Genomic DNA, 57,671 nt, shown 5'->3' on the forward strand with positions numbered 1-57,671 from the left:
ATGGTCAACAGGAGAAACAATGTATGAATCCCTACCTAATTCTAACGAATTTTTATTCGAACTTTTTATTACGATGTCGAATCCGTGTGTATCTTTCACATAATCCTTAATTAATTTATCGTTAGAAAGAGAATTACATGCACCTAAAATCATTACTAAAAATAAAGAAAATACCATTAATACTTTTTTCAATTTTTGTCCCCCAGAATTACAGTGTAAAATTACCGAGTAATAATAATTATATATCTTTTTAGAAATGTTTGCGAACATAGCATAGTACATTAAGTATTGATGGAGATTATTTAATTAGGACAGTCGCATCTGGTTCTAACGGAGCAGATTGGAGAAAGATGAATTTGTAAACTTTTACATACAATAAACTAAATAGTTAGGGTGAATATGGTGAAGGATAAAAAGGAACGTTTAAAAGAGTTGCTAGCCAAGCAAAAACAAAAAGAATTAAAAGAAGAGGAAAAAAGGGAATACGAAACGATTTTAAAGGAAGTTTATGCGTTGTTTCCAAATATTGTTTCTAAAGAGGAAGTGGAAATATTATCAAAAGAAGATTCGAAAAAAATTACAGAAGAATTATTTGATGAATTTCCATTTGGTGCTAACGGAATTGAATGGACATTTATGTTTTACAAAACTATATTTTCTAACTTTGTTGATTATGAAGGTGCATTAGCAGAACTAGTCATTAAAAATCATAAAGTGAATAATGAAATTTGCTATATTATTGACCTTAACTCTCAACATGTCATTCAAACAAAACTGATTAGAATTATACATAGAGTTGAAGAAGTTAGAAATTGGGACAGATATATTTACTCACCTCAAATTAAATTGGTGATTGAATTCTCCTCCAATGATATTGCTGTAGGATGGAAGAAATAAGTTTTCACTTCAAATAACGGGGGCGATTTTTGTGCTAAAGGGTTAGAATAGTCATTTTGTCGTAACTAAATATTGAGACAGTTTCTATAGCAACGCCTTGAAGCATGTTTATTCCAGACAATCATATAGTGTATATTGAGAATTATGAGTATTGGAATGAAAGGGGATTACGTGGATAAATCTAAGTCGAATCAGGGCAAAAATTTAGACGAGAATGCGAAAGATCAGCAGCTAGAGCAGTTTCGTGTCGATAATGAAGGAAAAAAGATGACGACAAATCAGGGGCTAAAAGTTTCGAATGATGAGGATTCGTTGAAGGCCGGTGTTCGTGGCCCAACCATTATGGAGGATTTTCACTTTCGAGAAAAAATGACACATTTTGATCATGAACGTATTCCAGAGCGTGTAGTGCATGCGAGGGGTTTTGCGGCGCATGGAGAGTTTGAGCTGTATGAATCGATGAAAGAATATACTAAAGCAGGCTTTCTACAGGACCCTAATAAGAAAACACCTGTATTTGTCAGATTTTCAACTGTAGTTGGAAGCTTAGGGTCGATGGATACTGCACGTGATGTTCGTGGTTTTGCGACGAAGTTTTACACCGATGAAGGCAATTATGATTTAGTTGGAAATAATATACCTGTCTTTTTTATTCAGGATGCGATTAAGTTTCCTGACTTAATTCATGCGGTAAAGCCTGAGCCTCACAATGAAATGCCACAAGCAGCCTCAGCACACGATACATTTTGGGATTTTGTGGCGAACAATCAGGAAATTGCGCATATGATTATGTGGCATATGTCTGATCGTGCAATACCTAGAAGCTTTCGAATGATGGAAGGGTTCGGTGTTCATGCTTTTCGTTTCGTCAATGACAAAGGAAAGTCGAGGTTTGTGAAATTTCATTGGAAGCCTGTGTTAGGTGTACATTCACTCGTTTGGGATGAAGCGCAAATTATTGCAGGAAAGGATCCGGATTTTCAACGACGTGATTTATGGGAATCAATTGAAATCGGTGATTATCCAGAATATGAGCTTGGTGTACAAATGCTTGAGCCAGAGGACGAGTTTAAATTTGATTTTGATATTTTGGACGCAACTAAGCTTTGGCCCGAAGAGATCGTGCCAGTTAAAAAGATTGGGAAAATGACCTTGAATCGTAATGTAGATAATGTTTTCGCAGAAACAGAGCAAGTCGCCTTCCATCCAGGAAATGTTGTGCCGGGCATAGACTTTACAAACGATCCACTTTTACAGGGCCGGCTATTTTCTTATTTAGATACACAGCTAATTCGTCTGGGAGGACCAAACTTTGCAGAAATACCGATTAATCGACCTGTTTGCCCAATTCATAACAATCAGCGCAATGGCTTTAGTCGACAAACGATTAATGTAGGAAAAGTGAGCTATCATAAAAATTCTTTGGCCAACAATTCACCTTCAACATCAACGGCAAGGGAAGGTGGCTTCGTTCATTATGAAGAAAAGGTTGAAGGACGTATTACACGAGCACGTAGTAAATCGTTTGATGACCATTTCTCTCAAGCAAGGCTGTTTTGGAATAGTATGTCGCCCCCTGAAAAACAACATATCATTGACGCCTTTAGTTTTGAGGTAGGGAAGGTGAAAAGTAAGTCTGTTCGACAGCAGGTTGTCGATATGTTTGTCCGTGTAGATAAAGCAATGGCAACGACTGTGGCCGATAATATTGGTGTTAATCGTCCAAAAGGAGAGCAAGTAAATGTCACGTTATCATCACCTGCACTTAGCCAGGCAAATACAATAAAAATGCCACAAACACTTAAAGTAGGCGTGCTTATAGGTGATGGATTTGATGCAAATGAAGTTGGAGAAATGCTGAAATCTTTAACAAGACAAGGTGTTCGATACAGCATTATTTCTGACAAATTAGGGGTTGTTACTAGTAATGATGGCGTACAGTTAACAGCAACTGACACCTTTATAACTACAGATGCGGTACTATTTGACTCGTTATATGTTGTCGGCGTAAAAGCAAAAAATCAGGCAAAGTTCAATTCTTATATCGTTAATTATATCAATGAAGCGTATAGACATTACAAACCAATTGGTATTGCTACAACCGGAACGACATTTTTTAATATGTCCAATGCCAATGTCGGGCCAGGCATTGTGTTAGCCACTGGCGACAAAGACTTCGCTAAAAAATTTGTCAACGCCATAGCTCAACAACGCTTTTGGGAACGTAATATTTATTAACTAATATTATTTTGCCTGTGGGTATGGGGGATACCCGGGGGAGCAGGGTGAATACTCGCGGGCGGAGTGAATACCCGCGGAAGCAGGGTGAATACTCGCGGAAGGAGAGTGAATACCCGCGGAAGCAAGGTGAATACTCGCGGGCGGAGTGAATACCCCGGAAGGAGAGGAAATACCCGCGGAAGCAGGGTGAATACTCGCGGAAGCAGGGTGAATACTCGCGGAAGGAGAGTGAATACCCGCGGAAGCAAGGTGAATACCCGCGGAAGCAGAGGAAATACTCGCGAAAGCAAAGCGAATACAATGATCACAACGTATAATGAAAATCTCTCCTTGTTCTATTAAGAATAAGGAGAGATTTTTATCTTACTGCACGTTAAATTCAATTGTAGCTGATGGTTTGTACTCTGTTTTTTGTTCATTTGGGTCTTCTGTGTAAAAGTCAGTACTTCCTTTTACGATATAATGTCCTTTTGGAAAATGACCTTTCATTGTTTGTTTCATAAATTCAACGAGTTTAGGTTCTGAAAATTCGTTATAACCGCCGCCGCTCGTGTAGAACTCTTCGTAGGGCACATTTCGTTCAAGAATACGTGTAATTAGTGGAGTATCCATTGCACTAGGTATTTCAAAATTTCGGGTCGTTTCCTGCAAATTAAATAAAAATGGGGAGCCTCCATGGTAAATTGTTACGTTTTGTGCCTGCCCTACATATGTGAGTTTAGCCGTTATCTTTATAGGTTCTCCCTCTGTGAAGGTAGGTTTTGCAATCGAAAGTTCATAAAGAAAGTCTTCCTGTTGTGTAGTAGCCGTTTGTGAATAGTTCTTACTTGGTGGGGGCTTTAATGCGTCTTTGTCCTGACAGGCGGCAACTAGTAGTAGCATAGAAAATAGCAATAATAATGATTTATGCATACCAATCCTCCTTTTACATTAGCTGACGATGGGGCAGCCGAAATGTTACTAAAATCCCTGTAACATTTATGGCATTGCATTCAAATTTTGTAAATGCTATGGTGGTAAATGAGGTGATTTTTCGTGGAAAAATTTGATATTGCAATTATTGGTGCGGGGCCTGGGGGCTATGTAGCAGCTATTCATGCAGCAAAAAGTGGCAAGAAAGTTGCTTTAGTAGAGCGCGATAAAGTTGGAGGGGCTTGCTATAATGTCGGCTGTATTCCTTCGAAAATTATGTTAGAGCACAGTAAGCTTATTCAAGAAATAAACAGTGGTAATGACTGGGGCATTGAAACTCCTACAGTAAACGTGAATTTTCCAAGATTGATGCAACGTAAGGACGCTATTATTGACGAGCTTTTAACAAATATTGAAGGCTTTATTTTGAGCAATCAAATTACTTTTTATCGAGGAGAAGCAGTAGTATCTAGTGACTTGACTGTAACAGTTGATAATGATGCATTTACAGCTACGGATGTTATTTTAGCAACTGGAAGTAAACCATTTGTACCACCATTTGAAGGGTTAGAAACGTCTTACTACTATACTACGGATACATTTTTTAGTCTTGAAGAACTGCCGAAGCAATTAACAATTATCGGTGGTGGTGTTATTGCAGTCGAGATGGCATTTAGTTTAGCGCCACTTGGAACAAAGGTGACGATGTTAAATCATAGTGAAGATATTTTACAGACGGAAGAGCCAGATGCGCGACCACTTATTCGTGAACAGATGAAAAAGCTTGGTATTGAGCTTGTAACGGATTTCCACTTTAAACATTTTAATGGCAATGAGATTCATACCTCTAAAGAAATTTATACATATGAAAATCTTTTGTTTGCAACAGGTCGACGTCCAAATACAGAGATAGCTCAGCAGCTTGGTCTAGCATTTGATGGTCGATTGATTGCTGTCAATGAGCATCTTGAAACGAGTCAGCCACATATTTATGCGATAGGTGACTTAGTAGGTGGTTACCAGCTAGCTCATTCAGCGAGTGCAGAAGGAATGCATGTTGTGGATCATATTTTAGGAAGTAAGCCAGCACTGATTGATCAAACTTCGATTCCTCGCTGTGTTTATACACATCCTGAAATTGCGACATTTGGTTTGCTGGAAGAGCAGGTGAAAGAACCTTGTATGGTTTCTCAGATGCCTTTACATACAAACCCTAAGGCATTAATGGAAGGTAATACAGTGGGCTTTATAAAGCTTATTGCGACGAAAGAGGAAGGACGTATTTTAGGGGCTTGTGTTGTTGCTGATGGGGCAACAGAAATGTTAAATGCTATTTTAGCTACTAAAAATGCTGGCGGCACTGCCCACACTCTATCAAATATGATTTTCCCACATCCTACAGTATCAGAGCATATAGGGGATGCTGCCAAAGCTATTTTTGGTAAAGCCATTCATCAATAAAGATTTTGAAAACTACATTCATCAGCGGAAGGTTATCCTTCTCGTTGGGGGAATGTAGTTTTTCTTTTCATTAAAGTATCCATAACAATATTGTAAAGCTTAAAATAATTAGTCCAAATAAAATGGAGAGCGTTTTAAAAATAACAATATGATGCTTTTGGGGAGCGAATTTATCAGAAATTAATAATACAACAGCTAATACCAAATCAATTAAAAAGAATGTTTCAGCCCCTCCCGAAAAATCATCATCTTCTTCGTACTTTTTAAAAGCAATATAAAAAGCGTTCCCAGCAAAAAATAATAAAACTAATGAGCATGCAAACAGCATTAATTTACTCATACAATTACATCTCTCCTAATGATTCAGCTGCACAATAAAGTCCTCAACACCTTCTTTGAAGCGAGTTTCTCGCATGTCATTGCTCCAATATAAGGTCGCCTGCCCAAATGTTTGTTCCTATGCTGATTATAATAAGTATTTTTACAGGTTTCAAATAGCGAAATTTACCTTTGATTGAACAATCTAAAAATTCTGTTGACTTTGTGTTTTATTATGTTATGTTAATTCTATAAGAATACTTGGTTTTAAATTCGAGTTGACTAGAAGGCTTCTTTTTACGTAACGGATATTCTACGAACTAAAACATAGGAGCTTTTTTTATCTTTATGCTGTGAAAATTCATAAGGACTTAAGGAGGATGGGAAATGAGATTAGGATTTTGGTTACCGATTTTCGGAGGATGGTTACGTAATGTAGAAAATGAGAATATGCCTGCGACCTTTGATTATGCAAAACAGGTTATTCAAACAGGAGAAAGACTTGGCTTTGATGCGACGCTTATTGCCGAGCTATATTTAAATGATATTAAGGGCGTGAATGCTGATGTGCTTGAGGCGTGGTCAACCGCCGCAGCTTTAGCAGCAGTTACTGAAAAAATTGAAATATTGGCTGCAGTTCGGCCTGGCTATCATAATCCTGCGGTAATGGCAAAAGTTGCCGCAAATATTGATCAAATTGCTAATGGTCGTTTTACTTTAAATGTAGTTTCAGCTTGGTGGGAAGAAGAAGCAAAGCAATATGGTGGTTATTTTACAGAGCATGGAGAACGTTATGACCGCACAGAGGAATTTATTGAGGTTTTAAAAGGTTTATGGACAGAAGAAACGTTCAGTTATGACGGTAAATATTACAAAATAGAAAATGCACATTTATCTCCTAAGCCAGTTCGAAAACCATACCCAAGACTTTACGCAGGTGGGGAAAGTGATCGCGGTAAAGAGGCAATTACAAAGTCATGTGACGCCTATGTGATGCATGGCGGAACAGTAGAGGAAGTTGGGGCTAAAATTAAGGAAATGCTTGACCGTCGAAAAGCAATTGGAAAAGGACCGTTCGAAACTTTCGGAATGGCTGCATATGTCATTGTACGTGATTCAGAAGAAGAAGCACTTGCTGAACTAGCCCGAATTACCAATGTAGAGGATGCGGCAGGGTATGCAGGATTTAATGACTTCACTAGTAAATCAAAGTTAGAGCAACAAATTACACTACAAGATTATTCAGTTTCAAACAGAGGGCTAAGACCAAATTTAGTAGGCACACCTCAGCAAGTGGCTGATCGCATTTTAGCTTATGAAGAAGTTGGTGTAAATCTCTTGCTCCTTCAATTCTCTCCACATCTAGAAGAAATGGAACGTTTTGCAAGAGATGTTATGCCTTTAGTGAAAATAAAATCAGCCATCATACAGTAAGGAGCGATACTATGACTGCGAAAATTTATATTATTCATGAAAATGATGAGTGGACAAATCATTTAACAAATCGTTTAGAGGAACTAAACCTACCCTATGAGGTTTGGCATTTGGCGAAAGGATTGATTGACCTATCAAAAGAGCCACCACAAGGAATTTTTTATAGTCGTATGAGTGCTTCATCACATACGAGGGGGCATGAATTTGCACCTGAACTAACGGAGGCAGTGCTCGCCTGGCTAGAGTATCATGGCCGTCCAGTTATAAATGGAAGCCGTGCCTTAAGATTAGAAGTAAGTAAGGTCAATCAATATTGTGCACTTGAAGCTATTGGCATTCAAACACCTAAAACGATAGCGACAGTTGGTAAATCACAGCTAATAGAAGCGGCAAGAACAATTGGTACAACACCATTTATTACGAAGCATAATCGAGCAGGAAAAGGACTTGGAGTACAACTATTTCATTCAGTTGAAGCGCTAGAAGCATATGTAAATAGTGATACTTTTGAGTCACCTATAGATGGTATTACGCTTATTCAACAATATATAAAATCACCTGATTCTTATATAACACGATGTGAATTTGTTGGTGGTAAATTTTTATATGCAGTTCGTGTAGATACATCAGAAGGATTTGAACTTTGTCCTGCTGATAGCTGTCAAATAGTGGATCAGTTTTGCCCAGTAGGTGAAACAGCAACTAAGAAATCAAAATTTCAAATTATAGACAGTTTTTCAGAGGAGCTTATAGGGCGATATGAAGAATTTTTAGAGAAAAATAAAGTAAGTGTCGCAGGGATTGAGTCGATTATCGATGAAGAAGGGAATATTTTTACATATGACGTAAATACCAATACAAACTATAATGCAGAAGCCGAAAGAGCCGTAGGAAAATATGGCATGTTAGCTGTGGCCAAATATTTAGGTGCTACATTACGTCAATATGAAAAGACATTGCAATTTTCGTAAAGTATTTTTGTAGTCACTATGTAAAGGGGAGTGGTTAAATTGATAAAAGCAGTTATTATTAATGGCAGTAATTCGAGAAATTCACGCGTGACAGCTATTCATGATAAGGTGGAAAACTCTTTAAAGGTACAAGGAATAGCAGTGCACACAAATTACGTACATGAATTGCCAGCTGAGGACTTAATTACGGCTAATTTTGCAAGTGAGGCCATCATTACAGAAAATAAACAAGTTGAAGAAGCAGATATTATCGTAATTTTGACGCCTATTTATAAAGCCTCATATTCAGGAATACTTAAAACTTACTTGGATTTACTGCCGCAAAAAGCGTTGCAAGGAAAAATTATCTTACCAATTGCTGTAGGTGGCTCTATTGGACATTTACTCGCATTAGAATTTGCATTAAAACCAATATTAGCTGTATTAGGGGCTACAAATATTGCACATTCTGTTTATATTGTTGATAAACAAATTATTCGCCTTGAAGATGGAAGCTTTGCCATCGAGGAAGAAGCAATTAACCGACTTGATGTAGAATTAAAACAATTACAGAAAAATGTATTAGTAAACTGAAGTTATTCCGATAAAAGCTACAATTATTCCGATAAAATGAGAAAATATTCCGATAAAAGTTAAAGTTGTTCCGATAAAATGAGATTGTATTCCGATAAATCTTCAAAGTATTCATCTGAAAAAAATAGCGCATTATAGGAAATAACCACCTCCTATAACGCGCTGTTTTTTAATTAACTTCAGGTTCTTCTTTTTTCTCAATCGGTGCTGTAGTGAGATATAAGAAAGCCTCATCTTGCAATAGCGATATTTTTTCTTCACTAATACCGTGCGCTAATGGTCCAGAAAAAATGGACTCCCACCAAGTTCCTGTTGTTATTGTCATTCATCTACGCCCCCATTTCAAATTTTCAATATGTAGTTGTAAGTTTCTCGAAGTCACAAAACCGTCTACAGTTCTAACATATTCTTTACACATCCCTCGTTTAGAAAGAGGAATTTTGCTTGTCAATGTTGTATCGTATAGACAAAGATAGTTTGTTTCGAAATGAAAAAACTATGTATGCCATTTTAAAAAAAGGGGTGCTTTTATTATGAATTTTACGACACAAGATGTAGAAAATATGATTACAGAGCAACGTCAATTTTATTTTTCTCGAGCGACGAAGAGTACAAAATTTCGAAAAGAGCAATTACTAAAACTGAAGAAAACAATTTTAAAATATGAAAAAGAAATTTTGAATGCTCTATATTTAGATTTACGTAAGAGTGAGTTTGAGGCATATGCAACAGAAATTGGCATTGTTTTAGATAGTATTTCTTATATGGTAAAGCATGTTGAAGAGTGGATGAAACCGGAAGCTGTAAAAACACCGATTCAATACCAGGTGGGAAAAAGCTTTATTGTAAGAGAGCCTTTTGGCGTAACATTAATCATTGGTCCTTTCAATTATCCATTTCAACTTGTCATGGAGCCATTAATCGGTGCAATTGTTGGTGGTAATACGGCTATTGTAAAACCATCAGAAACATCTGTGCATACAGCAGCGATTGTTAAAAAAATAATTGTAGAAACGTTTAATCCTTCATACGTGCGTGTTGTGGAAGGAGAGAAAGATGAAGTGACGGCACTTATTCATGCGTCCTTTGACTATATATTTTTTACAGGAAGTGTGGCAGTCGGAAAAGTTGTTGCAAAGGCAGCGGCGGAACGATTAACACCAATTGCCCTGGAACTTGGCGGGAAAAGTCCTGCAATTGTCGATCAAACAGCCAATTTAGAAGTAGCGGCGAAAAGAATTGCATGGGGAAAATTCACAAATACTGGACAAACTTGTGTAGCACCAGACTATGTCCTTGTCCATAAAGAAGTTTATGACCGATTTATGAAAATATTGAAAGCAACTATTCGTTCTTTCTATGGTAAAAACGCAATAAAAAGCCCTGACTACGGCCGTATTGTCAATCTAAGACAATTTGATCGCTTACAACAAATTATTGTAGAAGAACGTGATGCCATTACATTTGGAGGTAGAACAGATCGTGATGATTTGTATATGGAGCCTACCATTATTGAATATGTGAAATGGTCAAATCCTTCGATGCAGGATGAACTATTTGGTCCAATTTTACCTGTGATGATGTATGATGATTTACCGCTAGCCATTCACCAAATTCGTCAGTTACCAAAGCCTTTAGCGGCGTATTTTTTCTCCGAGCATGAGAAAGCTATCCAGTACTTTTTAGAGGAATTACCATTTGGTGGAGGATGTATAAATGATACGATTACACATGTTGGAAATTTACATTTGCCATTTGGTGGTGTCGGATCATCAGGGGTAAAAGCCTACCATGGGAAGGCAAGTTTTGAAAACTTTACACATCCCAAATCAATATTAAAAAAATCTTCTAAGTTAGAGACGAATGTTCTCTTTCCACCTTATAAACAAAAGGTTAAGCTTGTGAGAACTATAATGAAATAGTAAAAGGAGGTGTCGAATCACTAAAGATTCTTGACACCTCACTTTTTTTAGGGAAAATGTAGTTGTCGATAAATGTCGTTTTTTTTATAAAGTAAGTACATTTCGAGCTTTTAAGCCATATATAAGCTGTTTGGAGGGGAAGCATGGGTTGAAAACTTTTTGCATGCGCAGAAAAGGAACGAAGGCTAAAAGCAACTGTAAGCGCTCTTTTGACTAGCTAGATGGTGCAACTGCGCGTTGCATCAAAGAGCTCATCGGATGTTCCGAGTAGACGCTCAGCCGGATGGAAATCAACCCCACGTGGTGATGATAAGCAAAATTTTATTGAAATATTAAAGATATATTAAAATGATAGCGTTTTCATCAGAAAAACGTCCTAACAAGCATTTTCTTTATGGGCGAATAAGTAGTAAAATAAATTCAATAGATTGTGGGGGACTCATCTTGTCATTTATTGTCGAATAAACAACAAATGATGAAATGAATGTAGAGATTGAATGGAGGACTATGAAATGTATGCAGAGGAATTGTTGAATGCATTACCTTTGAAAAAAATAATTGGAGTGCTACCTGATCAAGTGACTGATATTGTAATTGATTCACGTAGTGTGCAACCAAATAGTATGTTTGTTTGTATTAAAGGTTATACGGTAGATGGCCATGAATATGCACAGAAAGCTGTTGAAGGTGGCGCAACAATTGTTGTGACAGAACGACAATTACCATTAGAAGAAACGATTGCGCAAGTTATCGTGAAAGATACGGATCGAGCAGTTGGCTTGTTAGCTGCAAAGTTTTTTGACTATCCATCAAAAGATATGGCGATGATTGGTGTAACAGGAACAAATGGAAAAACATCAGTAACAGGAATTATTCAAAACATCATGCATGGTATGGGCGAGAAATCAGCGTTATCAGGGACAATCGGCTTTAATTTAAATGGTATTTTATATGAATCAGCCAATACTACAAGCGATGCATTATCGACTCAACAAATGATATTCCGTGCAAAAATGGAAGGCTGCCGATTAATGACTATGGAGGTATCTTCACACGGTTTAGCACTTGGACGTCTAGCTGGTGTAGAATATGATGTAGCTATTTTTACAAATCTTACACATGATCATCTTGATTTCCATGGAACGATGGAGGAATATGGCCATGCGAAAGGCTTATTATTCTCTCAACTCGGACAAGACTTAGAAAAGAATAAATTTGTCGTGTTAAATGCCGATGATGCTTGGTCAGAACGCTATGCTGCGATGACACCATTTCCAGTATGGACATATGGTTTGAACAATGAAACAGCTGATTTCCGAGCTATTAACTGTGAGTATCATGATTTCATGACTTCTTTTGACGTTGAAACGCCAGAGGGAATATACCGCGTGAAAATGCATTTACTTGGGGAATTTAATATATACAATGTACTTGCCGCTATGGTTGCTTTTTATGGACGTGGTTATTCAATTGAAACAATTATTGAGCAAATTGAGCAAATACCACCAGTAAAGGGACGTATGGAGAAAGTTTGCTCAGATTTACCGGTGCAGATGTTTATTGATTATGCACATACGCCTGATGCAATTGAAAAGGCGATTTCTTCAGCTCAACCATATAAAAAAGGTAAGCTTATTTTCTTAGTTGGCACAGGCGGCAATCGTGATAAATCGAAACGTCCAACAATGGCAGAAAAAGCATCAGCCGCTGATTACGTTATATTAACGACAGATGACCCGCGCTATGAAGAGTACGATAGTATTACAGGTGATCTTGCCAAAGGGATGTTACATGAAAATTATGCATGTATAGGAGACCGTGCTGAAGCTGTGCGCCATGCAATTGAGGTTGCTGAACCAGGAGATATCATTATTTTTGCTGGTAAAGGACATGAAGATTATCAAATTATTGAGAATACTAAATATCCACATAGTGATGCGGATATTGCAATAGAAGCTGGCCAATTAAAATTTGTATAATATATGATCTCCAATTAGGATGTTAGAGTGTACGATAGTGTGAATGAATGCATGTAGTCATGCGATAAGTTCACCATACTTTAAAACCCCTTTTAGTCAAGGGGTTTTCTTTTTGGGTTAACATGAAGGTGAATGTATTGAAAGAAAATGATTATCATCGGAGTGTTTGAGGGACTATCTACATTGGAACTAGCTAAGTATTCTTTGGGGAATTCATGTAAAAAGGTTGTAAGAAAGGCAAGTCTTCTTTTATTATTAGTAAGTATGAAAAAAGGAGAATGACGAGATGAATTCAAATTTAGAAAAAGATATATTATCACGTCGAACTTTTGCCATTATCAGTCACCCTGATGCTGGGAAAACGACGATTACAGAAAAGCTTTTACTATTTGGTGGTGCAATTCGTGATGCCGGTACGGTAAAAGGGAAGAAAACAGGTAAGTTTGCAACATCTGACTGGATGGAGATTGAAAAGCAACGTGGGATTTCTGTAACTTCTTCAGTTATGCAATTTGATTATAATGGATCACGTGTCAATATTTTGGATACTCCAGGTCACCAAGATTTCTCGGAGGATACGTATCGTACACTAATGGCGGTGGATAGTGCTGTCATGGTCGTAGATGCTGCCAAAGGTATTGAAGCACAAACTTTAAAGCTGTTCAAAGTTTGTAAAATGCGTGGTATTCCAATTTTTACGTTTATTAATAAACTTGACCGTCAAGGGAAGGAGCCACTTGAGCTGATTGAAGAGCTTGAGGAGGTATTGGGCATTAACGCTTACCCGATGAACTGGCCGATCGGTATGGGTAAAGAGTTTTTAGGTATTTATGATCGTTATAATAAACGTATCGAGCAATTCCGTTCTGATGAAGTAGAGCGTTTCTTGCCAATTGATGAAAATGGGGAACTTGCAGTTGAGCATCCGATGAAGGTGACTTCTTATTATTCACAAGCAATGGACGACATTATGTTGCTTGATGAAGCGGGTAATGAGTACTCAGAAGAAAAAATTCGTCGTGGTGAATTAACACCTGTTTTCTTTGGGTCTGCTTTAACAAATTTCGGTGTACAAACATTCCTTGAAACATATTTACAATTTGCACCGACACCACAGCCTCGTATTACTGAGAATGAACTATTTATTGATCCAGTTGAGCATGAGGAGTTTTCAGGCTTCATTTTCAAAATTCAAGCGAATATGAACCCTGCACACCGTGACCGTATTGCCTTTGTGCGTATCGTATCGGGTAAATTTGAACGTGGCATGAACATGACTTTATCTCGTACAGGTAAATCATTCAAAGTGACACAATCAACACAATTCCTTGCGGATGACCGTGAAACAGTAGATGAAGCAGTAGCTGGTGATATTATCGGTTTATATGACACAGGTACTTATCAGATTGGCGACACAGTCGTAGGTGGTAAAAAGACATTCCAATTTGAAAAACTACCACAGTTCACTCCAGAGCTATTTGTTCGTGTAACTGCGAAAAATGTAATGAAGTCTAAGCAATTCCATAAAGGGATTTTACAATTAGTGCAAGAAGGCGCCATTCAATATTATAAAACATTGCATACAGAAGAAGTTATTCTTGGAGCAGTTGGTCAATTACAATTTGAGGTTTTTGAGCATCGTATGAAAAATGAATATAATGTTGAAGTGAGAATGGAGCCAATTGGTTCGAAAATTGCAAGATGGATTGAAAACGAAGAGGATGTTAAAGAATCAATGTCTTCAGGTCGTTCAATGCTTGTAAAAGACCGTTTTGATAATCTTGTTTTCTTATTTGAAAATGAATTTGCTATGCGTTGGTTTGCAGATAAAAACGAAAACATTAAACTGTATAGCCTTTTATAATAAAAAGAATTGTCAGGTTGATTTCCGTTTCAGTCTACTCGCTTTCCCACGGGAGTCGAGTAGCCTTCAACTCCAATCAACAATAGCGTAGAGCTTTTATCATTTTTAGGCATTTCAAAAGTGAACAAACTAACACGAATCGACATGTTGCGATTCGTGTTTTTTTACAAGGAAAATTAAAGCTTTATGTATAATATATACAGTATTAGGAAATTTAAACCTGATGAACAGCTTCCGGAAAGAATTTATAAATAGGCACATTACTAAAAGTTGGGGTAGCGTTTGTTTTAAGCGGTTGCTATGTTGATCTTCGTTACGACTGGGCGACTCCTTGGGGATTAGCGATATAGAGGAACGAAGGCTAAAAGCATCACGTCCTGTGATAACGCCTTCGTGACCAACATCGTGCTGTTGCTGTCGCTGCGCTTTCGCACAAACAAAACCAAAACCCTCTGCTGCCGCTACGTTGTACTCACGCTTTCGCGCAAAAGACATCTGTTGGCCCGAGACCCTGGAGCGCAGCGAAGCGGCTCATCGGACGTCCCAGGAAGCTTTGCTCTGTGCGAAAGCGTAGCGACAGCAACAACAAATGTTTTCTGTAGCGAAAGCGAAGCGGCAGCTACAAAGCGCCCAGTCGGAACGGAAATCAACCACACGTTATGGTGGTGCCCAATTTATAAAATATTCACCTTTTCGGGTATTATAGAAGGGAAGAGATGGAAAAGGAGCTTATAAAGTGAATATTAGTAATTTTTCTATTAAAAGGCCTGTTTTTACAATAGTTACAATGATATTAGTCATTATTTTGGGTGGCGTTTCATTATTAAAAATACCTATTACGCTTATTCCTGAGTTACGTCCACCAATTGGCATCGTTGTTACCTCTTATCCTGGTGCAAGTCCGACCGAGGTTAATGAAAAAATAACGAAGCCATTGGAGACAACGCTTGCCACCTTACCAGGGATTAAAAAACTACAGTCTACCTCTCAAGAAGGATCCAATTTAATTGTTCTCGAATTTGATTGGTCAACCAATATTGAAGATGCTCAGCTCGATATTTTACAACGCATCGACATGACCCCTTTACCGAATGATGCTGAGAAACCTAGCTTTTTAAAATTTGATCCATCTCAGTTTCCTATCATCCAACTTTCACTACGGGCGGAAAATGACCATGTAGATGTGCGTTTACTGGCAGAAGCCTTGGAAAAGGAACTTCGTCGAACTGCTGGTGTCGCGAGTGTAAATATTTCTGGTAAGCTAGTCGAAGAAGTTCAAATAACTTTAGATGAATCGAAGTTAGTTGAAAAAGGATTAACGCAAGCAGATGTTATTCAAATTATTCAATCGAACAATGTTTCCCTTCCTGGTGAACCCGTATTAACAGCAGATGGAAAGATGTTAACAACTCGTATTTTAAGCACATTAAATTCACCTGAAAGCATTGCAGATTTAATCATTTCGGTAAATCCACTAGATGGTAAACCATTAACAGTTGGAGAAGTAGCAACTGTTGAACGCACGGAGCAAAAATCTATAACTACGACACGTGCAAATGAGCATCCTGCAGTATTAATGTCTGTATTACAGGAATCAGGCGCTAATACGGCAGAAGTATCCAAAGCTTTTAAAAAGGCTTTAAATGAATTATTAACGAAGAAGCAATATGAAGGAATCGTTGCAGATGTGCTAGTGGACCAAGGGAATTACGTAGATTTAGCGATAAGCAATATCGGAACTTCTTTACTTCTAGGTGGATTATTCGCAATGTTCGTGCTATTTGTCTTTCTACGAAGTGTGAAAAGCCCTATTATTATTGGAATTGCGATTCCGTACTCGGTTATTGTTACATTTGTTTTAATGTTTTTCGCCAATTTCTCACTCAATATTATGACATTAGGGGCGTTAGCACTTGGCATTGGTATGCTTGTTGATAATGCTATCGTTGTTATAGAAAACATTGAACGACATTTAGGACTTGGCAAGGACCCTATCGAAGCAGCTAAGGATGGGACAAAGGAAGTGGCGCTTGCGATTACTGCGTCCACACTCACAACAATTGCTGTATTCATTCCTGTAATGTTTATTAAAGGATTAATAGGGCAAATTTTCACAGAATTTGCTTTAACTATTTCTTTTAGCTTAATCGCTTCTTTAGTCGTTGCGTTAACGGTTGTCCCAATGCTTGCAAGTCGTCTTTTAAGAATGAAATCAATCAATGTTTATGAAAAACGAAATGAATCATCCTTTTACAAGAGCTACAAAACATCAATTATTTGGGTATTGCGTCACCGTATGCTTGTACTAATCTCAACAGTTGTCTGTTTTGGACTTGCCTTGTTTGGACTTATGAAAATTGGCACAGAGTTTTTACCGCCAACCGATGAAGGATTTGCATCCATAAGTGTAAATCTTGAAAAAGGGATAGCCGTATCAGAAACAGAAAAAGTGGTTGCGAAAATTGAAGATCGTTTGAAACAGGAGAAAGATGTTGACGTATATGTTAGCTTAATCGGTGGTACACAGCAAGCGCAAGCTCGGGGACAAACAAGTGCCAACCAAGCTGAGCTATATGTAAAGCTTGTCCCTTTAGCAGATAGGGATCGTTCGATTTTTGAATTTGTAGAAGAGGTTGAAAAAGATTTGCATGCAAAGCTAGGGGAGCAAGTTGAAATCAACTTCAATGTCTCAACGACAACAGGTTCGTCACCAAATACATTAACGTTTAGGTTAACAGATTCTGATGAGCGAAGACTTCATAGCTCTGTTGATAAAGTGCAGCAGGAGCTATCAAAGGTGAATGCTATCACAAAGGTATCTACGGATTTAGATATCACTGTAAAAGAAATTCAAGTCGAAGTAGACCGTGAAAAGGCGAAGGACTACGGATTTGTGCCTGCACAAATTGCTCAGACGGTCAATCAAATGACAAAGGGTCAGCTAACTACGCAATTAATGGCAGAGGATGGTGCTGTATTGCCTGTTTATACAGGCTTTGGACAAGTGTTTAATGATAGTATCGAGTCATTAAAATCGATGCAGCTACGTTCACCTGCAGGTTTATTTGTAAAACTAGAGGACATTGCAACTGTTTCTGTACAAGAAGGGCCAGTATCGATAAGACGTTCTGATCAGGCTGCTGCTGTTGCATTTTTTGTTGAATATAAAACGAAGGAATCGCTAGGTGGCATCTCGGCTAAAGTGGACAAAGCATTGGAAAAAGCGGATTTGCCTACTGAAACTCAAATTGTCTTTAGTGGAGATCGTGAGCTTTATGATAGTGCGATTAATGATATGCTTTTAGCAGTTGCGTTAGCGGTCGTACTTGTATATATCGTGATGGCCGCACAGTTTGAATCTTTTAAATATCCATTCGTTATCATGTTCACAGTACCTTTAATGATTATTGGTGTTGCTATTGCTATGTTTGCTACGAACACGCTAATTGGTGTGACATCTGTTATAGGCATCTTAATATTAGTTGGAATTGTCGTGAATAACGGGATTGTTCTTGTAGATTACATTAATCAACAAAAAGCTAGAGGACTGGCAACGTATGATGCGATTGTACTTGCTACACAAGATCGACTTCGACCAATTTTAATGACTGCACTAACAACGATTTTAGGATTGCTACCACTTGCTCTTGGCATCGGTGAAGGAACAGAGATGAATAAACCGATGGGAATTGTCGTAATCGGAGGGCTAGTGACATCCACTTTATTGACATTATATATTGTACCAATCGTGTACAGTTTAATGGATAAGACAACAAGGAAGATGCGGTAAGTTCAGGGGGGATGAGAGATGGGGGTTCATTTTTTTACAGGCTTTCCGGGTTTTATTTCAAGTCAATTAATACGAGAGTTATTTCTAAAAAATCAATCACAAGAAGTCATCGCTATTGTTTTAGCTGGGGAGTTAATAAAAGCAAATTTAGAAAGAGAACATATTTTAGCGGAGTTTCCTAACTGTTCTATTCGTATTGTAGAGGGAGATATTACATTACCGAATCTCGGTCTAGAAAACCAAGCTGTACAGGAAATTGTACCTCAAATAAAGGTGCTCTGGCATCTAGCTGCCATTTATGATTTAGCCGTGCCTCGCGATATTGCATGGAAGGTAAATGTACATGGTACGACTATGGTCAATGACTTTGTTCGCACACTTCCGAACTTAAGACGCTATATGTATTTCAGTACAGCGTATGTCGCAGGAATACGTGAAGGTGTTTTGCGAGAAACTGAATTAATTCGCCCGCCTGCATTTAAAAACTATTATGAGGAAACAAAGTATGAAGCTGAGCATCGAGTAGAAGATTTGAAATCAGAAATACCACTGACAATTATTCGACCTGGTATCGTACGTGGACATTCAGAAACAGGAGAAACGATTAAATTCGATGGACCTTATTTCTTTTTAAATATGGTGGATAAATTAAAATGCCTACCTTTTATTCCGTACATTGGTCAATCGAAATCAACAATAAATGTAGTGCCAGTGGATTACATTATAAAAGCTTCGACTTATCTAGTTGATGAAAGATGTGCTGAAGGTAAAACTTTACATCTAACGGACCCAAATCCACATCCGATGCAGGAAGTGTATCGGACGATGGTAAAGTTATTAACGAACCGTTATCCTAAGGGACGATTACCGCTAACACTAGCAAGACTATCTTTACAAGTCCCACTTCTTCGAAAAAATCTAGGTGTTGAGCAAGAAACTTTAGATTATTTAACTTGGGATGCTAAATTCGATACGTCGGAAGCAATGACTATTTTGAAAAAAGGTAATATTACATGCCCCGACTTTATACAAACTATGCCTAGAATGATTGAATTTTATTTAGCGCATAAAGAAGATAAAAGCTATCAAATTCAAATAAAGTGACTTCAAGTAGTGGTTTGCTAATTGAGAGTTGATGCAATCGGCTATAGATTTATTATTGACTGATAAAAGCATTTTTGGTTTATATTTTGCTAATGAATGCCCATTTTAACTGATTGTAGCGTAGGGCTACTCGACTCTCGCGGAAAAGCGAGACAGACGAGACCCTGCACGGAGCGAAGCGGAGGAAGCGGCTCAACGCTCGCCCGCAGGAAAGCGAGTAGTCCGTAGCGGAAATCAGAGCCTATAGTAGGGTAGAATAATTTTGCCACTCATATATGATAGTGCTATAATGAGTTTTACAGAAGAAGAACCTTCGACGTTTTGTCAAAGGGGAGTAGCTAACAGATACGAGCGATGTATCTGGATTACATTCGTCATGACATGGTTTTTACCATCGGGTGTGATAAGCGATTAACTCTATGCTTGCGGTATTCATTCCACTAGTAAAAGAGAGGTACTGATGAATTGTCAGATATTTATTTGCTTAGCGAGACCTTTGCCTTTTAATAGGGCAGAGGTCTTTTCTTTTGTACTCGTATAGTAATAACTAATTTGGGTATACAGAGCTTTAGAGGGGGCAAATGAATGGAATCAATTGTATTAGAATACGGTTGGGTACTTATTGTACTTGTAGTATTAGAAGGGTTATTAGCAGCAGATAATGCAGTAGTAATGGCTGTGATGGTGAAGCATTTACCACATGAGCAACAAAAAAAGGCACTGTTTTATGGATTATTCGGTGCATTAATTTTCCGATTCTCAGCGCTTTTTGTCATTACAGTATTAGTGAATTATTGGCAAATTCAAGCATTGGGAGCAGCTTATTTATTATTCATGTCCGCCAAAAATATATATGATTTGCGCCATAAAAAAGACTCAGAAGAAGAATCTAGTGAAGAAACGAGAAAAAAGGGCTCTGGTTTTTGGATGACAGTGCTTAAGGTAGAGGCAGCGGATATTGCATTTGCTATTGATTCTATGCTTGCTGCAGTTGCCATTGCGGTTACTTTACCGAAGGTAGGAAGCTTTGATATTGGTGGCATCAATGGTGGACAATTTATTGTCATGTTACTTGGTGGGTTTATCGGAGTGATCATGATGCGATTTGCGGCACAATGGTTTGTGAAAATATTAAATGACTATCCTTCACTTGAAACAGCTGCGTTTTTAATTGTAGGTTGGGTAGGTGTAAAGCTTGTTGTGCTGACTTTGTCACATGAGAAGGTGGGTATTTTACCTGCAGAATTTCCACATTCAACTGTGTGGGAGTTAACTTTCTGGATCGTACTAGTGGGCATCGCATTAGTAGGTTATTTAGTAGGAGTTCGTTTTAAAAATAAAGCTTAATATCATTTAGAGGGATAGTCGTAGCTATTCCTCTTTCTTTTTTTAAGTATTTTTCCTATACTAATATCTATCGAGTTTGGCATCATATTAGGAAGGGGTTTTCAACGTGCCCTGGAAAAGATCAAAAAATAGACTTGTTACACCTTTTCAGGTGCTTGTCTCTTATTATTTTATAGCTATAGCGATTTCCTTCCTGTTACTACGGCTACCAGGCGTTCATCAAGAAGGTGTACACGTTTCATTATTAGATAGTTTGTTTACGGCTGTAAGTGCAGTTAGTGTAACGGGTTTAACAACATTCGATATATCTGAAAGCTACACAACATTTGGCCTCGTGATGGTACTTGTCATTTTACAACTTGGCGCAATTGGCATTATGTCACTTGGTACCTTTGTGTGGTTACTAGTTGGGAAAAAAATAGGTATGCGTGAGCGTCAGTTGATTATGATTGACCATAATCAATACAATTTGTCAGGGGTTGTCCAATTAATTCGCGAAATATTGAAAATCTTAATCGGTATTGAAGTGATGGGTGCGTTTATTTTAACGTTGCACTTTACAAACTATTTCGATACTTTCGAAGAAGCGTTGATTCATGGTGTTTTTGCCTCCGTTTCTGCTACTACAAATGGTGGTTTTGATATTACAGGCATGAGTTTATTACCGTTTCATAACGATTACTTTGTACAAATAATAACGATGTTATTAATCGTGCTAGGCGCGATAGGCTTCCCAGTATTAATTGAAGTGAAATCTTTTTTACTTCATCGCCATGCAAATTTCCGCTTTAGTTTATTTACAAAAATAACGACCTCCACATATGCAATTTTATTTGTGGTAGGGGCTCTCGTAATTTTATTGCTTGAATCATTCCATTCCTTTAAGGGAATGTCTTGGCATGAAGCGCTGTTTTCTGCAATGTTCCATTCTGTTTCAACACGATCAGCTGGACTGACGACGTACGATGTTACAACCTTTAGTGAAGCGGCAGATATTTTTATGAGCTTTTTAATGTTTATTGGTTCTTCGCCAAGTTCAGTTGGTGGAGGGATACGTACAACAACGTTTGCCATGGCCATTCTATTCCTAATTACCTTCTCACGAGGAAGAGAGGATATTCAAGTATTCGGACGTGAAATACATTTAATCGATGTATTCCGCTCGTTTGTTGTTATTTTATTGGCATTCTTTATGGTTTTAGTTGCAACAATTATTTTACTTATTACTGAGCCACACGCATCACTGATTCAAATAATTTTTGAAATTACATCAGCGTTCGGAACGTGTGGGATGTCTTTAGGGATTACCTCGGATTTATCGGTATTTGGTAAAATTATCATTATGATTTTAATGTTTGTTGGTCGTGTCGGTTTAATCTCCTTCCTTTACACTCTTGGTGGTGGTGGTAGAGGCAAAAAATCAAGTTATCACTATCCTAAGGAACGAGTAATTATCGGGTAAATACTAGATCATTGATATGAATGACTTTTATGGGATTCAATCAATACTTGAATAGCCCCTACAACTAAGATTGAAATAAAAAAAGAGCTAATTTAGTAACGGGTTCTGTTTTGAAGTACAAAAAGCAAAATCGCAGGTTAAAAAGACAATTAATTAGCATATTAATATTAAAAGGTACTGCGAATTCGCAGTACCTTTTTTGTTCAACTGTGTTTGATATTTTGTGAATCAAAATTTAACTAAAGCGCCCCATTAGTTCAATAAGAAAACAGCTTTATTCTTTATCTTTCTTCTAATATTCTTATATAAATTCAAACGCAAACATTAAACCTAAAGGGATAGTTAACCAAAGCAGAGAATTGCTCAATATAATTTTAAAATAGGAAGTATTTAAAAGAATTCTGGCGTCAAAGTATCAGATTCACCTAACGCTCCTTCTGCAAAAAACCAAGAAATAAATAATGCAACAAAACCAGTAAATATAACATTACCTATAACAATTGATTTCATTTTTAATCCTCCTTTCTCTTTGTGTAAATAAAATACTTTATTCACCAGTAGATTCACATATCATTCTTACTTAACTATCCTGCGTCGTTATTTCAACAAAGAAAGAAGAGCTGCCTATGCGATTCAATGATCTTCAAGAAAAGCACCCCGTTAGCCCTCCATGAATCGCAAAAATAAGTACTTCACCACAGAAAATGAAAGATGATTAAGTTCTTTCCTGGGAGTTTAAGAGGGAAATTTTAAAAATAATATAACCTTTTATCATTTTCCGACAGAAAACTCTCACTTCTATAAGTGGGAGTAGTTCAAGTTTCGCCCATAAACACAAGTAGTACGATTGACAATGAAACACCAATGACATAAATCCCAAAAACAATCATAGGGGAATACTTCCAAAATCCTTTTTCTCTTTTTTTAAAGCTCTGAACACTAAATATTATTCCTATGACGAACATAATAGTCCCAAGAAAGAATAGCCAAGCAGTATTAAGTTGAAAGTAATAAAAACATGCTACACAAATAAGTCCTACTACTGAAAATAATGTTGATAATATCCCTTTTTTACTGAACATTGTTTACCTCCCTCCTTAATTTCTACAATTACTATAAGGACGAACGAAATGAATGGCGGTTCCAATTTTGATTAATTTTACCATTTAAATTCTGCAGAATCCATAACTGCTTATTGAACGACCTGCTCCGTCGGTTGAATATAATTCCTTGCCAGATTATGTATTTCCATCGTTATAGAACTTTCTATAATGTAACTTTATTAATGCGATTTGATATACCAATTCGTATGAAAATTGTTAAAAAGCCGCTTTGTATCAATAAAAAAAGGACATCCAAATCATTTCGATTTGATACACTTTTTATAGTGTTTTTTTAGTTTTGTACTCGAAAACAGGACCCGTTACTAATTTAGCTCTTTTTTTTATTTCCATACTATTTTCCGGTTGCCAATAAGTTTATTGAACGAGGATTTTAAAGGGTATCTTAGTAGAAAATCTATTCATAAAGAGGGATTTAGATTGCGTAATTGACAAGAAACTGCCTTCGACACACAATTGTCGAAAAATTTTAAATTGTTTTTTCCTGGTTATTATGACTATTTAATAGGTAATTTTTCCAATTAATAGGTATCGATGCATTGATATTTTCGAACTAAACTTTTTTAGGATAATAGTAATACATCAAAGAACATCTGTTAAGTGTAATAAAGCTACGATTTCTGATTGCTATATATTTAATGGAAATGTAATTATATGGATTGCATTTAAAGGTTCCTGAAAGATTTATGAGTTTTTAATGTATGAAAAAACGCTAGTCCTAAATTTAATTAATGGACTAGCGTTTCTTATTATAAAGAGTCGATTGTTGCAAAGTATGGTGCTTGACCGTGACGGAAGTAAGTTAAAAGATAGCCATTTTTTTGTACAATTTTGCCTTTTGAAAAATTTTGGTAATCAATGTGATGCGGAATAATAAGCGTATGTTTAAACAACTCTTTTTCGGATAGATTGAAGTTGGCAAATGGCTCACCTGCGATGGCAGGGTTTTCACGTAATGCCGTATAAAGTGCTTTTTGTTGCTCCTCAGTAGGACGCTCCTTCCACCATAATTTACGCGGCTGGAACTGTTGAGCCATTAAATAATCTAGTTGCATTAGGCTTTGAATGATAGTTAAATCAGCACCTTCAACAGTTTCTAAAAACATTAATAAACGAAGGAATAAATCCTCAAGCTGATGTCCGATACGTGACCAACCTTTAGTTTCCCAATAAGTACCGAAGTTTTGGAAGAAATCAAATGGTGTTTCAAACACTTCAGTTACTAAATATTCAATCGTATGATCCAAACGGTGATCGTTCCAGTATTTCTCAAGCACGTCCTCTGCATGTTTAATGCGCACGATATCATCAAATGTTAAGACATTATTAGAGAAAATCTCGTAAGGTGATTGGTCCACATACGTATAGCCATATTTTTCAGCCTCTAGACGAAGGCCTGTACCACGCAGAAGCTTAAGGAATCCAAGCTGTAATTCTTCTGGGCGCATTGCGAAAACGTCATTAAAGGTTTGTCGGAAGCTTGCATAATCCTCCTCTGGTAAACCAGCGATTAAATCTAAATGCTGATCAATCTTTCCACCTTCTTTGACCATCGTCACTGTACGTGTTAGTTTTTCAAAGTTTTGACGGCGCTTCACGAGAGTATTTGTTAAATCGTTCGTTGATTGAACACCGATTTCAAAACGGAAAAGACCTTTTGGTGCGTTATCATTTAAAAACTGGATAACCTCAGGACGCATAATATCAGCGGTAATTTCAAATTGGAACACAACCCCTGGCTTATGTTCATCGATTAAAAACTGGAACATTTCCATTGCATAGCTGCGACTTATATTAAATGTACGGTCAACAAATTTAATAGTACGTGCACCGTTGTCCATCAAGAATCGAATATCTTCTTTTATTTTTTCTCGGTTAAAATAACGAACCCCTACTTCAATAGAAGATAAACAAAATTGACAGCTAAATGGACAGCCGCGACTTGTTTCAATATATTGGATTCGTTTGCTTAGATGAGGGAGGTCCTCCTCGAAACGAAATGGACTTGGCAATTCACGTAAATCAATTTTTGATGCTTGTGCGTGAATTCGTACTTTACCATCTTCTAAGTAGCAAATCCCTGGAACATCCTCCAATGCAATTTCTCCATGCAAATGGCGTAGTAATTGTTTAAAGGAAGTTTCTCCTTCACCCATAATAATGAAATCAACCTCTTCAATTTTACGTAACCAATGGTGGGAATCGTAAGAAACTTCAGGTCCGCCGAGCAAAATTTTAACATTTGGGCAGACAGTTTTTAACATTTTGATGACGTGAATAGTTTCTTCAATATTCCAAATATAGCAGCTGAATCCTACAATATCAGGGTTTTTTTGGAATAAATCTGATACAATATTAAAAGCAGGATCTTTAATTGTATATTCTGCAATGATCGGATTAAATTCTGGTAAAGCAGCACCTTTTAAATAACGCAGTGCTAAATTTGTGTGAATATACTTTGCATTTAAAGTAGTTAAAATAGTATTCATGAAATAATCTTCCTTTCAATTTCTAATTGTAACAGTCAAGTAGCTGTCAAACAATATAATCCTTTTTGCCTATTTATTTTGTGAACAGTTCGTGAAATAATTTTAAATACTTAAATTTACTAAATTTTGTAATAATAGAATCGTGCAGTCATAAAGTATAGTAAAGGCTCAAAATTCGAATAAGGGGTTTTTTACTCTATTGAAAGGTTCGGTGAGAAAGTTGAAGCAAAATGATATTAATCAATGTTTTGGAAATCTTATGACAAGTACTTCGTCACCAACACTTATTCTTAATAAAGTAGGTAAAATTTTAAACATGAATGAGGCTGCAATTAAACTGTTTAACCTCAATTCATCGTATATAGGTTATTTAACAATGGACGAGTCCTCTAATTTAAATTGGGCAAAATTCGTTAAACAATTACAAAGTGATTTGAGATCAGAAGAAATCTTTAATATTCAAACAGCTAGTAATGAGTTTGAAATGATGTCTTTCAAATGTTTTTATGATCCGAACACAGAAGAAATCGTTGCGCAAATTTCAACATTAAATAATGACATAGCTCATGAATTATATGTTAGCCAAGAGCAAGAGAGATCACAATCTTTCCATGCTTATGACCACTTACCGTACGCTGTTATTATAAGTGACGCTAGTGGGATTATTCTTGGGCTAAATAAGTATGCTGAGATGTATTTAAAAATAGAAAAATCACAGCTTCTTCATAAGGCACACCAGCACATCTTTGATACGTTTACACTTAAGAAAGGCCAAATTACTTCATACCTTTCTAAATTGATGGGTGAAAAACATGCAAATATTCATGTAGTTGATGAAACGCAAGTTATGACCCCTTGCTATTATGAAATTTCAAGTATATATGATGAATACAACAATATTATTGTCACAGTCATTAATGATGAAACAGAAAAGAAACAACTTCAACATAAAGTTGAACATCAGCAAGCTTTAAATGTTGTCGGTCAAATGGCCGCAAGTATCGCCCATGAAATCCGTAATCCATTAACTTCTTTAAAGGGCTTTACCGAATTATTAAAGTTAAATGCTGATGAAGAGTCCAGTATGTATTTATCTGTCATCGATAGTGAGCTTCAACGGATGGAACAAATCTTATCCGAGCTTTTAGTATTGTCCAAGCCAACAAGCATGAAAGTAGAATTATTAGAGCTAAATAACATTGTGAAGCAAGTGATTGAGTTTATGCTTCCAGATGCGCTTATGAAAAATATTATGATTCAATACATTTCTCCTTCTACACAAGTATACATTGGTGGCAATGAGAATCGCTTAAAGCAAGTATTCATGAATCTTATTAAAAATGCGATGGAATCCATGAATAATGGTGGAACGATCACAGTAGAAATGACTGCTGACTGTGCAATTGCTGAATTACAGATTAAAGACGAAGGTGTCGGTATGGACAGTGCTACCCTTCAAAACTTATTCCAGCCTTTTTACACGACGAAATCAGCAGGGACAGGACTAGGCCTTGCTTTTGTGAAAAAGGTGATTGAAGAGCATGAAGGTGTAATAGGTGTGAGTAGTGAATTACAAAAGGGGACATGCTTCCACTTACAATTCCCCATTTACTCATTTAATCAGGTGGATACAATGGATGTGTCCACGAAAGATTCTGCTTATTTAGTAACATAAAAAGAGTCAATGTGTACCGTAAACGACATATGAGGCTTAAAATCAAATAATGCTTTTGACAATGCTTTTCTAATATCGCTATAATGGCATGTATAAAAGCGAATTGAAAGGAAAAGGATATGACGTCAGAAGATATAAAGCAATCATTAAAATTATATATCGTATTATCACGTGCACATAAAGCAATCAATGAGACAACCCAACAATTTTTTCAAGAGAATGGACTAAATCCTACTGAATTTGCTGTCTTAGAGCTTCTTTATCATAAAGGAAGACAGCCATTACAGCAAATTGGCAATAAAATTTTGCTTGCTAGTGGGTCTATTACGTATGTCATTGACAAACTTGAAAAAAGAGGATATTTATTACGTGTTTCATGTCCGTCAGATCGCCGTGTTACGTATGCAGAAATTACGGACAAAGGTGAAGCATTTATGGCGGAACTATTTCCAAAGCATGAGCAGCATTTACATGAATTGATGAGTGTGCTATCTATTGAGGAAAAAGATCAAGCTATCACTTTATTAAAAAAATTAGGACTGTCTATTAAGGATTTGTCTTATTAAAAAGGGTTGTCTCAATGAATTTGAGGCAACTTTTTGTGTTGAACAAAAGGCTTTTAGGGAGAGAACGCAGTGAATCTTAAATTTGATTCTATACCCCTTGGAGATTATAGGTTATGGAGAAGGGATGAAGTGAGCGACAAAAGTATCCTGTCCTGCGTAAACGCCCTTGTAAACGCTCCTAGCCGTCCATGGCACAATCCGACCAATCGGAAGGGAAATGAGCCTCACGCTAAGGTATAAACCGTATTAAAAATAACAAAAAGACTGTAGAGCAAACAAGTTTGTCTACAGTCTTTTTTGAATCATTATTTTTTAGAAATAGTTGCAGCCATTTTAAACATAGCATCAGTTAAATCTAGTTCTTCGTTATCGTGAATAGTTAATTTAATAATTAAACCGTCTTTTTCAAAAACAACGCCGATTACTTTTTCTTTGTCATCAACAAAATTTACAACATAACCTTCAATGTTTTTAACACCCTTAAATGGAGCTAGATCCTCAGAAGACAAAGCTGATGGTTCACCAACAGCATTCATATAATCTTGCATAGATTTTTTTACTTCATCATAGCTTGATTGTGAAACATCTTCGATACGCATGAATACTTCAGCATTTTCATTAGAAATTAACATGTCTTTACCAGGTTCTTCTTGAGAAAGTGTGAATCCAGGTAGTTGTTGCATTTTATAGCCTTGATCAGCACTTTTCGATTCGCTTGCTGTTTCAGTTTTTTCTTTGCCTTTTTGTATATAGTTAACTTCTTGTTTTGGTGTATTTGCACTATCTGTAGTGTCAGTTTTGTCTGTAGTATCTTTATCTGTTTCATTTGTAGGCGTTTCTTCTGAGCCATTTACAGTTTTATCCTCAGCTGATGGTTTTTGCTGTTGTTCAGTATTTGATGGCTCATTTTTTTGAACATCAGAATCCTCTGTTTTATCAGATGTATTACATCCTACGACTAAAATGGCTGTTAGTAATAATGCAGGTAGAGAAATTAATTTTTTTTGCATGAAAAGCCCTCCTTTTATTATCAAACGTTGGTAAAGAGAAAATGTTTCCAAATTTTAATGCTATTATGTTAAAGGTAACACTAAAAATAAGAGTAGTACAAAGACTACATGGGATACAATAACCAGTGGCATACTCTTACGCCATTCATATAACAAGCCCCAAATAATGCCGGTTACAAGTGCAGCAACCATACCAAGCATAAAGCCGCTTATTGCAATAGAGATTGCACTTAGAATCGCTGTTACAATGACTGCTAAAGTAGGTTTCATAAAGCGTTTCAGCTGTTGTTGAACATAGCCACGCCAAAAGAGCTCTTCACCAATAGCAACAATGAATACAAGTAGTATATAGTGCCAAATAGTCTGTGGTCCATAATTTGCTAAAAACTTTTGTACTGATTGTACCAATGAACCATTAATATGTGGTGCTAGCCAATAGCCAAAGCGTATAATACCGTATATTATTGTACCGTATCCAATACCGAAAAGTAAAAATTTCCATGTCGGTAACTGATCCTCAATTTTTCCAGTTAAAATGGCAATGGCAATACATACAAGTAAAGTAAATGCATATAGGTGCCAAAATACAGCTTGGTTAGCAAAGGTAAAAGCAAGCATGCCATAAACGAATAATAAAGAAAGGAGCAATATTATTGTTTGTTTCGAATTTGTAAGCATTATTCGACCTCCATGCTTTTAATTTTATCAAAAAAAAAGTCCCTTATCATCTATAAAGACAAATAGGGACTATTCAGACTATTAAGCTTCATTTGTATATAAAATTTTGTAACGTTTATGATTGACGACCGTCTTTTCTTCAATTTCAAGGGAATCGAAATTCTCCATGTATGTTAAATCAACGATCACCGAATTTTCATTTACTTTTTCGACTATACCTTGTAAGCCGTCTTTAAACTCGATAATATTTCCAACTTCAGCTATTTTCACAGACAGTCAGCTCCTTCATCGACTAATAATATACAGTTTGCATGAAAAAATGGAAAACGTAAAGCCTTTTTTGAATAATTCATAATTAATTACACAGAATGCTAAAAAAGAGAGGAATGGAAAAAATGGAAAAATACGAAAATATGCTTAAACAATTACAAAACGGGGAATTGAAAAGTATAGAAATAGATAAGGAACAATTTTATGAGTTCCGAGAAGTACTAGTAAAACATCCTTTATTTAAACATTATAGAGGTGAGGCCAAACAAAATGGACGCGTAATTTATACTTATCAAGAAATTCCAAGAAGCTGATTTGTCGAACATTGTCGTAAGTTAATGCTGTAAGAAATGAAATATAAATGTATAATAATGGTATGATTATTTGTGTGTGGAGGGTTATATGAATGGTCAATCTACTCTTGAAACAAATGGAACAAACTCGTGAGATGATGATTCGCTCAGGTGTAGAGAACGGGTTACAAAATGCGAAAACCATTCAACTGAGTCGCAGATTAGATCAGTTAATGAATACTTATTATAGACAGACAACATTTGAAGAAGAAGAGCGTCAAGAAGATTGAAAGAATGTTCCAGTATTCAGAGTATAAACTTTTTAAATAATATGTTTAAAAAGCATTTGGTGGGGAATACTTATTTTGAACACAGCAACATTCTCATTTCCCCTTTAGAGCAGTGATACCCCATCAACTGCTCTCTTTTTTTTGTCTTCATTACGTTAAGGAAATTGATTTACTCGTATATATGCAGCGCTTAAAGTTTTTAGTACAAGTTAATAAGAGAAGTTTGAATTATCGCACTTATTAAACTACACTTATAGATAAGAATAAGTGCTAATGATTGATCAATTAAAAAAATCAATCATTGCCTTGATCACAAAGGAGTATGTACATATGGGAAAAGAAGGTATTGCATTTGTCGGCACAGGCGTAATGGGTGCTAGTATTATTAAACATTTATTAAAAAATGGTCATGAGGTTACAGTTTTTACACGCTCAAAGGAGAAAGCGGAGCCACTCTTGGCGTTAGGTGCAACTTGGGCAAGTACACCAGCAGAAGCATTTAAACATAAGGAAATTGCTTTTACGATGGTTGGATATCCTGCGGACGTAGAGGAAGTTTATTTTGGAGATAATGGATTATTTCAAACAGCCGAATCTGGCAATATCGTTATTGATATGACCACTTCCGAGCCAACATTAGCAAAGAAAATTTTCGAACATGCTCAAAAAGTTGGAGTAGAAGCGCTGGATGCACCTGTTTCTGGAGGAGATATTGGCGCTCAAAATGGGACATTATCAATTATGGTTGGAGGTAGCCAAGCTACATTCAATAAGGTTTTACCAATTATGAAACATTTCGGTGAAAATATTGTTTATCAAGGAGAAGCTGGTGCAGGGCAGCATGCTAAAATGTGTAATCAGATTGTTATTGCATCTGGAATGATTGGTGTGTGTGAGTCACTGGCTTACGGTTTAAAGGCGGGACTTGATTTACCGACAGTATTGCAATCCATTTCTTCTGGTGCAGCAGGCTCTTGGTCGTTAAGTAATTTAGCCCCTCGCATGATCAAAGGAGATTACGCACCAGGCTTTTATATTAAGCATTTTGTAAAGGATATGAAAATAGCATTAGATGAATCTAAAAAAATGGGGATTACATTGCCAGGTCTAACACTCGCTTATGATATGTATGAAAGGCTAATAGAAGAGGGCTACGGTGAAAACGGTACTCAGGCACTTTTAAAGGCCTATCATTAAAGATTAACAAAACGAAGAATCATAATTTTAGAAAGCCCGAAGTATCATCTTTTGAAAGGATGAGCACTTCGGGTTTTCTTATATAAAGCAGCTCATTAACAATACTGAAAATAGCATGCTTGTTGGTTCTGCCCGTAGAATTCAAGTGGATAAAAATGTCTAATCAATACACTTGAGAAAATAGTTAACTACGGCAGCATTACTCTTTATCAAAAAGTTTTGCGTCTAAAGAAAAACTAGATGCCCCTGCAAGTGCAAAGTATAAGGCCATTGCCGCTAAAGCTAAATCAAATTCATATCCGGCTAAGCCGTTTTCTCCGATAAAGCCAACGCTAAGCTTCGCTGTGAAAATAGCAACGATCATTGTTATTGTCAATAAAGCACCGATAAGTCTTGTACCTAAGCCTAAAATAATGGCTACACCACCGACTAGTTCTATAATGGCAACAATATAAGCCATGAAGCCTGGAATACCAATGGCATCAAAATAATCAGCTGTGAAGCCGATACCTCCCTGAAACTTTTGGAAACCGTGAGTTGCAAAAATAATGCCAAGCACCACACGTAAAATAGTTGAACCGATATTTTGCATAGTTAAATAAACTCCTTTTGTTTTTTAGCTTACATTTCGTAACTTAGTTTATTTTTAAAAACAACTTTTGTCAAGTAACTAAATTTTATTTTTGAAAATGATTTTCGAAAAAATGATATACTCTTATATAAGAACAAAACACATTGGAGGCAGGAAAATTGGATCAAAAAAAAATTTGTCCACGATTTGAAAAAGCACTAAAAATATTAAATCATAGCTGGAACACCCTGCTTATTTATCAGTTATTGGAAGGTCCTCAACGATACTCAACGATAAAAAATAATGTGGGTATTAGCAGTCGTGTGTTAACGGAAAGATTAAAAGAGTTAGAGATTGAGAACATTGTGGAGCGCACAGTTATTCCATCAACACCAGTAGTGATTGAATACAAGCTAACAGAAAAAGGACATGCACTTGCACCGGTCCTTAAAGCAATTGAACAATGGTCTTCTATGTGGGTGAATATAGAAGAATAGTAAGAAGGATATCCAAGCGAGGGGGCTTGGATATTTTTTTAGAGTTGAACAATGGTCAAGGAAAATGATGCTAACTACCGTTCCTCCATCTTGTTGTTGCTACTGTCGCTTCGCACATAAAATACATTGCTGAAGTTTTTTTAGTTTTATTAATTAGCTTTCATACAAGATGATACATGTTATGTGAAGTGATTGATCTTCGTTACGACTGGGCGACTCCTCGGGGATCAGCGATAGAGGAACGAAGGCTAAAAGCATCACGTCCTGTGATAACGCCTTCGTGACCAACATCCTGTTGCCCCAAGCGGCTCATCGGAAGCCCCCAGAAAAGCGCCCAGTTGGAACGGAAATCAATCCCACGCTTTGCGGAAGAATCATACTTTACTCAAAACTTAATTAACAAAATAGTTTTCAAAAAACATATTGATATCCAAGCGTGGAGAGCTTGGATATCTTTTTTATTATGAGTAGCTCGCAGCAAAGGTGGAGATTCGTTCATTTTAGAGTGTTAGTTAAATAAAAATGCATGTATATTGTAAATAGTGTTAATTTTCATTAAATAAAAGGTATTTTTTATTACATGAGGGAATTTATTTAATAATATAGAGAATGGGAGGAGGGTTTTATGAAGCGGAATTCAACAGTAGACGTTCAGCATCGGAGTCAGTTAGCACTTTATTTATCATTGCCAATTTTGTCGTGGGCATTTTATGATTTTGCGAATACAATATTTTCTTCAAATATTAATACGATATTTTTCCCGTTTTATATGGATGAGGTTTTAGGGACGAATGAGGTAATGCAGCAAGTGGCAAGCACGTTTATTTCTTATGCGAATGCGATTGCTAGCCTGTTCCTCGTTGTTTTTTCGCCACTTTTTGGAGTATGGATTGATCAAACAGGCTATAAAAAGAGATTTATAGTATGGTTTGCATCTATTTCTATCTTCTTTACTTTTATGATGGGGATTTTTGCGAATTTACAGACGCCAACAAATTTTTCAGGTGTGCCTCTTAGTTTGTTTTTAGTTGTAGCTAGTTTTATCATCGCAAAATTTTTCTTTAATTCCAGTCTAGTATTTTATGATTCCATGATGGGAGATTTAGGGACAAAAGAGGAAATGCCCCTTATTTCTGGCTATGGGGTAGCGATTGGGTATCTTGGTACAATCTTGGGACTACTTGTTTATTTGTACGTAGGAAACAGTGGTTTCCATCGAGCATTTATTCCGACTGCCATTTTATATTTATTATTTTCTTTGCCATTATTTTTTATTAATAAAGATACACCAATACCAGCGTCTCAACGAAAGCCTATTAAATTTTTAGATGGGTATAAGGAAATTGTTCAAACCTTTAAGGACATGAAGCAATATAAAGCTATTTTCACCTTTATGATTGCTTACTTCTTTTTAAATGATGCAATTGCAACAACTATTGCAATGATGGCTGTATATGCAACAACAATCGTAGGCTTTACTTCAGGTCAATTTATCGTACTTTATTTAGTGTCTACGGTGTCAACTATTATTGGCTCTTTTGCATTTGGTTATATTACAAAAGCAATCGGAGCCAAACGTGCGATAACCATGGTGGCAATATTAATGATAGTTGCTTTAGCATTTGCTGTTTTTGCGACTGAGCAATGGATGTTCTGGCTTGCAGGTAGTATGTTTGGCGTATCGCTAGGATCCATGTGGGTAACATCTAGAACATATATTATTGAATTGTCTCCAGAAGAAAAACGGGGTCAGTTTTTTGGCTTATTTGCATTTTCGGGTAAAGTATCCTCCATTATCGGGCCAGCAGTCTACGGAACCGTTACGTTATGGATGAAAGAATATGGAACGCTAGCAAGTCGTGTTGCGTTATCGACATTAATTGTAATGACGATAATTGGCCTATTGATACATTTAAAAGTCAATGGCTCAAAAGTTGGAGATGATATTAGATAAGACATATACGCATTTCATGTATATTCGGCTGAACGCTTTCCTGAGGGCGTTTGATGAGCCATTTGGCTTTTCGTTTTCTGTATGGTAGTTCACCCGTGTTATGGATGTCGAGCCATGTTAGTGATAAAAATGGAAAAAGCAAGTAGGAGAAATGTATCGCCTATGATACAATTGAATTATAAATAGAAGTTGGATAGAAAGGAGCGGGGTTGCTTTGGAACATAAAGGTATATTATTAGAAAGTGGCACAAATGAGCTAGAAATTGTTGAATTTGAAGTAGCTAATAATAAATTTGGTATTAACGTTATTAAAGTAAAGGAAATTATTCAACCGATTCCAGTAACATTTATTCCACACGCGCACCCGCATGTAGAGGGGATTATTCAATTACGAGGTGAGGTATTACCAGTAGTTGATATGCTCCGAGTATTAGGTATTCAAAGTCAAGAGCGTAGTTCTCAGCAAAAATATATTGTAGCTGAGTTTAATAAACAGCGTGTAGTATTTCATGTAGATAATGTAACACAGATTCACCGAATCTCATGGAATCAAATCGAGAAGCCATCTGATATGTATCAGGGAGGAACATCACAAGTTATCGGTGTTATTAAGCAAAACGAGCAAATGATTTTATTGCTTGATTTCGAGAGAATTATGGTAGACATAAATCCAGACTCTGGTATTAGTGTAGATGCCGTTAAAAAGCTTGGTAAACGTGAGCGTTCTGAAAAACGAATTTTAATTGCAGAAGATTCACCATTACTACGTAAGCTTTTATTCGATACTATGAATGAAGCAGGTTATGAGAATGTTGAATTCTTTGAAAACGGCCATGATGCTTATGAATACCTCCAAGCTATCGTTAAAAGTGGTAGTGATGTAGCCGAGCATATTCAATTAGTTGTGACGGACATTGAAATGCCACAAATGGATGGGCATCATTTAACGCGTAAAATAAAGGAGCATCCAGATCTCCAAAAGCTTCCTGTCATTATTTTCTCAAGCTTAATTACGGATGATCTTCGTCATAAAGGTGACCAAGTAGGTGCAGAGGATCAAATTAGTAAGCCAGAAATTACGGAGCTTATTTTACGAATCGACCAACTTATCATATAAAATAAAATTTTATTATGTTTTTTAAAAGTTGGAAAAGGTACTTCACAATATTAATAATGGGTATCCTGAAAGAATATTAATAATGCAAGAAAGTCGGATGCCTCTTATAGGCTCCGGCTTTTTTTGTATAGATACATGAGGCTAGGAACAAAATAATAAAGTTCTATTTGTTGAGGTGTCTATACAATGTTCATAGATATGTTCACCTCAATATTTAATGTAGATCCATTAATACTATGCATGCGCTAAGGAAGTGATTATTTGAATGAATTAAAAACCGCTATTATCGATATTGGCTCAAACACCGTTCGCTTAGTGTTGTATCGATATGATAAAGATGAGGGACTTCGTGAGATTGGAAATATTAAAACGGTTGCACGTCTACGTACATATTTACAGCCCTCTGGTGAAATGTCTGAAGAAGGTATACAAGTATTAACAGAAACATTATTGACTTATAAAGCAATACTTGATGATTATGAAGTGACTGATGTTAAAGCTGCTGCAACAGCTGCAATCCGTCAGGCAACCAATAGAGAAGAAATACTGACCTTAATGAAAAAACAGACAGGCATTCAAATAGAGCTTTTAACTGAAGAAGAAGAGGCATATTATGGCTTTGTTGCAGTGGCGCATTCTATAGGCACAAAGTCTGCTGTAACGATTGATATTGGTGGCGGTAGTACAGAAATAACGCTATTTGAAAATAAAGAACTACAGAAATCTCATAGTTTTGCGTTTGGTACAGTTTCTTTAAAGCAACGTTTCGTAAAGGGCGAGATTATGAATGGTAGTGAAAAAAAGGAACTTATTGCATTTGTGAAGGAACAGTTCAAATCACTTTCATGGATTCAGAATATCGGTTTACCGATTATTGCTATTGGCGGTAGTGCTCGAAATATTGCCCAAATTCATCAACAAAAACATGCATATCCAATCGCAAGTGTACATGGCTACGAAATGACGCAGGGCAATTTAGATGAGCTTAGTGTATTTTTAAATAATTTAAGCTTTCATGATTTAAAACAGTTAGATGGGCTTTCGACAGATCGTGCGGATATTATCGTTCCTGCATTAGAGGTTTTCAATGTATTAATGGAAGTTGTCGGCAGTAAATTGTTCAAGATAACAAAAAAAGGTTTGCGAGAAGGGCTCATTATACAGCGTATTTTACAAACGGATAAAAGTGCATTTGATAAGTACAATGTGTTTGAGGGAAACGCTAAAAGATTTGCTCGTCGGTATGGTCGTTCCGAAGGAGAAGCGGACTATTTGATGCATTTAACAGATCAATTGTACCGTGAATGTTGCCACTTTGGTTATTTACAACATCATCCTAAAGATTTGCACTTATTGTCGAAAGCGGCGAGGGTGTTTAATATTGGGGAGTATATTGAGTTAAGTTCGGCTAGTCAGCATACTTTTTATTTAATTGCCAACCAATCTATCGAGGGGTTAAGTCATAAGGAACGTGTAAAATTAGCACTTTTAGCTTCGTATAAAAATAAAGATTATTATCAGCGATTCGCTGCTCCGTTTACAGAATGGATGAGTCGTGAGGAGTATCGTAAAATACGAGACTTTGGTGCTTTTTTGAAATTTATCTATGCGTTAAATGTGTCTAAACGAACAATAGTTAAAACTATAAAGATGCAAACAAAAGAGGATTATGTACAGCTTAGCATTTATGTGAAAAACAATGCGGCCGCTGAAAAATACCAAGCAAACCGACAAAAAAAACATCTAGAACGCGCACTAAAGATACCGATAAAAATAAACTTTGTGGAAGTAGGGTTGAACAATTATGACAACTGAAATTACGAATAATCAGTTAAATGAGAAGGAATCAACAGAAATACAAGGTCGATTACTAGAGGAAATCGCTAAACCGCAATACTATAATAACCGTGAATTAAGCTGGCTCGCCTTTAATGAACGAGTTTTAGAGGAAGCAGAGGATATCGATAATCCTCTGCTAGAACGATTGAAGTTTTTAGCAATTTTTAGTTCGAATTTAGATGAATTTTTCATGGTGCGTGTTGCAGGTTTACAGGATCAAGTGCGTGCAGGTTTCCATAAGCCTGAAAATAAGTCAGGCTTAACACCAAAAGAGCAATTAGCGAAAATTGCAGAACGAACGCAAGCCTTAGTGCGCCGACAAACTGAAGTTTACAGACACTTAATTTATGATTTATTACCACAACATAATGTACATATCGCAGACATGAGAGACTTAAATAGTACACAGAAAGCATTTGTCAATGAAATGTTTGCAGAAACAATCTTCCCTGTTTTAACACCCGTAGCTGTAGATGCGTACCGTCCTTTCCCAACTTTGCTTGGTAAAACATTAAATTTACTTGTTTTATTGGAGCAAGATGAAGCGGACATAGAGAATCATGAAAAGGTAGCTATTGTACAAGTCCCATCTGTTTTAGATCGATATATTAAAGTGCCATCAGCAGATGGAGAGACGGTTATTGTCTTATTAGAAGACGTGATTGTAGCGCATATAGAAAAGCTCTTTTATGGTTACAGTGTTAAATCAGCGCAGGCTTTCCGTTTAACACGTAATGCGGATTTAACGATTCATGAAGAAGGCGCAAGAGATTTACTTGTAGAAATCGAAAAAGAGCTGAAAAAACGTAAATGGGGTGTAGGTAGTCGTCTCGAAGTTCGTGAGGGCGAGATGAGTGAGGAAGTTCTAACATACTTACTAGATGAATTCGAAATTGAAGAAACGGATGTTTTCCATATAGATGGGCCGCTAGATTTAACATTTATGTTCTCTTTTGTAAAAGGTATATCTGTTGGTCGAGAACATTTAGAATATGAAAGCTTTATCCCACAGCCACCATTAGATTTGCAATCGGATGAAAATATTTTTGAAAAAGCGCTGCAACAAGATATTTTCTTCCATCATCCATTTGAATCATTTGCGCCAATTGTAGATTTTATTGCAGAAGCGGCCGTTAATCCGAACGTTTTAGCGATCAAACAAACTTTATATCGTGTAAGTGGTAATTCACCCATTATACAAGCCTTAAAGCTTGCAGCAGAAAATGGTAAACAGGTAACAGTTTTAGTTGAATTAAAAGCACGTTTTGATGAAGAAAATAATGTGCTTTGGGCAAAGCAACTTGAGCAAGCTGGCTGCCTTGTTATTTACGGCATGAATAACTTAAAGACACATTCGAAAATAACGCTTGTTGTAAGTCGTCGGAATGGGAAAATTGAGCGTTTTGTTCATCTTGGTACAGGAAATTATAATGATGCAACTGCAAAAATTTACACAGATATGGGTATCATAACGACAGATAAGGAATTTGGCATTGATGCCACTAACTTCTTTAACTATTTAAGTGGTTATACAGAGAAACCAACTTTTAATCATTTAGTTGTAGCCCCGTTTGATATTCGAGATGAATTTATCCGCTTAATGGATGAGGAAATTGCCTGTCATAAGAAGCATGGTAATGGTTTTATTCGAGCTAAAATGAATTCACTAACGGACAAAGACTTAATGATGAAGTTATATGAGGCATCCATTGCAGGTGTGAAAGTAGAGTTGATCATTCGTGGTATTTGTTGCATCAGACCAGGCATCCCTGGAATTAGTGAAAACATAACAGTAACGAGCATTGTAGGTCGTTTCCTTGAGCACTCGCGTATTTATTGGTTCCATCATAATGGGGAAAATAAAGTATATTTGTCTTCGGCGGATATGATGACTCGTAATATGATTAAACGTGTGGAAATTTTATTCCCAGTATATGCAAGTGAAGCCAAAGCTCGTATTATTAACATTATGAATACACAACTTGAGGATACAGCAAAAGCTCGTATTCAAGACTCCAATGGAAAGTATCATTATAAAGAATTTAATCGTGGTGAAGATCCAATTAATAGTCAGGAAATTTTCCTAAAGGATGCACTAAAACCTACGCTAGACGAAGAATAAGCAAACACGCTACTTAGTGAGGGATATAATGAAAAAATATAAAGAGAATGTAGCGCAATTTGCAGACTATCATCAAATCATACAACTTAATCCATTTGATGCGGTCGTATGTTTGAGAAAAGTGGGTACAAAAGCGTTTGAGGTCGTTAATTTTAACGATAAACTACCGTCATTTTTGACGCTACAAGATGTGAAAGCTACCAACGCTGAACAATTTTTTACGGAGCAATGCTGGCTACAATTATCGAATATAGTACAACAACAATTGAATCTAGAGCAAAGGCTAGAAATATGTACGGAACACAAAGTAAAAACATTTGCTGTTCGTGTACAGCACTTAGAAAATTCAGTTGTAGCAGTTATTCTACGTGAGCTGCAAAATGAAGTAGAACCTTATTTGCAATTTGTGGAACAGCACGTATGTCCGGTGTTAACAACTGATTTACAAGGTCGCATTATTCATCAAAACGTTGCTGCCACTTCTCAGTTGTTAAAAGAACAACAAAGCTTGATCGGACAAAATATTTTTTCATTATTAGAGAGCAAGTATATCGACGAATTTAAATTACTATTTGCAAAAACTATTGAGGGCTCAGCATTTGGTATGCCAGAATGCTTGTTTAAACAACGACTGTTAAGTAAAGAACCATTTTATTTACGAACGCATCCAACATACTTTAATGGTGAAATTATAGGTGTACATTTATTTGTGAAAGACGCAACCTCATTTATGAATGATCATCAGGCCTTTTATTACCTAGCGTTAATGGACGAATTAACGGGTATTTGGAATCGTAAGGCTTTAAAGGAACAGTGGCTTCAACATTTAAATGATAAAAAGCAAAATAAGCAAGCAGCTATTATTTTGATGGATATTGATCGTTTTAAAAAATTTAATGAATCCCTTGGCGAAAGTAAGGGTGATGAACTTATACGAATGTTTAGCCAAAGACTTCGTGAGCTCTGTCACTCCAAATGCTCGTTTTATCGTTATAATAGCGATGAATTTATTTTTGTTCTAAAAGATGCAACAGTCGACAAAATTGAACAGACGTCTAACGCTATTTTAGATGCATTAAAACAGCCATTCATGATTGACGGGCAGGAATATTTTATTAGCGTGTCGATTGGTATCTCCCTTAGTCCAGCGGATGGCAAAGATTTAGAAACACTTATACGTAAAGCAGATAAAGCATTATTTTCTGTAAAAGAGCATGGTCGTTCACACTACCGTTACTATCGTGAAGATACGACAACTATTTTTCCAAATGAAGCACTAATGGAGGCGCATTTACGTCGTGCTATCGAATTTAACGAACTAAGTATTCATTTACAGCCACAAATGGATTTAGCGAATAACAGTATTAATAGCTTTGAGGCATTATTACGATGGAATAACCGGAAATTTGGCTTTGTGTCTCCTGCACAGTTTATACCCATTGCAGAGGCATCAGGCTTAATCATTGAAATCGGGGATTGGATTATTGACGAGGTGTGTCGCTATCAAAAAGAGTGGCAGATGAATGGCTATCGACCAGTACGAATTGCTATCAATATTTCGCCAAAACAATTTAGAAAAGAAAACTTTGCTCGGAAAATTAAAGCGGCCTTGAAAAAATATAATGTGCCACCTGAATTATTAGAGGTGGAAATTACCGAAAGCTCCATGACGAATGTCCATGAAACATTTTCAATTTTAACCGAATTGAAGCAGCTAGGTGTTTATGTTTCCGTTGATGATTTTGGAACGGGGTATTCATCTTTAAGCTATTTAAAACGTTATCCGATAGATATTATAAAAATTGACCAATCGTTTATAGCGGATATTACTAAAGATGATAAAAATGAGGCCATTATTAAAGCCATTATTTCAATGTCCCATAATTTAGGGTTGGAGGTCGTAGCAGAAGGAATCGAGGAACTATCACAGGTCGATTTTCTAAAACGCCACCAATGCCAAAAAGGACAAGGCTATTTATATAACAAGCCATTACCAGTAGAAACCATTGTTAATAAATATTTTGTTAGCTAAAGCCAACAAACAAAGTAGCACTTCATCCAATTATTCATGATGAAGTGCTACTTTGTTGTAGAGCTTTGGGAAGTGAGTAATACCCGGTCATTTCTCCGAGCGATTCATGCTCATGCACTTTCCACCTATGCAACCTCTAATAGTTATTTATTTTCTGCTTTTAATCCTTCAAGCACAATAGCTGTAAATTGCGCCATTTCCACTGATAAATTGAAGTCTTCATTATGAATTAACCAATCATAGACATTTGCACGCATACAACGCTGAATAATAGCCTGCACTTGAGTAAGCTGCAAATCTTGACGAAATTCTCCGAGCCGAATGCCATCCTCTAAATAAGTATTAATTATTTGGAATATCTTTCTTTGTGGACTAATTAAATAATGATCTTGTTCCACTTGACTTGTCATCGCTGCAGTATAGACTGTACGCAATAAATCCTTGCCCACAACGTTCGTTAAATACTTCATTTGCTCTTGATAAAGCGTTAAAATTTTTTCACTTGTTGGTAAAGAAGAGTCGATCTTTTTTTCTACAGTGCTATAAAAACGATCTAGTTCCTTAAATTTTTCTAAAATAACATCGTATTTAGATGGAAAATAAGTGTAAAATGTTCCTTTTGATACATGGCATGCTTTCGTAATTTGTTCAATGGATACATGCTCAAATCCATGTTTATTAAATAAATCTAAAGATGTTTTAAGTAATTTTTCCCGTGTTTCTAATGCCTTTTTTTGACGGCTCGTTAGTGGATTCATGTTCTCATATTCCTCCGAATCAAGATGTTTTTATAAAAATCTGAAAATATAAAAATTTTTATTGACGATATGGAATTATTTTGATTATGATTTAATTGACTAAGGTCAATGACTGCGGTCATTTGGATTTTATCGTACTAATGTTACGATAAAAGATTGGAGTTGGCTAGTGCACATTTGGTTTTTAAGGAAGAATGGGCCTGTAGCTTTTTAAGATTAAAAATTAAACAAATTTAAAGGGGGACAATAAATATGACAACAGCACATGAGGTTAAAACATTAACGCATTTCATTGGTGGAGAGCTTGTGGAAGGAAAAAGTAGTCGCTTTGGTTCTGTATACAATCCTACGACGGGTGAGGTGATTGCCAAGGTGCCACTTGCAACTGTAGAAGAAACTAGGGAGGCAATTGATAAGGCACAGGCAGCACTCCCTCAATGGAGAGATACGTCAGTAGCTAAACGTGCTGAAGTTGTATTAAAGTTCCGTAATCTTATTACTGAAAATATGGAGGAGCTTTTACAAATTATTTGTACAGAGAGCGGCAAAACAATTGAGGATGCGAAAGGTGAAATTACACGTGGTTTGGAGTCCGTTGACTTAGCTATTAGTGCACCTCATTTAATGAAGGGGGAGTATTCTGTCAATGTCGGTGGTCAGATTAATGCCTACTCTGCAAAATATCCATTAGGTGTAGTAGCGGCTATTTCGCCATTTAACTTCCCAATTATGGTGCCTTTAGCGCAAACAAGTATGGGAATTGCTGTCGGCAATGCAGTTATTTTAAAAGCTTCCGAGCGTGTTCCTATGACTGCCTTGTATGTGAGTGAGCTTTGGAAAAAAGCTGGGTTACCAGATGGTATTTGGACGGTAGTAAATGGAGATAAAGATGCAGTGAATGAGCTTTTAGAAAACCCGATTGTGCAAGCAATTTCATTTGTAGGATCGACACCAGTTGCCAAATATATTTATGAAACAGGCTCGAAATACGGTAAACGTGTTACCGCACTTGGTGGAGGGAAAAACAATATGGTTGTGATGCCTGATGCAGATCTTGACCAGGTAGCAAATGCATTTATCGGGGCAGCTTATGGAGCAGCCTCTCAGCGTTGTATGGCCATTTCTACGATTATGCCTGTTGGAAAGGATACAGCAGATCGTCTTGTTGAAATCTTAAAGGAGAAAATCGCTAATTTGAAGGTAGGTTCATATACAGATCCAGAGACAGATTTTGGGCCTGTCATTTCACAGCAATCGAAAGAAGCGATTATTGCGGCTATCGAACGAGGTGAGTCTGAAGGTGCAACAGTTATTTGTGATGGTCGCGAACTTGATATTGTCAAAGAGTCAAAAGGATTCTTTGTAGGACCAACTTTGCTAGACAACGTAAAACCAGGCATGGAAATTTATGATCAAGAAATATTTGGTCCAGCTCGAAATGTTGTACGTGTTGATTCCTTGGACGAAGCCATCCAACTTATTAATAAGCATGAACTTGGAAATGGGGTCACAATCTTTACGAATGATGGTTTAGCAGCCCGTAAATTTACAACAGAAATCGATGTTGGTATGGTGGGCGTGAATGTACCAATTCCTATTCCAGTTGGTTACCATAACTTTGCTGGATTTAAAGGTTCTCGCTTTGGAGAAGGCCATATGTTTGGTCCAGATCAAGCACGCTTCTTCACAAAAACAAAAACAATATCAGAACGTTGGATGACAGGTCAGGCATCGACAGCATCTACGTTTGCATTCCCAAGTAATAACGACTAATACAAATGAAGAGCTGTATTCGTTTACAGCTCTTTTTAAATGGCTCAAATCCTAGGTAAGATCCTTTATTCTCAGGAGGGATTGCATGAAAGGAAAAACAGTTTTTATTACTGGGGCAGCTCGTGGTATCGGGTTATCCATGGCATTAGCGTTTGCTGAGCAGGGAGCGAATGTAGTGATAACAGATATAAATGAACAGCTTTTAGCAGAGGCAATTAAGCATAATCCGCAATTAACTGCATACACATGCGATGTTACAAATGAACAGGCAATATGTGATGCGATTGACTTTACTGTTAAAAATTTTAAGACAATAGATGTTTTAATCAACAACGCAGGGTTTCAGCATGTTTCTCTTATAGAGGATTTCGCGACAGAAATCTTCGAATCCATGCAAAAAGTGATGCTTGTTGCGCCTTTTATAGCGATGAAATATGTCTTACCACATATGAAGAAAAATAAGTATGGACGCATTATTAATATGGCATCTATTAATGGCGTTATTGGGTTTGCAGGTAAAGCTGGATACAATGCCGCAAAACATGGGCTTGTCGGTTTAACGAAAGTGGCTGCACTAGAGGTTGCAACTAAGGGGATAACCGTGAATGCTATTTGTCCAGGGTATGTCGATACAGAGTTAGTGCGTAATCAGTTTACGGATTTGGCAAAGACAAGGGGAATTCAAGTAGAAGAAGTGCTTGAGCAGGTGCTATATCCACTCATCCCTCAAAAACGCTTACTAGATGTATCGGAAGTTACAGGACTTGCGCTTTACTTAGCTAGTGATATGGCAAAGGGTATAACAGGTCAAGCAATACTTTTGGATGGCGGTTATACAGCACAATAGCTTAGGAGGGATAAATATGATTCAAACAAAAACAATCTATACAGTTCATTCACCAGGAACAATCGTTTATGGACGAGATTCTTTTGAAGAAGTAGGCGTATATGCAAAAAAATTAGGGACTAAGGCTCTTATCATTAGTGATCCGATCATGGAACGCTTAGGCTTTGTTAATCAATGTAGCACATTCTTAAGAGACAATGGATTGGAAACGTTTTCTTATTTAGGCGTAACAACGGAACCAGTGGATACGTATGTAGCGGAGGGGCTCCATATTTTACAGTCTGAGGGTTGTGATCTTATTATTTCCGTCGGTGGAGGGAGCTGTATCGATACAGGGAAAGCTATCACAGTAGTCGCAACGAATGGTGGTTATATTGGCGATTATATGAAGATGGCAAAAATTGCAGAGCAAGCACCGATTCCACATATCGCAATACCGACAACAGCGGGAACTGGCTCAGAAGCAACAGATGCAACCGTCATTACTAATACGAATAATGAAGTAAAAATGATGATTAAGCAGCCCGCATTTATGCCAAACATAGCTATTGTTGACCCGATTTTAACGGTTACATCTCCACCATCTATCACTGCGGCGACTGGTATCGATGCGTTAAGTCATGCCATTGAAAGTTATTTATCTCGTTTAGCACATCCGTACTCGAATGCCCTTGCATTATCAGCTATGGAGCTAATTGTTAATAATATTTTAAAAGTTTATGAGCAAGGTAACAATATTGATGCGCGGGAAGCGATGTCACTAGGCTCAATGCAAGCAGGTCTTTCATTCTCAAATGCTTCTGTCGCTTTAGTACATGGCATGTCTCGTCCAATAGGAGCGCTATTCCATGTACCACATGGAATTTCAAATGCCATGCTTCTCCCGGCAGTATTAGAATTTTCAAAGGATACTTGTGTCGATCGGCTAGCGGATCTCGGTAAGTTTTTCAATAAAGATAATGAACTGTTATCTCAAGAAGAGCTTGCCGATTTAGCTATTGTTTCTATAAAGGAAATGTGCAAGAAGATGGATATAGGTAATTTAAAACAATGGGGAATTGATGAAAAAGCGTTTTACGATGCTATTCCGAAAATGGCAACTGATGCAATTGCCAGCGGTAGCCCCGGAAATAACCCTAAAGTTCCAACCCAAGAAGAGTTAATGGAGCTTTATAAAATTGCTTACCATTATGAGTTTTAGGAATTCGAAATGAGACTGTCTAAAATAGAGTTACAAATTCATATGTAATTTGTAACTCTATTTTTTTATTGATTAGGAAAAATATTCCAATCCGTTAATGGATGTGTTATAAAGGAAGCTACTAGAGCGAGTAATCAAGGTTAATGGGGGGGAATACTCGCGCGGAAGAGGAGAAAATACCCGCGCGAGGCGGTGAAATACTCGCGGAAGAGGAGAGAATACCCGCGCTTAGAGGTGAAATACCCGCGGAAGGGAAGCGAATACCCGCGCTTAGCGGTGAAATACCCGCGGAAGAGAAGAGAATACCCGCGCGTAGGTGAAATACTTGCGGAAGAGGAGAGAATACCCGCGCTTAGCGGTGAAATACTCGCGGAAGAGAAGAGAATACCCGCGCGTAGGTGAAATACCCGCGGAAGAAAAGCAAATACCCGCGCGCAACAATAAAATACCCGCGAATACCCTGCAACATAAGAATCCCAGCTAGAAGAACCTTTCAATCTTGCATCCTCTCCATAGGTTTGTAGAATTAATATGACATATTCAAGAAAATATAGTAATATTTAAGTGAATCATCATTCATTTTTACAAAGGGGGAAACTGTATGTTGCAGGGGAAAACAATTATTATTACTGGTGGATCTAGTGGAATGGGGCTTTATATGGCGAAGCAATTCGTTGCTGAAGGGGCAAATGTTGTCATTACAGGTCGTAATGAGGAGCGGCTAGCAGAGGCGAAAGCTTTTATTTTAGAGGCGGGAAAAACGATTGAAACATTTCAAATGGATGTTCGCGTGCCTGAGCATGCGGAGGCGATGCTAGCATTTGCTGTTGAAAAGTTTGGACAGGTTGATGGGCTTGTGAATAATGCAGCTGGTAATTTTATTGTGCGTGCAGAGGATTTATCTCCTAATGGTTGGAAGGCTGTTGTTGATATCGTTTTAAATGGGACATTCTTTTGTTCTTCTACGGTCGGTAAGTATTGGATCCAAAATAATATTAAAGGTTCTATTCTTAATATGGTTGCAACTTACGCATGGAATGCAGGTGCTGGTGTTGTTCATTCGGCAGCAGCGAAAGCAGGTGTATTGTCATTGACTCGAACGTTAGCTGTTGAATGGGGGAAACAATATGGCATTCGAGTAAATGCAATTGCTCCAGGTCCAATTGAGCGTACAGGTGGTGCAGATAAGCTTTGGGAGTCAGAGGCTGCAGCGGCTCGTACATTGGACTCTGTTCCGTTAGGTCGTACAGGTACGCCTGAAGAAATTGCTGATTTAGCAACATTTATGATGTCTGATAAAGCAAGATATATGAATGGGGAATGTGTGACACTTGATGGTGGGCAATGGCTCAATCAGTATCCATTCTAAAATAAATATTTTTGCATAATGGAGAGCTGGATTGACGCATACTAAGGGCAAAGAAAGGAGTTTTGCCGATGGGTATGTGGTTAATACCGGCTCTTATTGCCATTACGATTATCTCTGCTATTTCGCTTGTGTCAACGCTGAAGATTGCCAAAATGACGTCTCAGCGGAAATCGGAAAATGATACGCCGATTTCAGAAACCGTTGAAGATTATTCGACGATGCTCAACCCGATTGTCTGGGTATATATCATTTTTTTACTCTTTTTAGGGATAATGATTTTTTATTATTGGAGTAAGTACGGTTATTAAAAAGATTTTTTTCTTCATTCAGCTCATATTTTTAAATATAGCTGAATGAAGATATTTCCATTTCTCTCAGGTGAAACCTTCTTTATATATGCACTTTCGATACTTAGTTTTGTTTCAAATTGCTAAAATATTCGTTGCTAATAAAAAACTCTTCTCGGCCTTGTCGTGGTCATATAAGGAAAAGTTATGATATGATAAAAGGGAAGCATCCTGTTCTGCAAAGCGGGGACAGAAAAGGAGAAGAAGTTCATGATTTCAACTAACAGCAAAGACTTATTAGCAATGCCAATTAGTGATTTTATTATTTCATCTGAAAAGGTTGCGCATGTACAAAGTGGAAATAGTGCGGAACATGCACTCCTAGTACTGACACGTACAGGGTATTCTTCGATACCTGTTTTAGATTTGAAATATCGACTTCAAGGTTTACTAAGTATGAAAATGATTACTGAATCTATTCTTGGACTAGAACATATTGAGTATGAAAAGCTACCTGATATTAAAGTGGATACGATAATGGATAAAGATATCGCTGTATTGAAATTGACGGATACTTTTCAGCGGGCTCTAGACTTAGTAATTAACCACGCCTTTTTATGTGTTGTGGACGAAGATGGAACATTTGCCGGAATTTTAACGAGACGAGTTATTCTAAAGCAATTGAAAAAATATATTTATCAAAAAGAGTAGTAGTTTAAGAGGGGACTCAGATGAAAATCATGAGGCCCTCTTTGCTTGTAACGGAGGTTTACTGATTGATGGCAACGGAGGCTGAAATTTTAAAAGTACTAGCAGAGGAACGTAATATGCGTAAAGCAGCAGAACGTTTATTTTTATCGCAACCGGCGCTTTCTCAAAGGCTTCAAACTATTGAAAAAGACTGGGGCACGCAATTATTTATTCGTTCGCAAAAAGGACTTACGGCGACACCTGCTGGAGAGCTTATTATTGCCTATGCAACAGAAATGCTCAGCAAAAAAGAAGAGATTTATGAAACAATCCAGTCATTAACGACGAAAGTAAACGGGACATTGAAAATTGCTTGTGCATCGATTGTCGGACAAAACTGGCTTCCGATAATATTAAAGGATTTTGTATCGAAATATCCTGATGCAAAAATTTCTCTTATGACCGGCTGGAGCTCTGAAATTGTAAAAGCACTTTATGAGGGTGAGGCTCATGTAGGGATTGTGCGTGGGCAGGTTGATTGGAAAGGGGAAAAGATTCATCTTTTCCGTGACACCCTTTATTTAGTCGATAAAGAGTTAAAAACGATAGAAGATGTGTTGACGACAGATCGACCTTTTATTCAATTTAAAAGTGATTCCAATTACTATCAGGAAATTCAACAATGGTGGCGTCAGCATTTCGCTTCAAATCCACGAAAACAAATTTTAGTTGATCAGATTGAAATTTGTAAGCAAATGGCATTGAATGGTATCGGTTACGCTATCTTACCTTCAATAACGTTAAATGACAATGATGGTATTAATAAAATTGCATTAACTAATAATGAAAAAGAATTTGGTATAACGCGTGATACTTGGTTAATTGGCTATGAATCTTCATTTGAGTTACGACAAGTAGAGGCGTTTGTAGAGGTAGTGCAAGACCATGCACGATGTTTGTTTGATTATACGAAATAAGAATACTATCAAGGCAGTCCCAAGTGATTATTTTCACTAGGGGCTGCTTTTTTTATTGGTATTAACGTCCATAAAAAATCCCACTGATTAAAGCTTCACTCTATAAAAAATTTCTTGAGCCTATTACGTTAGGTTTCGATTTGTTAAAAACATATGCCATGTATAAGTTGATTGGAGTGGAGGCTGGGCGACTCCTCGGAGATCAGCGATATAGAGGAACGAAGGCTAAAAGCATCACGTCCTGTGATAACGCCTTCGTGACCAACATCGTGCTGTTGCTGTCGCTGCGCTTTCGCACAACCAAAACCAAAACCCTCTGCTGTCGCTACGTTGCACTCACGCTTTCGCGCAAAAGGCATCTGTTGGCCCGAGACCCTGGAGCGAGCTTTGCGAGTGAAGCGGCTCATCGGACGCCCCCAGGAAGCTCTGCGCGAAAGCGAAGCGTCAGCAACAACAAAGCGCCCAGTCGGAACGGAAATCAACCCCACGTTTTGATAATTAACTAATTCTTAAGAGTTTATGAATATTCATGAAGATGTCATAAGAAATGAAACAAAGTGCAATAAAAAACGTATAATTATTTAACCATCAATTTACATAAAAGGGGCTGAGTTTTTGAAGAAAACGAATATTACGGTATTCATACTACTATTCATGTTTGTTATTAGCCTTATTCTTCCTGTGGAGCAGGCAAGTGCTACTGCAACTGCTAGGTTAGAGGTACAGGCTAAAGTAGGGATTGCAGGTAAGGCTAAATACCAATCAGTTGTGCCGCTTCAAGTAACAGTAAAAAATATAGGTGCAGATTTTTCTGGAGATATGGTCATCAATGCTTCTGGCACCTATCAAGCTACAACAGCGAAAGTGCTTCCGATAGATATAGCGGCAGGAGAAGAAAAAACATTTGATATATATCTAGATGGTATCGATAACTATAATTACTCGAATTCAGATGTGTTTGCATTTTTTGAAGGGGGCATAGAAAAGGGGAAAAAGGTTGCTTATAAAGGAACAAAGCAGCTACAAAGTAATCTTTTAGATCCTTCAGCCGTTTTTATTTATACATTAACGGATAATAGTGATCGCTTATCAGCATTTTTGCGCCTTTCTCAATTTGCTTCTCAAAATAATGTTGAAGTGTTCAATTTAAAGCAAATGAAGGATTACACATTGCCAGAGGATACAGAAGGGTTTGCAATGGCGAATGTTATCGTCATCGATGAAATTGCTAGTGCTGATTTATCCCAAAAGCAACAAGAGTCTTTACTAAAATGGGTACAGAATGGTGGAACATTATTAATAGGTGCTACTGATCAAGTAAATGCAACAGCAGCTATTTTTAAGGATTATTTACCACTAACTTTATCACAACAAATGACATCCGTTTCTGCAGATAGACTATCGAAATTATCAGGCGGAGGGGCTTTTACACAGCCTATTTCTATTTATGAAGCCACTGAAAATCAAGGAAGTATTCCTTTATTAGCAGAAAACAATAAGATTTTAGCGTCTAAGAAAAATGTGGGCAGTGGAGAAATTATTCAAACAACGTTTTCTTTAGGGGACCAACCACTTTCGTCTATGGATGGTTATCCATCATTAGTGGCGAAATTGATAAATATTCAAAAGATGTCACAACAAATGGTTCATGGACAGTCGTCGCTGGAGCAAATTTCAAATGACTTGCGTTATATGAATGAATTATTCCCTTCGTTTGAAGTATCTGTTAGCTATATGCTCATTGTTATCATTTTATATATTTTAATAATCGGACCTATTTTATATTTCATTTTAAAGAAAATAGACAAACGTGAGCATGCATGGTGGATCATTCCCGCGATATCCATTGTGTTATCTATTGCTTTATTTATTGTTGGTGCAAAAGATCGAATTGGGCAGCCGCAAATTCAACAATCTGCATTTTATAAAGTAAATGAAGATAGTAGTTTAAATGGTTACTACGTAGAGTCCATTTTAACAAATCGTAGTGGTGATTTTGTTGTGAATACAGATAAGAATTCAAGTGCATTCGCGCTGCGAAATTCTAATGATTTCGCAGGGACAATAGAGGATTTACATGAAATATCCTATATTAAGGAAAATGCTAATGGTTCAACGCTGACACTACGTGATTTAAGTTATTGGTCTATTCAGTCGTTTGCAGGGAAAACGGCGGCACAAAATATTGGCAAAATGGATATCGATATTACGTTGAAAAATGAAAAGCTGACTGGGACTATTAAGAATAATTTCCCGTTTGCCTTAAAGGACGTTACGTTAATCTCTGGCATTAAAGAAGTTAAACTTGGCGACATTGCAGCGAACGGTACTCTTAAAGTTGATAAGGAGCTAAAAGCAACAGTTCTTCAAAAACCATCTGATTTTACAAATTACAATTACAGTAATTATCCAACGAAGAAGGAAGAAGTGGATCCTGCACGTATCGAGTCAATGAAAACTATGGCATTACCGCTTGTAGAAAAAGAGAAAAAGGCTGTCATTACAGCATGGGCCGATCAAGCTATAGCTGGGGTTGAGTTGGAAACAGGTGCGGATATGTCTCCGCTTACTTATTTGGTTCAGCCATTTGATGGCAAAATAGAGCTATCGGGTCCATTTACAATGAAGCGTAATAACTTTACGTACTCAGTAAGCCCACTATCTCCTAATTCGAATTATGACAAAATTGATGAGCAGTTAAATAGTTGGTATTTGTCAAATGGTTCATATGAAGTATCCATCGCGATGCCAGATCATTTTATGAATTCAGTTCAAACATTAAACGAATTGACGATTTCGAATAAGGATAGTAATCGTATGCAGCTATCGATTTGGAATAACGAGACGAAAACTTATGAGCCGTTGGTAGATACGAAACAGGTGTTCACAGATAACATAAAAAAATACTTCAATAATAATGGTGAATTGTTGATTGAGGTTAAATTCGGACCAGATCAAACGGGTGAGCAAACGAAATTACCAGATGTAGAGCTGAAGGGAGTGGCGAAATAATGATTGAAATTCGTGATTTAACGAAAAGATATGGCTCCTTTACGGCACTAGATCATTTGAATCTATCTTTGGAGGAAGGGGTTGTCTTTGGTTTTGTAGGTGCCAACGGGGCAGGTAAATCGACTACATTTTCGATTTTAGCAACGTTGCTGTCTCCAACTTCGGGTGATGCTTTTATTAATGGAAAGAGCGTTATTAAGGAACCAAAGGAATTACGAAAACTAATTGGTTATATGCCAGATTTCTTTGGCGTCTACGATCAACTAAAAGTAGACGAATACTTAGACTTTTACGGTGCCAGCTACGGCATTGGGGCAGCTGAACGAAAAGTACTAATTCCACAGCTGCTAGAGCTAGTAAACTTAACAAATAAACGGTATGACTATGTTGATTTACTATCACGAGGGATGAAGCAGCGTCTATGTTTAGCACGTGCTCTTATCCACGATCCTAAAGTATTAATTTTAGATGAACCTGCATCAGGTTTGGATCCACGTGCACGAGTAGAAATGCGTGATATTTTACGGAATTTAAAATCTATGGGAAAAACGATTTTAATCTCCTCACATATTTTGCCCGAGCTTGCAGAAATGTGCGATGAAATCGGCGTGATCGATAATGGTAAGCTTATCGCGCATGGCAATGTAGCTTCCATTCAAGCACAGCTACAGGGGGAGAAGCGTATCGTAGTTAAAGTAACGGATTGTTTAAACGAGGTACGTGCATTTTTGGAGGAGGATCCACTAATCTCCTCTATAGATGTAATAGAGAATCGCTTAGAGATAGCCTTTAACTACCGTGGAACAGATGCGGATCAGGTAGCATTGTTGAAAAAAGCTATACTTGCGAATTTACCTATATATGCGTTAAGCGAAGAGGAAAAAGATTTAGAGGATGTCTTTATGGCTATTACGAAGGGAGCGGACAATCAATGATGGAACGATTTTATAATCCGGTATTCGTAAAAGAATTGAAGTTGCGCTTCCGTTCTTTTAAAAGCTTTTCAGGGTTAATGTTTTATTTAGCGGTTATTTGTATTTTTATCGCAGGGTTTTTGCTTATAACAACTGGTTTTACAGGCAAAGGTTTCTTCAAACCAGAAACAAGCTTTATGATGTTTGCGGTATTAACAATACTACAAATGGCTCTTGTTCTTTTCATTACACCAAGCTTAACGGCCGGTGCAATAAGTAGCGAAAGGGAAAAGCAAACATTAAATATTTTACTAACAACGACACAAAGCTCTACTCAAATCATCGTTGGAAAATTATTATCCTCGGTAGCATTTTTAGTATTGATGCTGATCGCAGGATTACCATTATATAGTTTAGTATTTTTATTTGGTGGCGTATCGCCATCTCAATTAATCTCGATATTTTTATTTTATTTATTAACAGTCGTAGCAATTGGTAGTATTGGTGTTATGTTTTCAACGATTACAAAGCGAACAATTGTTGCGATGATTTCTACGTATGGTTCGATCATCTTTTTAGGTGGCATTACAGCGTTTTTCTTCTTTTTAACAGTGGCCTTCCATCAAATGGGGAATACAGCCTTAGGTACTACGACTTCTTATATGGCTTACTTTTGGGCTTCTATTAACCCAGGTGCATTAATGCTTACACTTACTTCGTCATCTATGGGCGATGCATTAGCACAGGTTTCGGGAGTGGAATTACCTGTATGGATTAGTTATTTAATAGTCTATTCATTGATTATTGTTTTTTGTTTAACCATTGCGATTAAAAAATTACGCGCCAATATGAAAAGCAACCGATAAGGAGGGAATCTTATGGAGCATCGTAAGCAATTACGAAAATATATTCAACGTGCTAAGACGAGTTTAACGGTAGAACGAAGCATTCCAATTGCACAGTACGGCTTGTTTTTTGCATTGCTTTCGAGTGCTTCCCTCTTCCTCGTTTCAAGACTCTTTGTTTGGCCGTATTATCGCCAAACAGCTCTTACTACCTTTATCGTTGTCATACTAGCAACTGTACTATTTATGTGGTGGAAGCGTGTAAAGGAAAAGGCAGCATTGCATACACTGGATGATTATTTTTCTCACAATGAGCTAGTGACAGCCTTATCATTCGAGGATGATAAGGACCCACTCGTTCAATCTTTACGAACGAAAGCAGTAGAAAACGTTGAAAAGGCGTTTGCTGACTTTAAGGCTCGAAAGAAAAACTTGTTCCGTCCAAAAGCGTTGATTGGGTTGTTTGGAACAGCTGCTGTACTAGCAATTCTTTATATGTTCCCAGCAGCTACACAAATTGAAGCAATTGAAGTGGAAAAAGAAAAAGCTGTCATTGAGGACGTTAAGAAGGAAGTTGCTAAATTAGAGAAAAAAGCAGAAACAAAAGAAGTGAAAGAGCAATTAAAAGAATTGCAAAATACGTTAAAAGAGGCAGAGACAGCTGAAGAAGCATTACGTGAAGTCGTGAAAAAGCAAAAGGAACTTGCTTTAAAGGAACAACAATTAAAAGATAAGCAAACGGCTAGTAAGGATGGCGCTTCTGACGAGCAAGGCTTATCGAAGGAAGAAGTGGAGCAATTGAAAGAGCTTGCCCAAATGCAGCAGGAGCTGACGCAAAATGCCAATGATACTCAGATAGCTATGAGCAAGCTTGGGAAGCCTGCAAGTAATTCCTTACAAAATGCTATTGCGAGTGCCAATACTAGCAATAACAATCAGCAAAATAATGCTAATTCAAATCAAAATCAACAGTCTTCAGCGAATTCACAGCCAAGTAATCAACAAGGTCAAACAGGGCAACAGGGGAATTCACAAAACGGTTCTCAACAGGCTAGTGGTCAAGGTCAGGGACAAGGATCGAGTCAAAGCAATCAACAAGGAAAAGGGCAAGGTCAAGGGAACGGCCAAGGTCAAGGCCAAGGTCAAGGCCAAGGTCAAGGCCAAGGTCAAGGCCAAGGTCAAGGCCAAGGTCAAGGCCAAGGCCAAGGTCAGGGCAATGGTTTTGGTTCAGCAGGTGGTAGCGGTATAGGCGCAGGGCAGGGTGGTCGCGATTTATTAACGACACCGAAACGAGTTGGTGGCTCTAGTCAGACATCGGTTGATAGTGGGGCATTAGGCGAAGGATCACATGTTTCAGAGCAACAAGGAAATGGTCCCATTACTAAAGGTTCTATCCGTCCATATGAGGAAGTTATAGGCTCCTATAAAGATAGCTATTTAGAAAGCTCAGAGCGTTTACAATTACCGAAGGATTTACAAAAAGTCGTGCAATCTTATTTCACGTCAATTGAGTCTCAGTAGGAGGAAAAGAAATGGCATTTACAGAGCAACAATATGTTGAAATGAGTAAGCAATTACTACAAGTAAAAGAAGAAATTCATCGCTTTATCGTCGGGCAAGAGGAAGCAATTGATTATACATTATACGCAGTGCTTGCTGATGGGCATGCATTATTAGAGGGCCTACCGGGTTTAGGGAAAACCATGTTAATCCGTACAATTTCTGAAGTGCTAGATTTATCATTTTCGCGAATTCAATTTACACCAGACTTAATGCCAGCGGATATTACAGGGACAAGTATGATTGAGCGCACATCTGATGGTAAGCAGCAATTTACGTTCCAGCAAGGTCCGATTTTTAGCCAAATGGTATTAGCGGATGAGATTAACCGAGCAACACCAAAAACACAAAGTGCATTGCTTGAAGCAATGGGTGAAAAAACGGTAACAATTTTGGGAGATACGAAGAAAATGGCACGACCATTCTTCGTTTTAGCAACACAAAACCCGATTGAGATGGAAGGAACTTACCCTTTACCAGAGGCGCAAATGGACCGTTTTCTATGTAAAATTCTTGTGCCGTACCCTGAGAAAAGTGAGCTAATGGAAATTATGAAGCGGACAACAGGCGCTACGGAAATTGGTTTACAAAAGATCATGAATACGGAAGCTCTTATTGAAGCACAGCAAATGGTGAAGGAAGTACTTGTTGCTGATGAAATGCTCGAATTTGCGACGGACCTTGTTGTGGCTACACATCCTGAGAGAGTAGATGCCATTGATGAGGTCAAGCAATATGCGATGTATGGTAGCGGCCCTCGAGGTTTACAAAGTTTAATTAAATTAGCGAAGGCAAGGGCGCTTATGAACGGACGTTTCCACGTTTCTGTAGCAGATATTAAATCTGTGGCGAAGCCGGTGTTACGCCATCGTATGCTGTTGAATTATGAAGGGGAGGCTTCAGGTAAAACAGCAGACGATGTGATTGATGTCATTTTAGAAAAAGTGCAGCAAGGTGTTAATAGGTGACACAAAAACTATTATTGCCCGAGGACTGGCTAGCGAAAATCAGCCGCTTCCAAGTAGCGACGGCCTCCAAATTACGTGGGCAACACAAGGGCTCGCACCGTTCGCAACGCTTCGGGGCATCGCTCGATTTTTCCGATTTTCGTGAATATCATTTAGGAGATGATGTGCGTCAGGTAGATTGGAATGTCTTTGCGAGAACGGATAAATACTTCATTAAACGTTTTTTAGATGAACAAGAGATGCGTGTTCACATTTTACTAGATACAACTAAATCTATGGGCGATCAAGCAAAATGGACGTTTGCCCGACAAATTGTCGCCTCACTTGGTCTAATGGTGCTCGGTCGCGATGATCGCTTATCATTTTCTTTTGTACAGGATGAGGTGAAGCCACCATTTCGTCGTAAAGGTGCCATGTATCGTCGTGCCTTTTTACAGGTAGTCACAGACATAGAGCAAGCAACTTATACAAATA

At 37.3% G+C, this 57,671-nt stretch carries 48 protein-coding genes (2 of these 48 cut by a window edge); 37 read left to right on the top strand and 11 right to left on the bottom strand.

Annotated features, from left to right (window positions below):
- Nucleotides 1-192: the start of a hypothetical protein gene (locus B1B04_RS01775; RefSeq protein ID WP_079559617.1), read on the bottom strand. It extends 492 nt beyond the left edge of the window; 192 of the gene's 684 nt are visible here — the first part of the coding sequence; the start codon lies at nt 190-192; its stop codon lies off the left edge, out of view.
- 210 nt (nt 193-402) lie between these two features.
- Here B1B04_RS01775 and B1B04_RS01780 point away from each other — a divergent pair, with 210 nt between their 5' ends.
- Together B1B04_RS01780 and B1B04_RS01785 are read left to right on the top strand one after the other, a co-directional pair.
- Nucleotides 403-897 (top strand): CDI toxin immunity protein, encoded by a 495-nt coding sequence (locus B1B04_RS01780; RefSeq protein WP_079559618.1) that lies wholly within the window; start codon nt 403-405, stop codon nt 895-897.
- Nucleotides 898-1,053: 156 nt separating this feature from the next.
- A complete protein-coding gene (locus B1B04_RS01785) occupies nt 1,054-3,135 on the top strand; it encodes a catalase (protein ID WP_170938871.1) in 2,082 nt (693 codons plus the stop codon).
- A 366-nt stretch (nt 3,136-3,501) separates the two neighbouring features.
- Here the strand turns inward: B1B04_RS01785 and B1B04_RS01790 are convergent, their stop codons facing one another.
- Nucleotides 3,502-4,050 carry a hypothetical protein gene (locus tag B1B04_RS01790; RefSeq protein WP_079559620.1) on the bottom strand — a complete coding sequence of 183 codons (549 nt, stop codon included), beginning with the start codon at nt 4,048-4,050 and terminating at the stop codon, nt 3,502-3,504.
- A gap of 123 nt (nt 4,051-4,173) precedes the next feature.
- Between B1B04_RS01790 and lpdA the strand changes: the two genes are divergently transcribed.
- Nucleotides 4,174-5,511, top strand: a complete 1,338-nt coding sequence (gene lpdA, locus B1B04_RS01795; RefSeq protein WP_079559621.1) for a dihydrolipoyl dehydrogenase — start codon at nt 4,174-4,176, stop codon at nt 5,509-5,511.
- A gap of 70 nt (nt 5,512-5,581) precedes the next feature.
- Here the strand turns inward: lpdA and B1B04_RS01800 are convergent, their stop codons facing one another.
- Nucleotides 5,582-5,851 (bottom strand): hypothetical protein, encoded by a 270-nt coding sequence (locus B1B04_RS01800; protein ID WP_079559622.1) that lies wholly within the window; start codon nt 5,849-5,851, stop codon nt 5,582-5,584.
- Between the two features lie 365 nt (nt 5,852-6,216).
- On the opposite strand from B1B04_RS01800, the gene B1B04_RS01805 reads away from it, so the two are divergent.
- Genes B1B04_RS01805 through ssuE form a run of 3 tightly spaced genes read left to right on the top strand, consistent with a single transcriptional unit; the run spans nt 6,217 to nt 8,807 of the window.
- Entirely contained in the window at nt 6,217-7,263 is a 1,047-nt protein-coding gene (locus B1B04_RS01805; protein ID WP_079559623.1) for an LLM class flavin-dependent oxidoreductase, read from the top strand.
- 11 nt (nt 7,264-7,274) lie between these two features.
- Nucleotides 7,275-8,234, top strand: coding sequence for an ATP-grasp domain-containing protein (locus B1B04_RS01810; RefSeq protein WP_079559624.1), 960 nt, complete (start codon nt 7,275-7,277; stop codon nt 8,232-8,234).
- Nucleotides 8,235-8,273: 39 nt separating this feature from the next.
- Entirely contained in the window at nt 8,274-8,807 is a 534-nt protein-coding gene (ssuE, locus tag B1B04_RS01815; RefSeq protein WP_079559625.1) for an NADPH-dependent FMN reductase, read from the top strand.
- A gap of 169 nt (nt 8,808-8,976) precedes the next feature.
- On the opposite strand, the gene B1B04_RS25495 is transcribed toward ssuE, so the two are convergent.
- Nucleotides 8,977-9,132: a hypothetical protein gene (locus tag B1B04_RS25495; protein ID WP_170938872.1), complete on the bottom strand. Its 156-nt coding sequence runs from the start codon at nt 9,130-9,132 to the stop codon at nt 8,977-8,979.
- A 208-nt stretch (nt 9,133-9,340) separates the two neighbouring features.
- Here B1B04_RS25495 and B1B04_RS01820 point away from each other — a divergent pair, with 208 nt between their 5' ends.
- The 7 genes from B1B04_RS01820 to B1B04_RS01855 all read left to right on the top strand — a co-directional run bounded on the left by B1B04_RS01820 (nt 9,341) and on the right by B1B04_RS01855 (nt 22,275).
- Complete coding sequence (locus B1B04_RS01820) at nt 9,341-10,729, top strand: aldehyde dehydrogenase (protein WP_079559626.1); 1,389 nt, start codon at nt 9,341-9,343, stop codon at nt 10,727-10,729.
- Between the two features lie 512 nt (nt 10,730-11,241).
- Entirely contained in the window at nt 11,242-12,708 is a 1,467-nt protein-coding gene (locus tag B1B04_RS01825; protein ID WP_079559627.1) for a UDP-N-acetylmuramoyl-L-alanyl-D-glutamate--2,6-diaminopimelate ligase, read from the top strand.
- 286 nt (nt 12,709-12,994) lie between these two features.
- Entirely contained in the window at nt 12,995-14,572 is a 1,578-nt protein-coding gene (locus B1B04_RS01830; protein ID WP_079559628.1) for a peptide chain release factor 3, read from the top strand.
- Between the two features lie 736 nt (nt 14,573-15,308).
- Nucleotides 15,309-18,362 (top strand): efflux RND transporter permease subunit, encoded by a 3,054-nt coding sequence (locus B1B04_RS01840; protein ID WP_079559630.1) that lies wholly within the window; start codon nt 15,309-15,311, stop codon nt 18,360-18,362.
- 18 nt (nt 18,363-18,380) lie between these two features.
- Nucleotides 18,381-19,466, top strand: a complete 1,086-nt coding sequence (locus tag B1B04_RS01845) for an SDR family oxidoreductase (RefSeq protein ID WP_079559631.1) — start codon at nt 18,381-18,383, stop codon at nt 19,464-19,466.
- Nucleotides 19,467-20,051: 585 nt separating this feature from the next.
- A complete protein-coding gene (locus B1B04_RS01850) occupies nt 20,052-20,813 on the top strand; it encodes a TerC family protein (RefSeq protein WP_079559632.1) in 762 nt (253 codons plus the stop codon).
- A 106-nt stretch (nt 20,814-20,919) separates the two neighbouring features.
- Entirely contained in the window at nt 20,920-22,275 is a 1,356-nt protein-coding gene (locus B1B04_RS01855) for a TrkH family potassium uptake protein (protein ID WP_079559633.1), read from the top strand.
- Nucleotides 22,276-23,090: 815 nt separating this feature from the next.
- On the opposite strand, the gene B1B04_RS01860 is transcribed toward B1B04_RS01855, so the two are convergent.
- Together B1B04_RS01860 and B1B04_RS01865 are read right to left on the bottom strand one after the other, a co-directional pair.
- Nucleotides 23,091-23,357 (bottom strand): hypothetical protein, encoded by a 267-nt coding sequence (locus B1B04_RS01860; RefSeq protein ID WP_079559634.1) that lies wholly within the window; start codon nt 23,355-23,357, stop codon nt 23,091-23,093.
- 788 nt (nt 23,358-24,145) lie between these two features.
- Nucleotides 24,146-25,885, bottom strand: coding sequence for a B12-binding domain-containing radical SAM protein (locus B1B04_RS01865; protein WP_079559635.1), 1,740 nt, complete (start codon nt 25,883-25,885; stop codon nt 24,146-24,148).
- A 211-nt stretch (nt 25,886-26,096) separates the two neighbouring features.
- Between B1B04_RS01865 and B1B04_RS01870 the strand changes: the two genes are divergently transcribed.
- Both B1B04_RS01870 and B1B04_RS01875 read left to right on the top strand, forming a co-directional pair.
- Nucleotides 26,097-27,560 carry a PAS domain-containing sensor histidine kinase gene (locus B1B04_RS01870; protein WP_240518176.1) on the top strand — a complete coding sequence of 488 codons (1,464 nt, stop codon included), beginning with the start codon at nt 26,097-26,099 and terminating at the stop codon, nt 27,558-27,560.
- A 119-nt stretch (nt 27,561-27,679) separates the two neighbouring features.
- Nucleotides 27,680-28,126, top strand: coding sequence for a MarR family winged helix-turn-helix transcriptional regulator (locus B1B04_RS01875; protein ID WP_079559637.1), 447 nt, complete (start codon nt 27,680-27,682; stop codon nt 28,124-28,126).
- A gap of 305 nt (nt 28,127-28,431) precedes the next feature.
- Here the strand turns inward: B1B04_RS01875 and B1B04_RS01880 are convergent, their stop codons facing one another.
- The 3 genes from B1B04_RS01880 to B1B04_RS01890 all read right to left on the bottom strand — a co-directional run bounded on the left by B1B04_RS01880 (nt 28,432) and on the right by B1B04_RS01890 (nt 30,084).
- Nucleotides 28,432-29,136: a hypothetical protein gene (locus B1B04_RS01880; protein ID WP_079559638.1), complete on the bottom strand. Its 705-nt coding sequence runs from the start codon at nt 29,134-29,136 to the stop codon at nt 28,432-28,434.
- A 63-nt stretch (nt 29,137-29,199) separates the two neighbouring features.
- Nucleotides 29,200-29,814, bottom strand: a complete 615-nt coding sequence (locus tag B1B04_RS01885; protein ID WP_079559639.1) for a CPBP family intramembrane glutamic endopeptidase — start codon at nt 29,812-29,814, stop codon at nt 29,200-29,202.
- An 81-nt stretch (nt 29,815-29,895) separates the two neighbouring features.
- Nucleotides 29,896-30,084: a YkvS family protein gene (locus B1B04_RS01890; RefSeq protein ID WP_053483503.1), complete on the bottom strand. Its 189-nt coding sequence runs from the start codon at nt 30,082-30,084 to the stop codon at nt 29,896-29,898.
- 125 nt (nt 30,085-30,209) lie between these two features.
- Between B1B04_RS01890 and B1B04_RS01895 the strand changes: the two genes are divergently transcribed.
- The 3 genes from B1B04_RS01895 (at nt 30,210) to B1B04_RS01905 (ending at nt 31,864) form a co-directional block, all read left to right on the top strand.
- Entirely contained in the window at nt 30,210-30,398 is a 189-nt protein-coding gene (locus B1B04_RS01895) for a hypothetical protein (RefSeq protein WP_079559640.1), read from the top strand.
- Between the two features lie 92 nt (nt 30,399-30,490).
- On the top strand, nt 30,491-30,667 hold the full coding sequence (locus B1B04_RS01900) for an aspartyl-phosphate phosphatase Spo0E family protein (RefSeq protein ID WP_079559641.1): 177 nt from the start codon (nt 30,491-30,493) through the stop codon (nt 30,665-30,667).
- A 330-nt stretch (nt 30,668-30,997) separates the two neighbouring features.
- Nucleotides 30,998-31,864, top strand: coding sequence for an NAD(P)-dependent oxidoreductase (locus B1B04_RS01905; RefSeq protein WP_079559642.1), 867 nt, complete (start codon nt 30,998-31,000; stop codon nt 31,862-31,864).
- Between the two features lie 199 nt (nt 31,865-32,063).
- Here B1B04_RS01905 and B1B04_RS01910 read toward each other — a convergent pair whose 3' ends face one another.
- Nucleotides 32,064-32,456 carry a DoxX family protein gene (locus tag B1B04_RS01910; RefSeq protein WP_079559643.1) on the bottom strand — a complete coding sequence of 131 codons (393 nt, stop codon included), beginning with the start codon at nt 32,454-32,456 and terminating at the stop codon, nt 32,064-32,066.
- A 158-nt stretch (nt 32,457-32,614) separates the two neighbouring features.
- On the opposite strand from B1B04_RS01910, the gene B1B04_RS01915 reads away from it, so the two are divergent.
- The 6 genes from B1B04_RS01915 to B1B04_RS01940 all read left to right on the top strand — a co-directional run bounded on the left by B1B04_RS01915 (nt 32,615) and on the right by B1B04_RS01940 (nt 41,996).
- Nucleotides 32,615-32,932, top strand: coding sequence for a winged helix-turn-helix transcriptional regulator (locus B1B04_RS01915; protein WP_079559644.1), 318 nt, complete (start codon nt 32,615-32,617; stop codon nt 32,930-32,932).
- A gap of 625 nt (nt 32,933-33,557) precedes the next feature.
- A complete protein-coding gene (locus B1B04_RS01920; RefSeq protein WP_079559645.1) occupies nt 33,558-34,886 on the top strand; it encodes an MFS transporter in 1,329 nt (442 codons plus the stop codon).
- Nucleotides 34,887-35,100: 214 nt separating this feature from the next.
- On the top strand, nt 35,101-36,003 hold the full coding sequence (locus B1B04_RS01925; RefSeq protein ID WP_079559646.1) for a chemotaxis protein: 903 nt from the start codon (nt 35,101-35,103) through the stop codon (nt 36,001-36,003).
- 261 nt (nt 36,004-36,264) lie between these two features.
- Complete coding sequence (locus B1B04_RS01930; RefSeq protein ID WP_079559647.1) at nt 36,265-37,818, top strand: Ppx/GppA phosphatase family protein; 1,554 nt, start codon at nt 36,265-36,267, stop codon at nt 37,816-37,818.
- Nucleotides 37,808-39,964, top strand: coding sequence for an RNA degradosome polyphosphate kinase (locus tag B1B04_RS01935; RefSeq protein WP_079559648.1), 2,157 nt, complete (start codon nt 37,808-37,810; stop codon nt 39,962-39,964). The genes B1B04_RS01930 and B1B04_RS01935 overlap by 11 nt, the downstream gene beginning before the upstream one ends.
- A gap of 28 nt (nt 39,965-39,992) precedes the next feature.
- The gene (locus tag B1B04_RS01940) at nt 39,993-41,996 is read left to right on the top strand and encodes a GGDEF and EAL domain-containing protein (RefSeq protein WP_079559649.1); all 2,004 of its coding nucleotides are present in this window, start codon (nt 39,993-39,995) and stop codon (nt 41,994-41,996) included.
- A 143-nt stretch (nt 41,997-42,139) separates the two neighbouring features.
- Here B1B04_RS01940 and B1B04_RS01945 read toward each other — a convergent pair whose 3' ends face one another.
- Nucleotides 42,140-42,754 (bottom strand): TetR/AcrR family transcriptional regulator, encoded by a 615-nt coding sequence (locus B1B04_RS01945; protein ID WP_079559650.1) that lies wholly within the window; start codon nt 42,752-42,754, stop codon nt 42,140-42,142.
- A 252-nt stretch (nt 42,755-43,006) separates the two neighbouring features.
- On the opposite strand from B1B04_RS01945, the gene B1B04_RS01950 reads away from it, so the two are divergent.
- From B1B04_RS01950 to B1B04_RS02015, 13 genes are all read left to right on the top strand, one after another.
- On the top strand, nt 43,007-44,527 hold the full coding sequence (locus tag B1B04_RS01950) for a CoA-acylating methylmalonate-semialdehyde dehydrogenase (protein WP_079559651.1): 1,521 nt from the start codon (nt 43,007-43,009) through the stop codon (nt 44,525-44,527).
- Nucleotides 44,528-44,612: 85 nt separating this feature from the next.
- Nucleotides 44,613-45,374 carry a 3-hydroxybutyrate dehydrogenase gene (locus B1B04_RS01955; protein WP_079559652.1) on the top strand — a complete coding sequence of 254 codons (762 nt, stop codon included), beginning with the start codon at nt 44,613-44,615 and terminating at the stop codon, nt 45,372-45,374.
- A gap of 16 nt (nt 45,375-45,390) precedes the next feature.
- Nucleotides 45,391-46,575, top strand: coding sequence for an iron-containing alcohol dehydrogenase (locus tag B1B04_RS01960; RefSeq protein WP_079559653.1), 1,185 nt, complete (start codon nt 45,391-45,393; stop codon nt 46,573-46,575).
- Between the two features lie 601 nt (nt 46,576-47,176).
- Complete coding sequence (gene fadH, locus B1B04_RS01965) at nt 47,177-47,944, top strand: 2,4-dienoyl-CoA reductase (RefSeq protein WP_079559654.1); 768 nt, start codon at nt 47,177-47,179, stop codon at nt 47,942-47,944.
- A 68-nt stretch (nt 47,945-48,012) separates the two neighbouring features.
- Nucleotides 48,013-48,252, top strand: coding sequence for a short-chain dehydrogenase (locus B1B04_RS01970; protein WP_079559655.1), 240 nt, complete (start codon nt 48,013-48,015; stop codon nt 48,250-48,252).
- 249 nt (nt 48,253-48,501) lie between these two features.
- Entirely contained in the window at nt 48,502-48,942 is a 441-nt protein-coding gene (gene cbpB / locus B1B04_RS01975; protein WP_079559656.1) for a cyclic-di-AMP-binding protein CbpB, read from the top strand.
- Nucleotides 48,943-49,010: 68 nt separating this feature from the next.
- On the top strand, nt 49,011-49,898 hold the full coding sequence (locus tag B1B04_RS01980; protein ID WP_079559657.1) for a LysR family transcriptional regulator: 888 nt from the start codon (nt 49,011-49,013) through the stop codon (nt 49,896-49,898).
- Nucleotides 49,899-50,513: 615 nt separating this feature from the next.
- The gene (locus B1B04_RS01990; RefSeq protein ID WP_079559659.1) at nt 50,514-52,910 is read left to right on the top strand and encodes a hypothetical protein; all 2,397 of its coding nucleotides are present in this window, start codon (nt 50,514-50,516) and stop codon (nt 52,908-52,910) included.
- Nucleotides 52,910-53,845: an ABC transporter ATP-binding protein gene (locus B1B04_RS01995; RefSeq protein WP_079559660.1), complete on the top strand. Its 936-nt coding sequence runs from the start codon at nt 52,910-52,912 to the stop codon at nt 53,843-53,845. Before B1B04_RS01990 ends, B1B04_RS01995 begins: the two co-directional genes overlap by 1 nt.
- On the top strand, nt 53,842-54,690 hold the full coding sequence (locus B1B04_RS02000; RefSeq protein WP_079559661.1) for an ABC transporter permease: 849 nt from the start codon (nt 53,842-53,844) through the stop codon (nt 54,688-54,690). Before B1B04_RS01995 ends, B1B04_RS02000 begins: the two co-directional genes overlap by 4 nt.
- 12 nt (nt 54,691-54,702) lie before the next feature.
- On the top strand, nt 54,703-56,190 hold the full coding sequence (locus B1B04_RS02005) for a hypothetical protein (protein WP_079559662.1): 1,488 nt from the start codon (nt 54,703-54,705) through the stop codon (nt 56,188-56,190).
- 11 nt (nt 56,191-56,201) lie between these two features.
- Entirely contained in the window at nt 56,202-57,197 is a 996-nt protein-coding gene (locus B1B04_RS02010; RefSeq protein WP_079559663.1) for an AAA family ATPase, read from the top strand.
- Nucleotides 57,194-57,671, top strand: the 5' portion of a protein-coding gene (locus B1B04_RS02015) for a DUF58 domain-containing protein (protein ID WP_079559664.1). 398 nt of this gene lie beyond the right edge of the window; only the first 478 of its 876 coding nucleotides appear in the window; its start codon is at nt 57,194-57,196; its stop codon lies off the right edge, out of view. The genes B1B04_RS02010 and B1B04_RS02015 overlap by 4 nt, the downstream gene beginning before the upstream one ends.

This window comes from Lysinibacillus sp. KCTC 33748, from assembly GCF_002237755.1.
Classification (GTDB): domain Bacteria; phylum Bacillota; class Bacilli; order Bacillales_A; family Planococcaceae; genus Lysinibacillus.

Coding starts and splice junctions, on each gene's coding strand:
- B1B04_RS01785 (WP_170938871.1), top strand. CDS start 1,054: ATGAAAGGGGATTACGTGGATAAATCTAAGTCGAATCAGGGCAAAAAT.
- B1B04_RS01790 (WP_079559620.1), bottom strand. CDS start 4,050: ATGCATAAATCATTATTATTGCTATTTTCTATGCTACTACTAGTTGCC.
- B1B04_RS01800 (WP_079559622.1), bottom strand. CDS start 5,851: ATGAGTAAATTAATGCTGTTTGCATGCTCATTAGTTTTATTATTTTTT.
- B1B04_RS01805 (WP_079559623.1), top strand. CDS start 6,217: ATGAGATTAGGATTTTGGTTACCGATTTTCGGAGGATGGTTACGTAAT.
- B1B04_RS01810 (WP_079559624.1), top strand. CDS start 7,275: ATGACTGCGAAAATTTATATTATTCATGAAAATGATGAGTGGACAAAT.
- B1B04_RS25495 (WP_170938872.1), bottom strand. CDS start 9,132: ATGACAATAACAACAGGAACTTGGTGGGAGTCCATTTTTTCTGGACCA.
- B1B04_RS01820 (WP_079559626.1), top strand. CDS start 9,341: ATGAATTTTACGACACAAGATGTAGAAAATATGATTACAGAGCAACGT.
- B1B04_RS01825 (WP_079559627.1), top strand. CDS start 11,242: ATGTATGCAGAGGAATTGTTGAATGCATTACCTTTGAAAAAAATAATT.
- B1B04_RS01830 (WP_079559628.1), top strand. CDS start 12,995: ATGAATTCAAATTTAGAAAAAGATATATTATCACGTCGAACTTTTGCC.
- B1B04_RS01845 (WP_079559631.1), top strand. CDS start 18,381: ATGGGGGTTCATTTTTTTACAGGCTTTCCGGGTTTTATTTCAAGTCAA.
- B1B04_RS01850 (WP_079559632.1), top strand. CDS start 20,052: ATGGAATCAATTGTATTAGAATACGGTTGGGTACTTATTGTACTTGTA.
- B1B04_RS01860 (WP_079559634.1), bottom strand. CDS start 23,357: ATGTTCAGTAAAAAAGGGATATTATCAACATTATTTTCAGTAGTAGGA.
- B1B04_RS01865 (WP_079559635.1), bottom strand. CDS start 25,885: ATGAATACTATTTTAACTACTTTAAATGCAAAGTATATTCACACAAAT.
- B1B04_RS01875 (WP_079559637.1), top strand. CDS start 27,680: ATGACGTCAGAAGATATAAAGCAATCATTAAAATTATATATCGTATTA.
- B1B04_RS01880 (WP_079559638.1), bottom strand. CDS start 29,136: ATGCAAAAAAAATTAATTTCTCTACCTGCATTATTACTAACAGCCATT.
- B1B04_RS01885 (WP_079559639.1), bottom strand. CDS start 29,814: ATGCTTACAAATTCGAAACAAACAATAATATTGCTCCTTTCTTTATTA.
- B1B04_RS01895 (WP_079559640.1), top strand. CDS start 30,210: ATGGAAAAATACGAAAATATGCTTAAACAATTACAAAACGGGGAATTG.
- B1B04_RS01900 (WP_079559641.1), top strand. CDS start 30,491: ATGGTCAATCTACTCTTGAAACAAATGGAACAAACTCGTGAGATGATG.
- B1B04_RS01905 (WP_079559642.1), top strand. CDS start 30,998: ATGGGAAAAGAAGGTATTGCATTTGTCGGCACAGGCGTAATGGGTGCT.
- B1B04_RS01910 (WP_079559643.1), bottom strand. CDS start 32,456: ATGCAAAATATCGGTTCAACTATTTTACGTGTGGTGCTTGGCATTATT.
- B1B04_RS01920 (WP_079559645.1), top strand. CDS start 33,558: ATGAAGCGGAATTCAACAGTAGACGTTCAGCATCGGAGTCAGTTAGCA.
- B1B04_RS01935 (WP_079559648.1), top strand. CDS start 37,808: ATGACAACTGAAATTACGAATAATCAGTTAAATGAGAAGGAATCAACA.
- B1B04_RS01940 (WP_079559649.1), top strand. CDS start 39,993: ATGAAAAAATATAAAGAGAATGTAGCGCAATTTGCAGACTATCATCAA.
- B1B04_RS01945 (WP_079559650.1), bottom strand. CDS start 42,754: ATGAATCCACTAACGAGCCGTCAAAAAAAGGCATTAGAAACACGGGAA.
- B1B04_RS01950 (WP_079559651.1), top strand. CDS start 43,007: ATGACAACAGCACATGAGGTTAAAACATTAACGCATTTCATTGGTGGA.
- B1B04_RS01955 (WP_079559652.1), top strand. CDS start 44,613: ATGAAAGGAAAAACAGTTTTTATTACTGGGGCAGCTCGTGGTATCGGG.
- B1B04_RS01960 (WP_079559653.1), top strand. CDS start 45,391: ATGATTCAAACAAAAACAATCTATACAGTTCATTCACCAGGAACAATC.
- fadH (WP_079559654.1), top strand. CDS start 47,177: ATGTTGCAGGGGAAAACAATTATTATTACTGGTGGATCTAGTGGAATG.
- B1B04_RS01970 (WP_079559655.1), top strand. CDS start 48,013: ATGGGTATGTGGTTAATACCGGCTCTTATTGCCATTACGATTATCTCT.
- cbpB (WP_079559656.1), top strand. CDS start 48,502: ATGATTTCAACTAACAGCAAAGACTTATTAGCAATGCCAATTAGTGAT.
- B1B04_RS01980 (WP_079559657.1), top strand. CDS start 49,011: ATGGCAACGGAGGCTGAAATTTTAAAAGTACTAGCAGAGGAACGTAAT.
- B1B04_RS01995 (WP_079559660.1), top strand. CDS start 52,910: ATGATTGAAATTCGTGATTTAACGAAAAGATATGGCTCCTTTACGGCA.
- B1B04_RS02000 (WP_079559661.1), top strand. CDS start 53,842: ATGATGGAACGATTTTATAATCCGGTATTCGTAAAAGAATTGAAGTTG.
- B1B04_RS02005 (WP_079559662.1), top strand. CDS start 54,703: ATGGAGCATCGTAAGCAATTACGAAAATATATTCAACGTGCTAAGACG.
- B1B04_RS02010 (WP_079559663.1), top strand. CDS start 56,202: ATGGCATTTACAGAGCAACAATATGTTGAAATGAGTAAGCAATTACTA.